This is a genomic window from Pantoea sp. X-Soil-OKNW-713, assembly GCF_059730685.1.
In genome coordinates this window covers 4,300,800-4,357,757 of the sequence record NZ_AP035995.1, presented here as the reverse complement: position 1 = coordinate 4,357,757, position 56,958 = coordinate 4,300,800, and the positions used below count along the sequence as shown (strand labels likewise).

Sequence of the window (56,958 nt, the reverse complement as noted above, 5' to 3'; positions counted from 1 at the left end):
CGGTTTTATGTTCGCGGTATTTCCCAGTCTGGGTGGGCGGCAGTACGAAACCGATAATGAAGAACAGATGGAGTGGGTCGGTCGCTTTCTGGGGCGGATTCATCAAACTGGTCGCCAAAAAGACTTTCAGCAACGTCCAACCATCGGACTGGATGAATATATTTTACAGCCGCGCCAACAGCTCGAGCAGAGCATGCTGGTGCCGGATGCGCTCAAAGCACAACTGATGGCGGCGATAGACAGATTGAGTCACACGCTGCATCAGATATGGCACACGCGCTGGCAGCCGTTGCGACTACATGGTGACTGCCATCCCGGCAATATTCTATGGCGTGATGGCCCCATGTTTGTCGATCTTGATGATGCACGTACCGGACCGGCGGTACAGGATCTGTGGATGCTGGTGAATGGCGATCGGCAGGAACAACTTATCCAGTGGGATATTTTACTGGAGGCTTACAATGAATTCAGTGACTTTGATATACATGAATTGTCACTGATTGAGCCTTTACGCGCGATGCGCATGGTTTATTATTTAGCCTGGGTCGTGCGTCGCTGGCAGGACCCTGCTTTTCCGCGTGCTTTTCCGTGGATGACCGATGAAGATTTTTGGCGTCGGCAAATTACACTTTTTACCGAGCAGGAAAAGCTGTTACACGAACCGCCGTTACAGCTTAGCCCGCAATTTTAATGAAGCAGTCAGGAGAATTTTTCACGATGAAAAAGATTTGGTTCGCGCTGGTAGGTTTAATGCTGGCATTTAGCGCCTCCGCGGCACAATTTACCGATGGCAAACAGTATGTCACGCTGCCGAAACCCATCGCCGGTGAACCGCAGGTAATGGAGTTTTTCTCTTTCTTCTGTCCGCATTGCTATCAATTCGAACGCGTTTATCATGTCAGCGATGCCGTGAAAAAGAATCTGCCTGCCAACACCAAAGTAACTAAATATCACGTTGATTTCCTGGGTGGTGATTTTGGCCCGGTAGTGACGCACGCGTGGGCAGTGGCAATGGCGCTGGGTGTAGAGGATAAAGTCACGGCTCCAATCTTTGATGGTATCCAGAAAACTCAGACGGTCACTGATGCGGCTAGCCTGAAAGATACCTTTATTAAGGCTGCGGGGATTACCTCTGAAGATTACGATGCAGCGTGGAACAGCTTTGCGGTTAAAGCGCTGGTTGCGCAGCAGCAGAAAGCCGCTTCCGATGTAAATCTCCAGGGCGTACCGGCGATGTTTATAAATGGCAAATACATGGTTAACAACGGTGGCCTTGATACCAGTTCGATGGACAATTTCGTGGCAGATTACGCCAACGTAGTGAAATTCCTCGTCGAGAAGAATTAATTTAAGCAGTTAAAACGCCGGCTATGTCGGCGTTTTTCAATTATCCCACAGCCTTTTATTTACCTTCCTGCTGCAAACCTTGTGGTTAATATCCACATGGACGATCATCTTTTCAAAAAGATGCTTGCTATCACAGAAACTTAATAACAATATGAAAAACATAGGTTTTTACTGACGGTTTGCTTGTGTTCAAAGGAAATAACAATACGTTATGAAATTTACGCACAAAGTTATCCACAATAAGATCCCTGCGATCCACCCCGCGTAATGAGGAAAAAGCATCACATCTTCCGGTGCTAATTCAACATTCGTCTCCGGTTATGGCATCCTTATACATCTCTTAATCGCAACGAAGAAAAATCAAACTTATGGCGCACATTGCAGAAAATCCCCTGATTCTGGTAGACGGATCCTCCTATCTCTACCGTGCATATCATGCCTTTCCGCCCCTGACCAACAGCGCAGGCGAGCCAACTGGCGCCATGTATGGTGTTCTCAACATGTTGAAAAGCCTGTTGATGCAGTATCAACCCAGCCATGTTGCTGTGGTCTTCGATGCGAAAGGAAAAACATTCCGCGATGAGTTGTTCGAGCACTACAAGTCACACCGCCCCCCTATGCCTGACGACCTGCGTGCGCAGATCGAACCGCTCCATGAAATGGTTAAAGCAATGGGCTTGCCACTGCTGGCGGTAACCGGTGTGGAGGCGGACGACGTCATCGGCACGCTGGCACTTGAAGCAGAAAAGCAGGGACGAGCGGTACTGATCAGTACCGGTGATAAGGATATGGCCCAATTGGTCACGCCTGGCATCACGCTGATCAACACCATGACCAATACAGTGCTCGGGCCAGAAGAGGTTGAGCAGAAATATGGTGTGCCACCCTCACTGATTATCGATTTCCTCGCCATGATGGGTGACAGCTCGGATAACATTCCTGGCGTACCCGGCGTGGGTGAAAAGACTGCGCAAGCTCTGCTGCAAGGGCTGGGTGGCATGCAGTCTATCTATGACAACCTGGAAAAAGTGGCCGACCTGTCATTTCGTGGTGCCAAAACGATGGCGGCGAAACTGGAACAGAATCGTGACGTGGCATTCCTTTCTTATCAGCTGGCAACCATTAAAACCGACGTAGAACTGGAACTCGGCTGTGAGCAGCTGACGGTGAATGATCCGGATGTCGCCGTACTACAGACGCTATTCAGCCGGTATGAATTCAAGCGCTGGCTGGTCGATCTGCAAGAAGGAAAATGGTTGCAGGGCAAAAAGGGTAACGCGCAGACACCGCAAGCACTGCCGGATCAGCCTGTGGCCAAAGCCGAAACGGCGAGCGTGTTGTCATCTGATGGTTATGTCACCATTCTGGATCAAGATACCTTTGCGAGTTGGTTAGACAAGCTGAAAACAAGCGAGCTGTTTGCTTTCGATCTGGAAACCGATTCGCTGGATACTCTGAGTGCCAACATTGTGGGTATCGCCTTCGCTGTGGCTCCAGGTGAAGCAGCCTATTTGCCGGTGGCCCATGATTATCTTGATGCTCCTGATCAGCTGGACAGAGCTGAAGTACTGGCTCAACTGAAACCTTTGCTGGAAGACAGCAAGGCCGCCAAAGTCGGGCAAAATCTCAAATACGATCGCGGCGTTCTGAAGAACTATGACATCGAGCTGAACGGTATTAAATACGACACCATGCTGGAGTCATATTGTCTGAACAGCGTGGGTGGGAAGCACGATATGGACAGCCTCGCAGCGCGCTGGCTGAATCATAAAACCGTCACCTTTGAAGAGATTGCCGGGAAAGGTAAAAATCAACTGACCTTTAACCAGATTGCCATCGAGCAGGCAGGGCATTACGCCGCAGAAGATGCGGATGTCACCTTGCAGTTGCATCTGAAAATGTGGCCGGAGCTGGAGAAAGAAGCGGGTCCGAAAAAAGTCTTCACAGAGATCGAGATGCCGCTGCTGAAGGTGATCTCCCGTGTAGAACGCAATGGCGTGTTAATTGATCAGAACATCCTGGCAAAACATTCCCAGGAGCTAACAACACGTCTGGCTGAGCTGGAGCAGCAAGCGCACGAGCTGGCGGGTGAGCCGTTCAACCTCTCTTCAACCAAACAGTTGCAAACCATTCTGTTTGAAAAGCAGGGGATCAAACCGACGAAGAAAACCCCGGGTGGCGCGCCATCAACCAGTGAAGAAGTGTTGGCGGAGTTGGCGCTCGATTATCCGTTGCCGAAGGTGATACTGGAACATCGTGGTTTGTCGAAGTTGAAATCAACTTATACCGATAAATTGCCGCTGATGATCAACCCGGTCACCGGTCGAGTGCACACTTCATACCACCAGGCGGTTACGGCAACCGGTCGTTTGTCATCCACCGATCCCAACCTGCAAAATATCCCGGTACGCAACGATGAAGGACGGCGTATTCGCCAGGCGTTTATTGCCGGACCGAATAAGCGCATTGTCGCGGCGGACTACTCACAGATTGAGCTGCGTATTATGGCGCATCTGTCGCAGGATAAGGGGCTGCTGGACGCTTTTGCGCAAGGGGAGGACATTCACCGTGCTACCGCAGCAGAAGTGTTTGGAGTGGCGCTGAGTAAGGTTTCTGGTGAACAGCGCCGTAGCGCGAAAGCGATCAACTTTGGTTTGATCTACGGGATGAGTGCATTTGGTTTGTCGCGCCAGCTGAATATCGGTGCCGGTGAAGCGAAAAAGTATATGGATCTCTACTTTGAACGCTATCCGGGCGTATTGCGTTACATGGAAGAGACACGGGAGCTGGCGGCTGAGAAAGGCTATGTTGAGACGCTGGATGGTCGTCGCCTGTGGCTGCCGGACATCACCTCCAGCAACGCGATTCGCCGTAAAGCAGCAGAGCGTGCGGCGATCAACGCCCCGATGCAGGGAACGGCGGCAGATATTATCAAGCGTGCGATGATTGCGGTGGATGGTTGGTTACTGCAACAAAATGACGACAACGTCAAAATGATCATGCAGGTGCACGATGAATTGGTGTTTGAGATTCATCAGGACGCGGTGGACAACGCCAGTGACAAGATCCGTCAATTGATGGAGAGCAGCATGAAGCTGGACGTTCCGTTGCAGGTTGAGGTCGGTACCGGCGAAAACTGGGACCAGGCACACTGAGTTACACCTCATAAGCGGTGAAAAGCCGCTTATGACAATGTCATAAGAAAAAAGTTTACTTAATCGGTTCAGCAAGCCGGTAAAGCGGTCTGTAAAATGCGCGTTTTGTAACTGCTTAACGTCTAAGCATTTTTTTGGTAATTAAACTACATCGGATGCGCGTTTTTGTGACGAACCTGGTAAAAAAGATGTCGATTTCTGAAACTAAACAACAAAAAATCCTTTGTCGGTCAGGAAAAATCAGGTAAAGTTTCTCGCGTAGGGTACAGAGGTAAGATGTTCTATCTTTCAGACCTTTTACTTCACGTAATCGGATTTGGCTGAATATTAGCCGCCCCAGTCATTTATGACTGGGGCGTTTTTTATTGGGCGTTTATCTGAAAATGCGGGTCATTACACCCGCAGAGACGCGTTATGCAGAGGGCGGGGTGTCATCTTCCTGTGCCGGTTCCAGTTCACTGAACCAGTTATCCAGTTTTTGACGCAGTTTATCGACACCCAACTTCTTCAGGGACGAAAACATTTCGACCTGCACATCCCCCTGAAAAGCCAGCGACGCTTCGCGTACCATATTCAGTTGTGCTTTACGTGCGCCAGAAGCCAGCTTGTCAGCTTTGGTCAGCAACACTAAAACCGGGATCTGACTCTGCACCGCCCATTCAATCATCTGTTGGTCGAGATCTTTCAGTGGATGACGAATATCCATCAGCACCACCAACCCCTTCAACGCCTGACGTTTTTGTAGATATTCCCCCAGCGCGCGTTGCCATTTGCGCTTCATCTCCTCGGGGACTTCGGCGTAACCATAACCGGGCAAATCCACCAGACGTTTGCCTTCTACCACCTCAAACAGGTTGATCAGTTGGGTGCGACCCGGCGTTTTACTGGTACGCGCCAGGCTTTTCTGGTTGGTCAGGGTATTCAGCGCACTGGATTTGCCTGCATTCGAGCGACCGGCAAAGGCAACTTCAATGCCTGTATCTGAAGGCAAGTGACGAATATCCGGGGCACTGAGAACGAAATGGGTGATGTGATAGTTCAAAGCAGACAAAGTAAAACTCCAGCAAAATGATTCACGCAATTGCGCAGAGTATACCTGTTATGGCGCAAAAGTGCCCGATGGCGTCTTTGTGCGCCATTTTGTAAGAGATATGCGATAAGTGCTGCCAGTCATTAACGTTTCTCGTTACTAGGTGATGAATATTTATTTTTTAATTTCAATGAATTAATAAAATTCGTGGCATTTTCACTATAAATAAGAGAAGCGTCTTACTTGTTCATTTTACCTATTGGTCTACATTTGGAGTCAGTGCAAGGCCGCACGCATCAGATGATGTGCTCAGGAGCGTCAGGGGGGACGAAGAGCAGGCAGGACTCGATTCAGGAACGAATCGGACAAGGACAGGGAAATTCGCAGGAGCGATTTGGCGAGGGAAAAACCGGGACGTTGTGAGCCATTAATGGATTTATCTCGTGTTTCCTTCGTATGAAGGTGCGAAATAAGGCGACAGCATTGGCTGTCGCCTTTTTTCTTTGTCTGCTTTCTGCTAGATTTCGCCGCAATTCTATACCTTAAATCATTCGGGCTGCGGGAAGGCGAAAAGCGCACTCACCTCACCAGTCCGTAATATGACGGGTATATACTGATTAAAAATTGCCGAGACCCAACACCATGAAGCAACCTGCACAATCCCCCCGCGGCAAACCGGCCGCGAAAGCGAAACGTAAATCGCGTGAAGATTTGAATCTTGAAGCGCGCGACCGTAAACGCGACAAAAAGCACCGTGGCCATGCTGCGGGTAGCCGGGCGAATCCGGAAAAACAGGCCGCAGGAAAAGGTCAGGGCAAAACTGCCCAGGATCCGCGTCTGGGCAGCAAAAAACCGATTGCCCTGGTGGCGGAAGGACAAACTTCAGTCGTAAAAAAACCGGCTCCTAAAGCAAAAGTGGAAAAAGTTCGCCTCACGCCGCAGGAAGAGCTGGCAAAGCTGGAGAATGATGAGCGTCTGGATACATTGCTGGATCGTCTGGAAAGCGGTGAAACGCTGAGCGGTGAAGAGCAGGCCTGGCTGGATGAAACGCTGGACCGTATCGATGAGCTGATGGAAACGCTCGGCATCGCGCTGGATGATGACGCTGACGATGATGAGCAGGCGGAAGAAGACATGATGCGCCTGCTGAAAGGCAAATAAGGGCATTTTTGATCGGCATGCGTATACGCGCATGCCACGCTAAACAGGTATTGACCGATGTTTTGGCCTGGATCAATTTTAGCGCTGCTGCTGGCATGTTATCTCATCAGCTTATTGTTTAAACTACGCCGTCTGTCGCGCCTGAAGTCGCGTTTACGCCGGGTTTCTGCTCGTCACCCTGTTCACTCTTCTGCTTCGCGACCCGCCTTCAGACGACGTCACCGTAAGGAGTGAGCATGTCATCGCAGCAGATTGAATGGGATCAGCGGCTAATCGAAAAGTATAATTACGCCGGTCCACGCTACACCTCCTATCCTACTGCGCTGGAATTCAGTGAGAATTTTGGTGAAGCCGATTTTCAGCAAGCAGTGGCTCGCTATCCCGAACGTCCTCTCTCACTTTATGTGCATATCCCGTTTTGCCATCGGCTGTGCTACTTCTGTGGTTGCAATAAAATCGTCACGCGTCAGTTGCACAAAGCAGACCGTTACCTTGATGTGCTGGAGCAGGAAATTCGTCAGCGTGCGCCGCTATTTGCGGGCCGCCGTGTTACCCAGCTGCACTGGGGTGGTGGAACGCCCACGTTCCTCAATCAGCAGCAGGTCAGTCGGCTGGTGGGCCTGTTGCGCAGCCATTTTCTCCTTGCTGATGATATCGAAATGTCGATCGAGGTTGATCCGCGCGAAATTGAGCTGGAGATGATCGATCATCTGGGCGCGCTGGGTTTCAACCGCCTTAGCATGGGCGTACAGGATTTCAATAAAGCGGTGCAGGAGAAGGTCAATCGCGTGCAGGATGAGGCAATGATCTTTGCGCTGGTGCAACGTGCGCGTGAGCAGGGTTTTCGCTCGGTCAGTATCGATCTTATCTACGGATTGCCCCTGCAAACGCCAGAGAGCTTTGCATTTACCTTGCAACGCGTTATCGCCCTCAACCCTGATCGTCTCAGCGTATTTAATTACGCGCATCTGCCCGCGTTATTCGCCGCCCAACGCAAGATCAAAGATGATGAGCTACCCAGTGCTACGCAAAAGCTGGAAATTTTGCAGCAGACCATTGCCACATTAACCGGTGAAGGCTATCAGTTCATTGGTATGGATCACTTCGCCCGGCCGGACGACGAACTGGCGGTGGCGCAGCGTGCTGGCAAATTGCACCGTAATTTTCAGGGATATACCACGCAGGGTGAGACGGACCTGCTGGGGCTGGGGGTGTCGGCAATAAGTATGATCGGCGACAGTTACGCGCAGAACCATAAAGAGTTAAAAACCTGGTACGCCAGCGTGGAGGAGCAAGAGAACGCGCTATGGCGCGGGCTGACCCTCAGTGACGATGATTGCCTGCGTCGTGATGTCATTAAGGCGCTGATTTGTAACTTCGCACTGGATTACGCAGCTATTGAGGCGCAGTGGCCGATCGCCTTCAGGCGCTATTTTGCTGAGGATTTGCAACTGTTGGCACCGCTGGTGGCGGATGGTTTAGTGGAACAACATGAAAGGGGATTGCGCATCACTGGCGTGGGCCGCCTGCTGATCCGTAATATCTGCATGTGCTTTGATGCGTATCTGCGGCAGAAAGCGCGCCAGCAGCAGTTTTCGCGGGTGATTTAAAACGACAAAGGGAGCCAAGGCTCCCTTTGTATTAACTGAACAGACTCACGGTAATGGCGCACATCACAGCAGCAATGGCCGTTTGCGGTGAATGGCTGGCCGCGTTGCCGATCGCCGCGATATTATGCGTGATCACCTGGATGACTGACTGGAACATGTTCTCTTCTCCCGATTGCCGCCCGTATGATACTGAACGGCACCGGTCTGTACAGATGGGGTGAGCATAAAAATCGTGCAATAAGCCCGCTTTTTACACTTACTCCATGCCCAGCTCTTTCAGTTTACGTGTCAGGGTATTACGTCCCCAGCCAAGCAAACGCGCCGCTTCCTGTTTATGTCCCTGCGTATGACGCAAAGCGGTTGTGAGCAGGGTGCGCTCCATCTCCGGCTGTGCCTCAGATAGCAGGTTTTGATGACCGGAACGCAGTGCACGATCCGCCCATTGTGCCAGCAAGGTGGCCCAGCTATCCGGCAGCGACTGCACCGGGCTTTCCGGCGTACTGGATTCAAACAGTTCAGCGGGCAGATCCTGAATCAGTACTTCCTGGCCCGCAGCCATCACGGTCAGCCAGCGACAGGTATTTTCCAGCTGGCGCACGTTACCGGACCAATGCAAACGCGTCAGCGCCGCTTCGGTTTCCGGGTGCAAAATTTTCGCTTCTACACCCAGCTCGCGTGCAGCAACTTGCAGGAAGTAGCGGGCCAGGCGCGGAATATCTTCACGACGTTCACGCAGCGGTGGCAGATGAACACGAATCACGTTCAGACGATGGAATAAGTCTTCACGGAATTTGCCTTCCTGTACGCGCATTTCCAGGTTTTGGTGGGTTGCGGCGATGATACGCACATCCACTTTAACTGGCGCATAACCGCCAACACGGTAGAACTGACCATCGGCCAGCACGCGCAGCAGGCGGGTTTGCACGTCGAGCGGCATATCGCCGATCTCATCAAGGAACAGCGTACCGCCATCAGCTTGCTCAAAACGTCCCTGACGAATCTGATTGGCACCGGTAAATGCGCCTTTCTCATGACCAAACAGCTCAGACTCAATCAAATCTTTGGGAATCGCCGCCATGTTCAGCGCGATAAAGGGGGCTTTAGCGCGCGGGCTATGGCGATGCAGGGCATGCGCCACCAGTTCTTTACCGGTCCCGGATTCACCGTTAATCAGCACGCTGATAGAAGAACGCGACAGACGGCCAATAATGCGAAACACATCCTGCATCGCTGGCGCTTCACCGATAATATCGGTCGTCGGACCGCTTACCGGTTGATTGCGCGGCTGCTGCTGCTCCTGATAGTGGCTGATGGCGCGTTCTACCAATGCGACCGCTTCATCAATATCAAATGGCTTTGGCAGGTAATCAAAAGCACCCTGCTGATAAGCACTGACGGCGGCATCAAGATCGGAGTGCGCCGTCATAATGATGACCGGCAGCATCGGATGGCGCTGTTTGATTTGTTTCAGCAATGCCAATCCGTCCATGCCTGGCATACGAATATCTGACAGTAAAACATCTGGGGTTTTGGTTGAGAGCGCTTCCAGCACCTCGTTGCCGCTGTCAAACGTTGCACAGCTCAAACCGGCTCCAGTGAGCGCACGTTCAAGCACCCAGCGGATGGAGCTATCGTCATCGACGATCCAGACTATCCCTCGTTGCATAGAAACCTCACTGGCGAATAGGCAGGTAAACCGAGAATTCGGTGTGACCAGGCCAACTGTTAAATTCTATTTTTCCTGAATGCTGATCGATCAGACTGCGGGCAATCGACAGACCTAAACCGGTGCCGCCTTCGCGCCCACTCACCATCGGATAGAACAGCGTATCCTGCAGTTGAGCCGGAATGCCTGGGCCATCATCTTCAATATCAATGCGTGCCACCAGACGATATCGCACACCATGCAGCGTTAACTGGAACGCGGTGCGGGTGCGGATAATAATTGTGCCGCCTTCTTCACCCAACGCCTGAAGCGCGTTGCGTACTACATTCAGCAGAACTTGTTCGATTTGATCCGGGTCGTGTGGCAACTCCGGCAGGCTGGGGTCGTAATCACGCACCAGCGAAACGTTATCCGGCAACTCCATCGACACCAGATTGACCACGCGTTCAGCCACCTGATGAATGCTTTGAGTGACATGCAAACCAGGCTGCTGAGGGCCAAGCAAACGATCTACCAGATTTCTCAGTCGATCGGCTTGCTCAATAATGACCTTGGTATATTCATTCAGCGAAGGGTCGGGTAGGGCGCGAGATAGTAATTGCGCGGCACCACGCAAACCCCCCAGCGGGTTTTTAATTTCATGTGCCAGACCACGTACTAAATCGCGGGCGGCGACCTGCTGAGCATGCTGAATTTGTTCCTGACTGAGGCGGCGTTGATTATCCATCGGCGCCATTTCCAGCAAAATTAAGCCATCGGGCAGACGTTGCGCCGTGAGCGACATAATATGCGCGCGGCCATCCACCACTAAGGTCACTTCGCTGTCCGTAAAGCCCTGGCCGGCCTCAAGACTCTCGCGCATAACCTCAATATTCAGCGAAAAATAGCCGGTTAATTCAGGTAACGGCGTGCCAAATAATTTCCGTGAACTCTGCGCCAGTAATTGCTGTGCCGCCGGATTGGCGTAATGAATAACTAATTCATTATCAACCAGCAAAATACTGTTTATCAGGGAGTTGAGAATCTGCCCCGCATCGGGCAGCGTGCCAGTTGCCATACAGCGTTCCTCTGCACTGATTTAGTGCATTATAGCCTTTGGTTGTAAAAACCGTAATTTGAACGATGAATTCGTGGAGAAAAAAGCCCATCCGAAGATGGGCTGAAAGTTTCCACGGCAACAAAAAATCTTCAGCGTCTTTCGTGCCGCAGCCGCGTTGGCTGCTCTCACTCACCTGGGTCACTGAGCTATCTCAGCTCCCCGGGATTCATTCGGTTGCCGCCTTGCTGCAACACGAAATCCGCGGAATATTTAATTAATTACACGCTGTAGTACAGCTCGAACTCTACCGGGTGCGGAGTCATGCGAACGCGGTCGTTTTCAGACTTACGCAGTTCGATGTACGCGTCGATAGCGTCGTCGGTGAACACGCCACCACGGGTCAGGAACTCGCGGTCTTCGTTCAGGCAGTTCAGCGCTTCTTCCAGTGAACCAGCCACTTTTGGAATCTCAGCTTCTTCTTCCGGCGGCAGGTCATACAGGTTTTTGTCCATCGCATCGCCCGGGTGGATCTTGTTGATGATGCCGTCGAGGCCAGCCATCAGCAGCGCGGTGAATGCCAGGTACGGGTTAGCAGCCGGGTCCGGGAAGCGCGCTTCAATACGACGTGCTTTCGGGCTGGCAACAACCGGGATACGGATTGAAGCAGAACGGTTACGGGCAGAGTAAGCCAGCATTACCGGAGCTTCGTAGCCTGGGACCAGACGCTTGTAAGAGTTGGTGGTCGGGTTAGCCAGGGCGTTGATGGCTTTAGCGTGCTTGATGATACCGCCGATGTAGAACAGAGCAGTTTCAGACAGGCCGCCGTATTTGTCGCCAGAGAACAGGTTCACGCCGCCTTTAGACAGAGACATGTGGCAGTGCATACCTGAACCGTTGTCACCGAACATCGGCTTCGGCATGAAGGTTGCAGTTTTGCCGTAAGCGTGAGCAACGTTGTGAACAACGTATTTGTAGATCTGAATTTCGTCAGCTTTTTTGGTCATGGTGTTGAAGCGGGTTGCCACTTCGTTCTGACCAGCAGTTGCCACTTCGTGGTGATGAGCTTCAACCACCAGACCCATCTGCTCCATGGTCAGACACATAGCAGAACGGATGTCCTGAGCTGAGTCAACCGGCGGAACCGGGAAGTAACCACCTTTGATGGCCGGACGGTGACCTTTGTTGCCGCCTTCGTATTCTTTACCGGTGTTCCATGCTGCTTCGATATCGTCGATAGCAACGTGTGAACCAGAAGTTGAAGAACCGAAACGGATGTCATCGAACAGGAAGAATTCCGGCTCAGGTCCGAACAGAACGGTATCAGCGATACCAGAAGAACGCAGGAAGTCTTCTGCGCGCTTGGCGATAGAACGCGGGTCGCGATCGTAGCCCTGCATGGTGCCTGGCTCAAGGATGTCACAACGGATGATCAGCGTCGGATCTTCGAAGAACGGGTCCAGAACGGCAGTGGTTGCGTCCGGCATCAGTACCATGTCTGATTCGTTAATGCCTTTCCAGCCACCGATGGAGGAGCCATCGAACATTTTGCCTTCTTCGAAGAAGTCAGCGTTAACCTGGTGAGCAGGGATAGTAACGTGCTGTTCTTTACCTTTGGTATCGGTAAAACGCAGGTCAACAAACTTAACTTCGTGCTCGTTCATCATCGAGAGAACGTGTTCAGCGGACATACTCAACTCTCCTGGAAATTGTCATTGTCGTCGTGGTGAGAGAACTTCGTTGCCTGGAATGTGTCATGGGTTCTGACATCTCCTAACCAAAGATCTCGGCAAGCTCTTCAACCGTTGTGCAACTGTCGTTTTCGCTTGAGAATACTAAAGCGAATTCTGTGCCAACTTTATTACAGCGGATAAAATCGTGCTGTGATGCGCCCTGTCGTGAGTCGATGACTGCACCAGGATGGATTTGATGCACTGAAATGGTGCCTTTGTGGCAAATAAAAGCACCATTTCAGTGCAAAATGCCATCGCAGTGCAGATTAATGCACCGCAATTGGTGCTAAAAACCAGCGCTGTAAGAAACTTTAGGCGAAATCTGTGATCATGTTCAGTCTTCCGCTTAATCCGTGTACAATACCGCGTTATTTCTATTTCTATAATGCCTGAGGCAAAGCTGTGACCGAAAATTTGCGTAACATCGCCATCATCGCGCACGTTGACCACGGTAAGACCACCCTGGTTGATAAACTGCTGCAACAGTCCGGTACTTTTGACGCCCGTACCGAAGCGACTGAGCGCGTAATGGACTCCAACGATTTGGAGAAAGAGCGTGGAATCACCATCCTCGCGAAAAACACCGCCATCAAATGGAATGACTATCGTATCAACATCGTTGATACCCCGGGACACGCCGACTTCGGTGGTGAAGTTGAGCGCGTGATGTCCATGGTGGACTCGGTGCTGCTGGTTGTCGATGCGATGGATGGCCCGATGCCGCAAACTCGCTTCGTAACCAAAAAAGCCTTTGCTCACGGCCTGAAGCCGATTGTTGTTATCAACAAAGTTGACCGTCCTGGCGCGCGTCCGGACTGGGTGGTTGACCAGGTATTTGACCTGTTCGTTAACCTTGATGCGACTGACGAACAGCTGGACTTCCCGATCATTTACGCTTCTGCGCTGAATGGTATCGCAGGTCTGGATCACAACGACATGGCGGACGACATGACCCCGCTGTATCAGGCGATTGTTGACCGTGTTTCTCCGCCGCAGGTTGAAGTCGAAGCGCCGTTGCAGATGCAGATCTCTCAGCTGGACTACAACAACTACCTGGGTGTTATCGGTATCGGCCGCATCAAACGCGGTAAAGTGAAGCCGAACCAGCAAGTTACCATCATCGACAGCGAAGGCAAAACCCGTAACGGTAAAGTCGGTAAAGTGCTGGGCCACCTCGGTCTGGAACGTATCGAAAGCGACCTGGCAGAAGCGGGCGACATCATCGCGATCACCGGTCTGGGTGAGCTGAACATCTCTGACACCATCTGTGATCCGCAGAATGTGGAAGCGCTGCCAGCCCTGAGCGTGGACGAGCCGACAGTAACCATGTTCTTCAACGTCAACACCTCACCGTTCTGCGGTAAAGAAGGTAAGTACGTGACCTCGCGCCAGATTCTGGAGCGTCTGAACAAAGAACTGGTACACAACGTTGCGCTGCGCGTTGAAGAAACCGCTGATGCTGACGCCTTCCGCGTTTCAGGTCGTGGTGAACTGCACCTGTCCGTACTGATCGAAAACATGCGTCGTGAAGGCTACGAGCTGGCGGTATCCCGTCCGAAAGTAATCTTCCGTGAGTTCGAAGGCCGTAAACAAGAGCCGTTCGAAAACGTTACCCTCGACATCGAAGAAACCCACCAGGGTTCTGTGATGATGGCGATGGGTGAGCGTAAAGGTGACATGAAAAACATGGATCCAGATGGTAAAGGCCGTGTGCGCCTTGACTACGTGATCCCAAGCCGTGGCCTGATCGGCTTCCGTAACGAATTCATGACCATGACTTCAGGTACCGGTCTGCTGTACTCCACCTTCAGCCACTACGACGACGTGCGTCCGGGCGAAGTGGGTCAGCGTCAGAACGGCGTACTGATCTCGAACGGTCAGGGTAAAGCGGTAGCCTTCGCCCTGTTCGGTTTGCAGGATCGCGGTAAGCTGTTCCTCGGCCACGGTGCAGAAGTTTATGAAGGCCAGATCATCGGTATTCACAGCCGTTCTAACGACCTGACCGTAAACTGCCTGACCGGTAAAAAACTGACCAACATGCGTGCGTCAGGTACCGACGAAGCGACCACTCTGGTTCCGCCAGTGAAAATGACGCTGGAGCAGGCTATCGAGTTCATCGATGACGACGAACTGGTAGAAGTAACTCCACAGTCAATCCGTATTCGTAAACGTCACCTGACCGAGAACGACCGTAAGCGTGCGTCTCGCGGCAGCAAAGACTAAGCGAACATATAGAGAAAGCCCCGCAATGCGGGGCTTTTTTTTTGCCTGAGTGTCGGGCAATTGTCTGATAAATGTGCAAGGCCAATTCTGCATGTAACCCGCGTGCGAGCTGAAAAAGAGAAGAGTGCGCCCGCTTCCAGATCGGGCATTTCCCCGCCACCCCGCCTGTTCAGCCTTCGCATTTGCCGCTAGAGTGAATGATCCAGGGAATATAAAGGAGGCGTCATGCTCTACATCTTTGATTTAGGCAATGTGATTGTTGATATCGATTTTAACCGGGTACTTGGCGTCTGGAGTGACCTGGGGCGCGTGCCGCTGGCAACGCTACAAAGCCGTTTCCGCATGGATGAAGCCTTCGAACAACACGAACGCGGCGAAATAAGCGACCCGGAGTTTGCTGCCCGGATATGTGAGCAGCTCGATGTGGCGCTGAGTTATGAACAATTCACCGCAGGCTGGCATGCCGTGTTTATCGATGTACGCCCAGAGACGCTGGCGCTGATGAACCAACTGCGTGCAGATGGACACCGGGTGGTGATCCTCTCCAATACTAACCAGTTGCACTTTGAGTTCTGGCCGTCGCAATTTCCCGAGGTCCAACAAGCTGCCGATAAACTCTACATGTCGCAGGATATTGGTATGCGTAAACCCGAAGCCCGCATCTATCAGTTCGTGCTGGATAACGAAGGCTTTACGGCTGACCAGGCGGTATTTTTCGATGATAACCCGCCCAATATCGAGGCCGCTCGTGCGCTCGGCATTGAAAGTGTGTTGGTTACCGACAGCAAAACCGTGCCAGCCTGGTTCGCGAGTCATCGCTGAGTGATGTACCTGCGCCATTTGCGCCACTCCTGGCATGCCTTTTTCCTGTGGGTCAAACTGCTGTGGCGGCGCATTGATGAAGACAACATGACGACACAGGCAGGTAACCTGGCCTACGTCTCATTGTTGGCACTGGTGCCCCTGATTGCCGTGGTCTTTGCGCTGTTCGCCGCCTTCCCGGTGTTCTCCGATATTAGCGTGCAGCTCAAAAACTTCATTTTTACCAATTTTATGCCAGCGGCAGGCAACACCATTCAGCGCTATCTGGAACAGTTCGTCGCCAACGTCAATAAGATGACCGCCGTGGGCGCTGTCAGCCTGATCGTCACCGCGCTATTGTTGATGCATTCGGTAGACAGTGCGTTGAACGTTATCTGGCGCAGTGATAAAAAACGGCCAATGGTGTACTCGTTCGCGGTCTACTGGATGATTCTCACCCTGGGTCCACTGCTGGCGGGAGCGAGTCTGGCGATCAGCTCCTACCTGCTGTCGCTGCGCTGGGTGAGCACCTCTGGTGTCAACAGCCTGATCGAGCAGGTGCTACGCGTCTTTCCTCTCTTGCTCTCGATTCTCGCTTTCTGGTTGCTGTACAGCATTGTACCTACCCGTCGCGTTCCCGGACGCGACGCGCTGGTGGGCGCAGTTGTTGCGGGCCTGCTGTTTGAGTTGGGCAAAAAAGGCTTTGCGCTCTATGTTACGATGTTTCCTTCGTATCAGTTGATTTACGGGGTGTTGGCCGTAATCCCGATTCTGTTCCTGTGGGTTTACTGGACCTGGTGTATTGTGTTGTTAGGGGCAGAAATTACCGTCACGCTGGATGACTATCGTCAATTAAAACTGCGTGAACGAGAAAAAGAACGAGAGGAAACATGATTGCTTTGATTCAACGCGTCAGTCGCGCCAGTGTCAGCGTCGACAACGCGGTGGTAGGGGAAATTGGTGCCGGTTTGCTGGTGTTGCTGGGTGTTGAAAAGGGCGACGATGAGAAAAAAGCACAACGGTTGTGTGAGCGCGTTCTGGGCTATCGCATTTTTGCTGATGAGAACGACAAGATGAACCTTAACGTACAGCAGGCAGGTGGCAGCGTGCTGGTAGTGTCGCAGTTTACGCTGGCTGCTGATACCCAAAAAGGCATGAGACCCTCCTTCTCTGGCGGCGCTGAACCGGCAGAAGCTGAACGTCTCTATGAATATTTCAGCGCCTGCTGCCGTGAGCAGGGCGTATCTACCGCCAATGGCCGCTTTGCCGCCGATATGCAGGTTGAGCTGGTTAACGATGGTCCGGTGACCTTTTGGTTGCAGGTGTGAGATTTTCAGCCGAGCGGCAAGGGATCAGCCACGTAAGCTCCGAACGAGAGAATCACTTTATGTATCATCTTCGCGTACCGCAAACCGCTGAAGAACTGGATATGTACTACCAGTTCCGTTGGGAAATGTTACGAAAACCGTTGCGGCAGCCGCAGGGTTCCGAGCGTGATGCATGGGATGCGTTGGCCCATCATCAAATGGTGGTGGATGAACAGGGCAAGCCGGTCGCTGTCGGGCGGTTATACATTAATGCTGAAAACGAAGCGGCTATCCGCTTCCTTGCCGTTCACCCGTCAGTCCAGGGTAAAGGCTTGGGTACGTTAGTGGCGATGACGCTGGAATCAGTGGCGCGCCAGGAAGGGGCAAAACGCGTGACCTGTAGCGCGCGTGAAGATGCCGTCGAATTCTTTGCCAAGCTGGGGTATGTCAATCAGGGGGAGATCACCGCGCCGCAAACCACCCCGGTACGCCATTTCCTGATGATTAAACCGGTGGTGACGCTCGATGATATCCTGCACCGCGCCGACTGGTGCGGGCAGCTCCAGCAGGCATGGTATGAGCATATCCCGTTAAGTGAAAAAATGGGCGTGCGAATTCTGCAATATACCGGGCAGAAGTTTGTCACCACCATGCCGGAAACCGGCAACCAAAACCCACACCATACGTTATTTGCCGGTAGCCTGTTCTCACTGGCGACGCTGACCGGTTGGGGGTTGATCTGGCTGTTGCTGCGCGAGCGTCATCTGGGCGGCACCATTATTCTTGCCGATGCGCACATTCGTTACAGCAAACCGATTAGTGGCCGGCCGGGGGCGATTGCCGATCTCGGTTCGTTGAGTGGCGATCTCGATCGTCTGGCGCGCGGGCGTAAAGCGCGGGTGCAGATGGAGGTTGAACTGTTTGGTGACGATGAGCTGGGGGCGGTGTTTGAAGGGGTATATATCGTTTTACCTGCCGATTCCCAGGGGGCACTGGAAGAGGGTGGCTCTGGCGCGCGGATTGATTAATTAAATCTTGCATACACCGTAGCGGCGCGATTTATCGCGCGGGTTTTGAAAGCCGTGAAAACCGCGCGATAAATCGCGCCGCTACAGGGTGTGGTTAGCGTGTTTACGGCTGAACCTGCCCGTCATGCATGGTCTGTTGCACCGACTGGGTATCTGTTGTTACCGACAGATTGCCATTGACGCTTGGACGTAGCGGTGACGCTGCGTTCAGCGAACCGTTCACCTGCAACAATAAATTGCTATTTCCGTTCAACGGCAACGCTGGCCAGCCCCAATTTTGCAGGATATTTGCCGGGACCGCCTGGCCTTTCAGATGCAGCGTCAACGCACGTTGCGGTTGCTGGTTGACCGTAGCCGTCCCCTCGAGTAAACCGCTGCCATTAAAGGCACTCAGTTCATTGACCTGAATCTGTTGATCATCTGCGCTGAAGCTAATTGACGGATGACGTAAATCAGTACGGTTAAAGGTCGCCTCCGCGGCGTTAAAACTGGCTTTACCGGCCCAGAACCCCCATTGCTGCTGTCGGGCCAGCAGCAGGTTTTCACCGCTGCCATCCAGTGCCGTCATCTGGAATGGAAATGCCGGATTGATATCAATAATCAGGTTGCGGTTGGCGGTTACACGTTTCACCAGTACGCTGTCGAGCCACGTTGGTAAGCTCTGCTGCCAGCGGTCGCGCCAGTTCTGCGGCAGGGTATATTCCAGCCCGGCTACCGCCAGTTCATCCAGCGTCAGGCGTTTATCACTGCGCGTCCAGCTCCCGCTGGCACGGATGACGCCATTGGCCCAGCGGGAACTGAACTGCGTCAGCGCGATGCCCTGCGTTGAGAAGTCGGCATTCACGATGGGGTCATTCAGTTCAAAGGTACCGTTAATAAAATTCCCGGCATTCATCGCCAGAGAACCGTCTTCGCTCTGCCAGTCATTGCCGCGCCAGGTGAAATTCTTCAGGGTTAAATCGAGGTCAGTGACCGCCCAATCCGGCCCCTGCAAACGTGCATCAGTCATATCCAGGCGATTAATTGTCACCGAGGGCACATCACTGATCGGGTTGAGGAAATCGAGCAGATCTTTATGGGTTTGCAGGCGGATATCATTGAGGCGCAACTGGTTAATCTTCCAGTTGCCCTGCGCATCACGTTCGGCATCACCGGTCATCGATCCACGCGCCAGATCGGCCCCAATATTACTCAGCACCAGACGATGTTGTGCCACATTACCTTGCAGCAACACGTTATTTCCCTTCACACCATCCAGGGTCATCTCACCCGCGCTCATCTGAAACTGCGCATCGCTACCCAGCATATCATTGGCAGTTGGCTTCCACGGTAAAATGCCACCGTTCACCTTGCGGGCAAACATCGGTAACGCACTGCCCGGACTATCAATGCGCATATTGTTGAGCTGCAAACGGTTGGCCTGCAGCGGCAGCGCGTTATCCGGGGTCAGGTTAGCCAGATTCACTTCGCCGTCACGCAATTCGATGCTGCTAAAGTGCAGTGGATCGCTGAACTGTACCAACGCCAGCCCGAGATCAACGCGTTTCGCGACCAGCACGGCCGGTTGACCATCGTGCCCAAAGCTAAAGTCATCGAGGACGATATGCGAAGGGGAAGAGAAGTTGTGTTCGATTTTACTGAGGGAAAGATGCCAGTCGGTTTTATCACTCACCCAACGGCTAAACCAGCCTGCACCCCACTGTGTTTGCAGCAACACATACAGGATGACCAGCGCCAGCAGAATTAGCAGCAGTAAGGTAAGGAAAAATTTGCCTAGAAATTTCATTGCATCCATCCCGATCTTTTATCCGGTAAGAGGTTGTTATGCCTGAATTACCGTTACAGCTCAACAGCCTGGATGTAAAAGCGGATAAATATCAGGCAGGCCTCAGCCTGCCGTGAGTATTACTTTTCCTGGGGGAAGACGAGATTGAGCACGATAGCGGTGATACCGCCAGCGGCAATGCCTGATGAAAGCAGGGTTTTCAGCCAGTCTGGCGCGAATTGCAGAATCAGTGGCTGCTGAGAAACACCAAGGCCAACAGCCAGCGACAGCGCGATAATCATAATCGCGCGGCGATTCAATGGCTCGCGAGAAACAATGCGTACCCCTGAAGCCGCGATCGTACCAAACATCACTATCGTTGCGCCGCCCAGTACCGGTTCAGGAATGTGCTGCACAAATCCGCTGACCGCCGGGAACAACCCGAGCACAATCAACATCAGTGCCACCACAAAGCCCACATAGCGGCTGGCCACACCGGTCAGCTGGATCACGCCATTATTCTGGCCAAAACAGGAGTTTGGAAACGTATTGAACAATGCGGATACAAAAGAGTTAAGACCATTGGCCAGCACGCCCCCTTTCAGGCGTTTCATATACAGCGGGCCGCTCACTGGTTGTTCAGAAACGTCAGAGGTGGCGGTAATATCGCCGATGGTTTCCAGGGAGGTCACCATAAAGACCAACATCAACGGAATCAGCAGATTCCAGTCAAAACCAAGGCCGTAGTAGAGCGGTGATGGCACCGAAACCAGCGCCTGATTGGTCGGGGTGGTATTTTCTGGCAGCATACCTAACGCCCATGCCAGCAAATAGCCAACGGCCATAGCGATCACCAGCGAGGCGACACGCAAATAAGGATTGCGCTGACGGTTGAGCAGAATAATCACCAACAACACCGCGCCAGCCAGCAGCAGGTTTTTCGGTGCGCCAAAACTGTGATCGTTCATGGCTGCAAAACCACCGCCGATGGAGGTTAGCCCAACCTGAATCAGCGACAAACCGATGATCATCACCACAATGCCAGAAACCAGCGGCGTGATAATGCGACGAGCCAGATGCAGCACGCGGGACAGCACCATCTCGGTGCAGGAGGCGACCATCAGCGTACCAAACAGCGCTGCCATCATGGTGGGAATATCGGCCCCTCCATTTTTCAGCGCCATGCCACCCATAATCAACGGGCTGACAAAGTTAAAACTGGTGCCCTGAATTGACAGCAGCCCGGAACCGACCGGCCCCCAGGTTTTGATTTGCAGAATCGATGCGACGCCAGAGGCAAACAGCGACATGCTAATAATGTGCTGGGTGTCCTGTGCCGGCAGGCCCAGCGCCTGACAAATCAGCAGCGCGGGGGTAATTACCGCGACAAACATCGCCAGCAGATGCTGGCAGGCAGCAAACAGCGTTTGGGGCAACGGTGGGCGATCTTCAAGACGGTAAATCAGTTCACTTTTTGCCGCATTGGCAGGCTGGCGGGGTTCAGCGGTATCGACGGACATGGTGGACGTTCTCAATCACAACAAAGGGGGCGATTTTAAACCGATGCCGAATGAAAGCAAACGTTTGCAATGCCCCTCACCACCTCAGAGCGTAAATACCGTACGGCAACGGCTATCGTCTTCACCCCAGGCGCTATGGACTTCACTCAGTGGTCGCATCTGGAAGGGAATCGAAAAATCGCTTTGCGCTGCGGCTGTCAGTAGCTCGCCGATACAAGCCACCAGTTCGCTATTGGATACGCTACCGAGGCCGCTGCCCATTAGGGTCAGCCCAGAGGAGCGCAGTAACTTGCTGTGCAATGAGATCTCCTGGCCGCTGAGGGAACCAATTTGCACAAAACGGACCACCTTCTCACCACCGGCCACCGCCGCCTGCATGATATCGAGCGCGCTCTGGCCCCACAGATAATCCAGCACCACATCAATGCCTTCAGCCATCAGCGCGGGCAGAGCGGTCGGTAACGCATCAAGGGTCAGCGTAATATCTGCCCCCTGGGTGTGAAGTTGTTCCAGCACCGCACGGTTGCGTCCGGTGGCAATAATTTTTCCGGCACCAAGATGACGCGCGATACGCACTGCCAGTCCACCTGATGTCCCGGTTGCGCCATTGATTAGCACGGTTTCTCCTTGTAGCAAACGTGCGCGACGCGTTAAAGCCGCCCACGAGGACATACCCGGATTGGCAAGTGCAGCAGCCAGCACCGGATCCAGCGTTTTCGGTAGCGGTACGATAGCCTCGGTGGGCACCCGTGTTTTTTCCGCCATACTTCCCCAGGGAGCGTTAAATGCCAGGAAGTACACCGGGTCGCCATTGTTGAGATAACCGGTGCCATCGATCCCGGTAATAAACGGATAGTGCGTGGCCGAGCTGTAATGGGTACCTGCGGCACGCGCCTTCGCCAACTGGCTAATGGCGGCGGCTTTGACTGTGACCACAACCTGGTGGTCATCGGCTTGAGGTTCAGGGAAATCGCCGTATACCGGCAGTTCGCCTGCTGCGGAAACTATTGCTGCTTTCATGTTTTCACCTTCAGTTAATCGGAATATATGTGTATTATGCACACATTATTCCTGTCTCTGGATGCCGTCAATGAAAAGTGTGCAAAATACACATAATAGTTCAGCTTTCGATGATCTGCACAATGCGTTACTGACCATTGTTGGGACGTTTAACCGCCCACAACGTGATGAATTACTGATAAAAGAATCCAATATTCAGCTCGATCGGGCGCTGTTTCCGCTGCTGGTGCAGATCAGTCGTTTCGGTCCGATTGGTGTGGTTGAACTGGCGGATCGGGTTGGGCGTGACTACACCACCGTCAGTCGACAGGTCGCGAAGCTGGAGGAAATTGGTCTGGCGCAGCGCCAGAAGAATACAAAGGACAAGCGCGTCAATGAAGCGGTCATTACGGCTGCGGGTAAAGTGATGACCGACAAAATCGATGCGGCACGGAGCAGGATTTATGGTGAGGTGTTTCAGGCGTGGCAGGAGAATGAGCGTGTTGAGCTGGCGCGGTTACTGCAAAAATTTGTCGGGGATTTTACCGCGCTGGAGCGTGATAAAAACACGGGGGCCTGACCCATTCGTAGCGACGCGATACATCGCGCCGCTACGCGTTGCTGTAGCGTTCGGTTTCCGGCAGCCAGCGCTCAATCAACGCCACGGCCTGCTCAGGATAATGCTGGTGGATATGGCGTGCCACGCGCTGAACTTCCGGGATCATGCCCTGATCACGCAGCAAATCGGCGACTTTGAACTCGGCGTTACCGGTCTGGCGCGTGCCAAGCAGTTCACCGGGACCACGAATCTCCAGATCATGCTGGGCGATAACAAAGCCGTCGTTGCTGTCACGCAACACCTGCAAACGCTTTTGCGCCGTTTTACTTAGCGGTGCTTTGTACAGCAACACACAATGCGAGGCGATCGCACCGCGCCCGACACGTCCACGCAACTGATGCAGCTGTGCAAGGCCGAGGCGTTCCGGGTTTTCGATAATCATCAGACTGGCGTTCGGCACATCCACTCCAACCTCGATGACCGTCGTGGCGACCAGCAGTTGGATTTCATTGGCTTTAAACGCCTGCATCACCGCCTGCTTTTCAGTCGGTTTCATACGGCCATGCACCAGCCCGACCTGGAGATCCGGCAACGCGACTTTCAGCTCTTGCCAGGTCGCTTCGGCCGCCTGTGCCTCCAGCAGCTCAGACTCTTCAATCAGCGTACAGACCCAATACGCCTGACGACCTTCCTGGCAGGCGCTTTGCACACGCGTGATGATATCGTTACGGCGGCTGTCGGGGATCGCGACGGTGGTGACAGGGGTTCGGCCTGGCGGTAACTCATCAATGGTAGAAGTATCGAGATCCGCGTAGGCGGTCATCGCCAGGGTGCGTGGAATCGGTGTCGCGGTCATGATTAGCTGATGCGGATGAAAACCCTGTTCTTCGCCCTTTTCCCAGAGTGCCAGACGCTGGTGGACGCCAAAACGGTGCTGTTCATCGATAATCACCAACGCCATGCCGTTAAATTGTACCTGCTCCTGAAACAGCGCATGGGTACCGACCACCATCGCTACCTGCCCGCTGGCAATCGCCTCCTGCTGCGCCTGACGAGCCTTACCTTTTTGCTTACCCGCCAGCCAGCCCACCTCAATACCGAGAGGCGCAAACCATTGGCGGAAATTATTTGCGTGCTGTTCGGCGAGCAATTCGGTGGGGGCCATCAGCGCCACCTGCTTGCCGTGGGCAATCACATTTAACGCAGCCATTGCCGCGACCAACGTTTTACCCGATCCCACATCGCCTTGCACCAGACGCATCATCGGGAAGTCGTGTGCCAGATCGCGCTCAATTTCCGCGACCACCCGTTGCTGCGCGCCGGTAGGGGAGAACGGCAGGGCGGCCAGCAATTTATCGACCAACTGATGATTGGCCGGCATCGGCAGCGCGTGATGGCGCTGTGCGCCAGCGCGCACTGCCAACATGCTGAGGTTATGTGCCAGCAGTTCTTCCATAATTAACCGGCGCTGTGCTGGATGACGGCCCGTTTCCAGCTCACTCAGACGTAAATCAGGTGGTGGACGATGCAGAGTACGCAATGCGTCTGGCAGGCTAATCAATCCACCGCTCAGTTCCGGCGGCAACAGCTCGGCAATGGCGCAGGTTTCCAGCAGCGTCAGCGCCTGATCGGTCAGGTTGCGCAGCGTTGCCTGGCGGATACCCTCGGTGGTGGGATAAACCGGCGTCAGGGTTTCCTGCAACTCAACGCTGCTGTGTTCGCCCTGAATGCGATATTCGGGATGGATAATCTCTGCACCGCGCTGACCGCGTTTGATCTCGCCGTAAGCAGTGACGCGACGGCCTGACGCCAGGCTGTTTTTCATCCCGGCATTGAAGTTGAAGAAGCGCATGGTCAGCACGCCAGTGCCATCGCTGATTTGGCACACCAGCATACGGCGGCGGCCAAAGGTGATTTCACTGCTCAGCACTTCCCCTTCCACCGTGGCCCAGATGCCCGGCAGCAGGTCATTAATACGATAGAGTTGGGTGCGATCTTCGTAGCGCAGCGGCAGGTGCAGCAGCAGATCCTGGATGGTAAACAGGCCAATTTTGGCCAGTTTCGCCGCCTGGCTGGCGCCGACGCCGGTCAGGGTACTGAGCGGGATGGCATCCAGCAGACGGCCTTTCATTTTTTGCCCGTCGCTTGCATTGTTGCCCACCATTCGGCATCGGCTTCCACTTCACCGAGGTCGTTGATGTGCGGATAGGGCAATCCTTTTTGCTTCGCCACGCGTGCCAGAACCGGGTAACCCCCTTCGAACAGCAGGCGCTGCTGCTCCTCTTCATCCAGCAAACTGTAGGTACGCTGGTACATACCGGCATTTTGTCGCTGGCGCTGTGCTTCATACAGAATCAGCGCGGAAGCGACTGAGACATTAAGCGATTGCACCATGCCAACCATTGGGATAATGATGTCCTGATCCGCGAGGGCCAGCGCTTCTGCGGTGATACCGGTTTTTTCCTGCCCCATCAGAATACAGGTGGGACGCGTGTAATCGATCTCGCGAAAATCCACGGCCTTGGCCGACAGGTTCGTCGCCAGCACCTGCATACCCTGCGTCTTCAGATGGGATACGGCTTCAGCGATATTGCGATGCGTTTTGACCTTCACCCAACTGTTGCTACCTGCGGAGGCCGATACCATGGTGCGCATGCGCACGCTGGGCCAGACCGCATGGACCTCATGGATACCGACAGCATCGGCCGTGCGAATTACCGCCGAGACATTGTGCGGCTTATGCACCTGTTCCATACAGACGGTGAGATCGTGCTGGCGCAGGGCCAGCATCTCGCGGATACGAGCAAAACGTTGATCGTTCATGCACTAATTACGATTTCGGTGAACTTTAATCACATCGGGCATTACGCGAATTTTACGCATAATGTTAGCCAGATGGACGCGATCGTGCGCGGTCAGACGGATAAAGGCGCTATAAACACGGCCGTCTCGTTCTTCGGTATTGAGACTTTGAATGTTTGAACCGGCGGTATTGATGGCCGCCGTCAGGTTTGCCAGCGCGCCCTGATGGTTGAACATGTCGACTTTAATTTCGGCGACAAATTCCTGATCGGTCACTTTATCCCATTCTACCGGCATGAACTTTTCTGGTTCTTTCTGGTAGCCGCGAATATTGCGGCAGGACTCGTGGTGCACCACCAGGCCTTTACCAGGGCTGACGTGTGCAACGATCGGATCGCCCGGAATCGGACGGCAGCATTTGGCGAAGGTAATCAGGACGCCATCAGCACCTTTAATCGGCAACTTATTACGTTTGTTGCTGACGAGTGGTGCTGAGTTCTCTGATTGCAGCAGATTTTTCGCCACCACTACGCTCATCGCGTTGCCCAGACCAATTTCCGCCAGCAGATCATCCATACTGGTCAACTTCATGCGTTCCAGCTCGCGCTGGATATTTTCTGCCGGAATTTCAGCCAGTTTACGGCTACCACCCAGCGCATGGCTGAGCAGGCGACGGCCGAGGTTAACAGAATCTTCGCGTTTGAGGTTTTTCAGCAACTGGCGAATCTTGGCGCGCGCTTTGGAACTGACGACAAAGTTAAGCCAGGCGGCGTTGGGTCGGGCACCCGGCGCGGTAATAATTTCGATGGTTTGCCCGCTGGTGAGTGGCTGCGACAGCGGATAAGGCTGGCGATCAACGCGTGCGCCGACACAGGCATGGCCGATATCGGTATGGACCGCATAGGCAAAGTCGACAGGTGTTGCGCCAGCGGGCAGTTCGACAATGCGGCCTTCAGGCGTGAACACATAAATCTCGTCCGGGAAGAGATCCGATTTCACGCTTTCAATAAATTCAAAGGAGCTTCCCGCGCTTTGTTGCAACTCCAGCAGGCTTTGCAGCCAGCGCTGGGCACGTACTTGCGCGGTGGTGCCGCTTTCACCGGCCTGTTTATAGGCCCAGTGTGCCGCAACCCCCATTTCCGCCATCTGATCCATATCTTCGGTACGGATTTGCACCTCAACCGGCACGCCGTGCGGGCCAATCATCGAGGTATGCAAAGATTGATAGCCGTTGGCCTTGGGGATAGCGATGTAATCTTTGACGCGTCCAGGACGCGGTTTGTACAGACTGTGCATCTGTCCGAGTACGCGATAGCAGGTATCTAAATCTTTCACGATGACGCGAAAGGCGTAAATATCCATGATCGAGTGAAATCGTTGCTCTTTCAGATGCATTTTGCGGTAGATCGAATAGAGATGCTTCTCACGGCCACTGACGCGACAGGGAATCCCAGCCTCTTGCAGGCGGCCGTCAATCTCAGAAAGAATCTTCTGGATCATCTCTTTACGGTTACCGCGCGCCGCTTTAACCACCTCTTTGATGACCCGATAGCGGTTCGGGTACAACGCTTCAAAGCCCAGCTCCTCCAGCTCGGTTTTCAGGTGATGAATACCGAGACGGTGGGCCAGCGGGCTATAAATTTCGAGGGTTTCTCGTGCGATACGACGGCGTTTATCCGGTCGCAGCGAGCCAAGCGTGCGCATGTTATGGGTGCGGTCAGCCAGTTTGATCAGAATGACGCGGATGTCCTGCACCATCGCCATGATCATTTTGCGGAAGTTTTCAGCCTGGGCTTCTTTCTTATCCCGGAACTTCAACTTATCGAGTTTTGACACCCCTTCAACCAGTTCGGCAACGCTTTTGCCAAACAGTTGTTCCATGTCCTGGTAAGTTGCGGGGGTATCTTCGATAACATCATGCAGCAACGCGGCCATCAGCGTTTCGTGGTCGAGTTTCATCTCGGCCAGAATGCAGGCAACGGCAACAGGATGGGTGATATAAGGCTCACCGCTGGAGCGTGTTTGTCCCTCGTGGGCATCACGCGCGACAAGATAAGCTTGCTTGAGGCGCTTGATTTGCTCCTCAGGCAAGTATTTTTCAATCAGTTGATTGAGGCTTTCAAACAGATACAAGGTTGACCTGCAGGCTGCTGTTAACGACGACCTTCAGCGATAGCGGTAACGGCTTGTAATTCAGCGGCTTCCTGCTCTTGCTGTTCCTGACGATCACGCACATCCAGAATCTGGTTGGTGATCAGACCTTCTTCGATTTCGCGCAGCGCGATAACGGTGGCTTTATCGTTTTCTTCCGGAACCAGCGGATCTTTGCCGCCTACCTGCATCTGACGTGCACGACGTGCAGCGACCAACACCAGGTCAAAACGGTTACCAATTTTTTCTACTGCGTCCTGAACGGTTACGCGTGCCATAGGTGTGCTACTCCACAGATGAAGAAATGACTGGGCATAATACTGAAAGTGAATTCAGACTGCCAATAGTTTGCTGATTAAAGCATCATGTCGCGATTTCTGGCGACTCATGCGCAGACGTTCTGCGCGAATAATGGTTTTCAGATCGGACAACGCCAGATCAAAATCATCATTCACAATTAAATAATCGTATTCGGCATAGTGGCTCATTTCCGCCACGGCCTGAGCCATACGGCGGGCAATCACCTCTTCGCTATCCTGACCACGGCCGCGCAGACGGCGATCCAACTCTTCCGTTGAGGGTGGCAAAACAAAAATGCTGCGTGCGGCAGGCATTTTTTGGCGGATTTGCTGCGCACCTTGCCAGTCGATATCCAAAAAAACATCAACGCCGGTTGCCAATACGCGTTCAATGGCCGCACGGGAGGTGCCGTAATAGTTGCCAAAGACTTCCGCATGCTCAAGGAAGGCATCCTCGGCAATCATGGCTTCGAATTCCGGTTTCGACACAAAAAAGTAATGTTCACCATGACTCTCACCGGGGCGCACGCCACGGGTGGTATGGGAAACAGACACTTGCGTATCGTATAACGGTTGTGTCTTCAACAGCGCCTGAATCAGACTGGATTTACCTGCGCCGCTGGGGGCAGAAACAATATAGAGCGTGCCTTGAGCCATGATTTTCTTGAATTGAGTAAAGAGCGGAGTCGATTTCCTGCACAGTATACACGGCTTACGCCCGCCACGCAGCGTTTGCCGCCGCGTCAGGCGCATTTCTTTTTTTGTGAGGCTGCTCCAGCCGTATTGTTCAGCGCTGCAACTCGTGAAAAAACGCGGGAACATAACATCCAGAATCCTTTTTCGCTGCTGGCCGCCAGATGCAGGGTGTTCTCCAATAGACAAAAAGGAGAACGAAGATGAAAGGATACATGGTTTTGTTGTTATGGCTTTTCAGCGCGGGCGTATTGGCCGAGAGGGTTTGTCCCAACTGGTCCCCGGTACGGGCCGGGCAGGAGATTACGCAGTTACAAACCCAACTCCGACACTGGGATGATGCCTATTACCGGCAGGGACAGAACCTGGTAAGCGATGCTGATTACGACAGCCTGCAACAACGTCTGCAACACTGGCAGCAGTGCTTCACGCCCGACCAGGCGACTTACGCGTCACAACCCACAACAGACGGCACTGCGCAGCACCCGGTGGCACATACCGGCGTGCGCAAATTGCGTGACCAGCGGGCTGTCATGGAGTGGATGCAGGGTAAGTCAGATGTGTGGGTACAGCCGAAGGTTGACGGTGTGGCCGTCACACTGATTTATCGTCAGGGGCGGTTGGCCTCTCTGGTCAGTCGTGGTGACGGCCTGCGTGGTGAAGAGTGGCGGGATAAGGCAGCCATGATCCCGGCTATCCCGCAGCAGATCAGCACCAATCAGAATGAGGTGGTGCTGCAAGGGGAATTATTTTTGCAGATGACCGATCATCAGCAGGCGCAGGATGGTGGCAGAAATGCCCGGGCACAGGTGGCGGGCGCGATGATGCGCCGTGATGCCACTCCGCTGTTGGCGCAATTGGGGGTGTTTATTTGGGCGTGGCCGGATGGTCCGACGTCCATGTCAGAACGGCTGGCACAATTGTCGCGCTGGGGATTTGACCTGACCGAACGCTGGAGCGAACGGGTCAATGATGAGGATGAAGTAGCAAGCTGGCGCGATCGCTGGTTTCAGGGAAAATTACCCTTTGCCACCGATGGTGTTGTTATTCACCAATCGCCCGTTCGCATGGGGCGTGACTGGCAGCCCGGGCAGGGCAACTGGTCAGCTGCGTGGAAATATCAACCAGCGGAGATCAGCAGCGAAGTGCGTTCGGTGGAGTTCAATGTCGGACGAACCGGAAAAATCGCGGTGGTTTTGAATCTTATCCCGGTGCAGCTGGATGATAAAACCGTGCGACGGGTCAATATTGGCTCGCTACGACGTTGGCGTGAGCTGGATGTGATTGCAGGCGATCAGGTGACATTGGTTCTCGCCGGGTTGGGCATTCCGCGTGTTGAACGGGTTATCTGGCGTGTTGGACTGCGCGAATACCCCGATGCACCACAAAGCAGCGATTTCAACGAACTCAGTTGTCTGACATTCAGTGCACCGTGTCGGGCGCAATTCCTGTCACGCCTGAGCTGGCTCAGCGAAAAATCAGTGCTGGATATTAACGGTATACAACGCAGCACCTGGCAACGCTTGCTGGATAGCGGCACCATCACCCATCTGTTTTCCTGGCTGGAACTGACACCCGAACAAATCGCTCAGGTGGCTGGGATATCACCGGCGCGGGCGCAACAGATCTGGCGGCGGTTTAATCAGACCCGCCAGCAACCGTTACGCCGTTGGGTGATGGCGCTGGGCTTGCCGATACCGCGTGCCGCATTACAAGCCTTACCTGACACTCAGTGGCAACAATTGCAGATGCGCACGACGGAGGGCTGGCAACAGCTACCGGGTATTGGCAGCACGCTGGCGCAACGGATTGTGACCATGCTGCACGATCATCAGGTGCAGCAACTCATCACGTTTTTACAGCAACAGGCGATCCCCCGGCGGAGCATCAGTGATCGGGATGGGGATAGTTGAAAATCGGCAAGCCGAGGCGGAACCGTAGCGCCAGCAGGCGAGCGAAAAAGCCGAACAATAGGGTAACGATTACCACTACCTCATTGGCCAGCGATGTTTTCAACAGCAGGATATAGAGCCAGCCTGAGGCGAAGGCGACAGCGGCATACAATTCTTTCTGAAATACCAGCGGGATGCGATTGCAGAACATATCGCGCAGTACGCCGCCAAATACACCGGTGATGACTGCGCTAATCGCGGCGATAACAGCGGTATGGCCCCCATCCAGTGCCACCTGGGCACCTATTATGGAGAAAACCACCAGGCCCAACGCATCCAGCACCAGGAAGACTTTGCGCAGATGATTCATCAGCGGTGCTACCACCGTGGTGATTACCGCCGCCGCCGCAACAATCATGATGTATTCGGGATGCTTAACCCAACCCAGCGGATAATGGCCGAGTAGAATGTCACGTACCGATCCGCCACCAATCGCGGTAACGGAAGCAATAATAATGACGCCAAACAGGTCCATTTTGCGTCTGCCTGCCGCCAGCGCACCAGTCATGGCCTCGGCGGTGATACCAATGATGTAGAGAACGGTTAACAGCATAGAGCACTCCAGATAATTGGCGGCAAGGCTAAAGACTTCCCAGAGTGTAGACCACTGAGATTTTCTAAAAAAGTGACATCGGATTAGTTGTTTTGATATTAGAGGCTTTATAAGGCCTGTTTTACGGGGGTGTGAGGATAGATGTTTCTTATTCGCATTATAAAAAATGATGTGAATGGTGTGTTCAGTATGCGCCAATCCGGCTTAACGCATGTGGACAGGAGGGGGAAGTGGCTGGCGTGGAAAAGAAAAAAGCGTGCTGGCAAGCAGCACGCGAACGCATCCTCTCAGATGCCCAGAGCCCACCATACAGACTTGTTTTTATTATCCGTTTCTTGCTCGCATACCGGCAAAGCTTTTCAGGCTAAAACGGTATTCAGGTTGGAACCATGAACGGCCGTAGTAGCAGTAGACCAGCATGCGAATTGAGACCATCGCCAGGTAACCCCAGATAGCACAGAGTACTGAAGGGGTCAGCCACACGGTGAACAAGGTCACACTCAGTCCCACCAGCACTGACAAGATTTCTGTAAATGCAATTCGAGTGAATTGTTTTTCTCGCTGCAATATGGCGCGATAATGTTGCCCTTGCGGAACAATAATGAAAATCACCGAAATCATTTCCAGCATAATTGCCAGTTCGGGCTGATTCATTATTCGGCTAAAAAGATCGCTACCAATAAACATGACGGCGAAAATTAATATCCCAAGCAACATATTTCCCCAATAAAGAACGGAGAGATCGCTGATGCTTAAATTTTGGTTGCGAATAGCGGAGTTGCCAAATCCGCGATCGGCTAATGTGTCTATAACTAATAAACATGCAATGGCAACGGCGAGTAAATTTAACTCGTTTGCCTGTAATATTTGCGCCAGAAGTGAAAGCTGTAATACACCGATGCCAATGATTTTTATTGATGACAATATTGACCACTTGGTAGCGCCGGTCAGATTTCTTACACGTATCGTCATACTCTGCTCGTTATGGTACATGTACCAGTGCAATTTGAGGGTCGCCCGGGCGACAAGGCCAGAGCACAGATTTCATCAGTGCAGCCAATCCTGGCGAAGCCCTGAAATACCTTTCAGTGATTGCCATGTAATGATGCATTCGATCAAATGATGTTCTGAATTTAAAAAGACGCCCCTGGTGTGCAATTGTTTTTGTGTCATAGCACGATCTCCTCCTGTCAGAAGAAAATCAGCCAGATCACGATAAAATCCATTTTGATAATTATATTCCCCAGCCAAAATCCTTCTGGCAATCTCAACGAATTCTCTTTCTGACAATAAAGGATAGGTTGAGCGGTCCATGTTATTTACCCTGCCATTGTTATTATTAAGTACTGCTGTGTGTAAGGGAGTTATACCGTGTTTTATTTGAATTAACACCATGAGAAAACTCCTATAAATGACACTCAGTAATAAATGGTTTTGGTTTTTTCATCTGAAAATATAATGAGAAGGGTAAGGGACTTATTAGTCTTTTACGTTATTGTCAGAGAGGGTAAATAACGTTTTTCAGCCTGGATAAAAAAAACGTCAGAAAATCAGTGGACCTGAAGTGAGAGATGGCTTCCTTACCAAGAATTTTCCTGGTAAGGAAGCGTTAGCCAAACTGGTGGTTACAATGAAAAACAGCCACAAAATGTGCAAAACAGTTAAAGGCTTTGGTGAAGAAAAATTGTTTGTCAGTGCCGATTACTGCCAGAGAATAGCTGAGTAAGAAAGTTTGTATAATTCATTGATTCTAATGGGTTAAAAGGTGGAGAAGGTTATCCAGATCACGTTTTACCCATGCAACGTCTTGGGTAAATTTCTCATCAGACATCAGTGGTTGACGGTAAACGACCATCACCACCTCGGCACCTTGTTCGTTCGCAATTACCCGCATCGGCATGTAGATCTCCTTACCGATGCCGGTATCGATCCAGTGATCCATTACGCCAAATGGATTATGCGGCGTGAAACGAATCTTTACCGTGCCTTCAGGTCCTTTGGCTTTCCAGATATTCCCTTCCTGCGTAAGCGTGCTGCTACTTAGCCCGCTTGCCCATTTTGCGAAACACTCGGGTTTCCAGATGGTTTCATATAAATCTAACCAGTTACGTGGAATGGTCAGAGTCACTGTCTGAGATGGCAGCATGGGACCTCCTGTTGGGCGGATAAAGAGGCATTAAATCACGCGGTCACCGGGCTGGAAACGGCCCGGTGCCGGAAGTGTGGCGCAGAAGAGGTTTCCAGAAAAAGCCTCGTGGTCAGATGAACTTGCCCCGTCCCTCTATGTTGAGCACTTCAGCCAAACCGTCGGCATGGCGCAACACAAAGCGGTCGGACTGTGCCACAACCGCACAACTGTGGTTGGGGAAGATACGCAGTAGCGCCCCCACAGCGGGAGCCTGATGGCTAAATTGCAGGAAGCCGTGCTCCTCGGATAATTTCACCACCTCAAATTGATTCCCTTGCTCATCCACGGCAATGCCGAAGCCGCTGGCATTGGTGCCGTGGGGGCCTTTATCGGAGCTGAGCATTTTGGAGCCCGCATCGATAATGGCGTAATGCGTATTCACCGCCACCACGCGCGTGACCACACTTAACGCCAGCGCGTCTGGCGTGCATAAGCCTAAACGCCAGGCCGTCAGATCGAGTAACGCGTAATTACCGGGACGAATTTCATTGCTGCCTTCCGCAACCGGGGCCGCCAGTGCCGTGGGGGTTGAGCCGACAGAGATTGGGCAAGGCGTAAATCCCGCAGCCATCAGACGTTGCTGAACACCCCGCATCAGTGCGATTTCCTGACGGGCAACCTCGCAGATGGCGGCGGGATGACCGGCACCATAAGCCTGGCCGGCATGAGAAACCAGCCCGGCAAAAGGAAGTCCGGCGGCATTGATAGCTTCAGCCAGCGTCAGCGCAGCATCACTTTCAGGATCGACCCCCACCCGATGCAGCCCAACATCCACCTTGATGGCAACCGCCAGCTCCGCTGTCGGCTGTTGCTGATGCGATGTTGCTAACGCAGACACGCCATTCAGGGAGTCAGCAATGCAGGTGATACGGGCATGGTTTTCTGCGGCGACCTGAAGTAATTCGGTCAACGTATCGGCCAGCACCACCGGATAAGCCAGTAACAGGTCACGCTCGCCCCCTAAAATAAAGGCGACACCTTCGCTCGGTTTTGACACCGTAACACCACGCGCGCCAAGCGCTCGTTGTTGCCGGGCTATCCAGACGCTTTTATGGGTTTTGATATGAGGACGCAGAGCAACGCCAGCCGCATCGGCTTTTTGTTGCATCTGCTGAAGATTGCGTTGCAGGCGAGCTGCATCAATCTCCATAAAAGGGGTAAGTCGGTCAGCAATAAGAGGCCGGAGCCAGCCAGCCTCAATATCTTGTTCCATCATGATTATCCGCAGGTTGAGCCAATGAGCGAACCATCATTCACCAACCTGCGGCAGAATACCAGCCATCCGCTTAACTGTGGGGCGTAGCATCCCCGTTATGGAATCCACCACCTAAATCTTCAATCAACACCACCGCCAGATTGATCTGCTGGGCTTTAAGCGCCACCAGTTTCTGGTCGGATTCGATTAACTGATTCTGGATGGTCAATACGTCCAGATATGGACGCAGGCCCGCTGCGTATTCGCGGTTCAGGTCATCCCAGGCACTGTGAATCAGCTGGTTGGCACTTTCCTGCTGGGCCAGTTGGTCCTGAATGGACTGCAACTGGGTGATGGTATCGCTGACATTACCCAGCGAGCTAATCAGCAGTTTGTTGTATTGCGCCACCGCCAGATCCCAGTTGGCATCGCTTTCAGCTAAATCGGCACGGCGTTTACCGGCATCAAAAATTGGCAGCGACAGGCTTGGCCCAACATTAAAGAAGCGGCTCGGCGCACCAAACAAAGCGTCACCCAGCAGCGAGCGTGTACCGGCTTCCGCCACCAGGTTGATATTGGGATAGAACTCGGTTTTGGTCGCGGCGATGTCTTTCGCTGCCGCTTCTACTCGCCAACGTGCGGCGACTACATCCGGGCGGCGACCCAGCAGATCGGCTGGAATATTGCCTGGCAGCAGTGCAGCAGTGGGTACGTTCAGTTTCGCTGGCTTCAGGTTATGCCAGTAATCCGGGCCTTTGCCGACCAGCGTCGAAAGTTGAATACCGGCGTCGGTGACGTCCTGTTTTGCTTCCGTAAGCGAGGCTTCAGCGGTTTTTTGCTGCGATAACGCCTGCTTGTATTGATAGTCAGACGTGAGTCCGGCGGAAACATATTGCTGCTGAATTTTGGCGATGCCATTGGCACGATCGGCGGCCTGTTTTGCCAGATCGGCATTGGTCCACGCCAGATTAAGGTTGTTCCATGCACGCGTGACGTTAGCGGCCAGGGTTAACTGGCTGGCCTGGCGATCCAGTTCGCTGGCGCGCGCCTGGCCGAGTGCGGCTTCGGCTGCATCTTTCTTCCCACCCCATAAATCAAAGGTGTAGCTCAGACCTACGTTGGCGGTACGCAGCGTACTGTAGGTTTTGCCCTGTAGCAGCGGGTCGTCCACTTTTGCTACCCGTGAACGGGTAATCCCGGCGTTGAGATCGACATCCGGGTAGCGTTCAGCGTTGGCGGCAATCACCTGTGCGTTGGCTTTGTCGGCCTGGGCGTTTACTACTTGCAGGTCCGGGCTGGAGGCCATGGCATCGTTAATCAGATGATTAAGCTGAGCGTCGTCAAAACTTTGCCACCATTGCGTTTTCGGCCAGTTAGCGGTGCTGAAGTGGGCATTTTTCAGCGTGTCCTGTGCCTGCAATGTATTGGCATCAAGCATATGGTTGCTGGTATGTAAGCCGTGAGGATTGGCGCAACCGGCCAGCAGCGCGCTGGCAACCGCAATTGCGAGCATCGCTCGCCGGGGTGAAGTCAAAAGCAGAGTCATAAGTTTGGTCAGGAAAAGGAAATGGCGACCATTACAAAAGGCTGTGCAAATTTTGACAAACCTGTTTTTCGTTAAGAATGGTTGTGAAATGTTTTTTGGCGGGTCAGGCAGCAGGCCGGAGCCTGCTGCATCAGGTCAGACGTAGAGCGACGCTTCACCTGGCGGGCGGGTTTTAAAGCGGCGATGCAGCCAGAGATACTGCTCAGGTGCACGCAGGATTTCACGCTCGATCACTTTGTTCATGTAAGCGGCCGCAGCGGATTCATCATCATGTGGGTAGTTTTCCAACTCCGGCTGGATGATCAACTGATAGCCGTTTTTCTGCGGATTGCGAATCAGCACGATAGTCAGCATCGCCGGGCGAGCCAGACGTGATAACACAAAAGTCCCGTTGGTCGTTGCCGCTTTCTCAACGGCAAACAGCGGCGCAAAGACACTGCCTTTCGGGCCGTAGTCCTGGTCTGGAGCGAACCAAACGGCCTCGCCCTGTTTCAGCGCCTGCACCATGCCACGCAGGTCACGCCGGTCAATCATGGCTTTGTTGGAACGCATACGGCCTTTGGTTTGCGCCCACTCCATCGCCTGATTGTTATGTTTGCGATACATCGCCATCATGGGCTGGCACAGCCCGGTGATGCGGCCGCCCAATTCCAGCGACATAAAATGCACGCCAATTACCATCACGCCTCGTTTATGGTCTTGGGCGGTTTTCAGGTTGGCCATACCACTCACCTGAAACAACTGGCGCACCCGACGATCCGACCAGAACCAGGCAATGCCCGTTTCCGCCAGCGCCATGCCCAGGGAGGCAAAGTTGCCCGCGATCATCTGCTCCTTCTCTTCGTCACTGATGTGAGGAAAGCAGAGTTCAATATTACGACGCGTAATGCGCTCGCGGCGTTTCAGGAAGCGGCGTGACAGTTTGCCAGCAGCGGCCCCGAGACGGATAAGGATGGGGTAAGGAAGTTGTACCAGTAGCCATAACACGCCCAACCCAAACCAGGTAAACCAGTAGCGAGGGTGGAGGAGTTGAGAGCAGAACTGCCCGGTTTTTTTCATAACACCTTCATGTGATCAGTGAATGTATCGCACATAGAAGCAGGTCCAGGTGTTCAGGGCGCGGTACAGCAGTCTTAATTTCGACCAGCAGATTAGCAAATAGTGCCGTTAAAGAAACCTAATCTCCGCAATCTTTAAGATTGAATGGATTCATTGAACGGGGAATTATCAAGAAGAATTGTCTTGATAACGGACAGATATATCTTGATTTACAATAGATTATAAGCGAATTGGGAGGCTCTTGACACTGTAGAACTGGTAAAGGGGTGTCCCAAAAAGACATGGCTGGGTACGAATCTTTACGCATTATTTACGTTGCGCGTTGAAAAAAATCGACTAGCGAACAGGAACTATACTGATTTGTTGTACTGCCCCCCAGCAGAAACGGGGGGCAGTACAGATGTTACTCAATGTTCTGGATCTGCTCGCGCATCTGCTCAATCAACACTTTCAGCTCAATTGCTGACGCGGTGATGTCGGCGTTAATCGATTTCGATGCCAGGGTGTTCGACTCACGGTTGAACTCCTGCATCATAAAATCGAGGCGACGACCGACCGCTTCTTTCTTCTTCAGAATGTTGAAGGTTTCTTTTACATGCGCGTCCAGGCGGTCCAGTTCTTCAGCGACATCAATACGCTGCGCCATCATCACCAGTTCCTGCTCCAGACGATTGTTTTCTAACTGGACTTCGGCTTCTTCCAGTTTGGTCACCAGACGTTCGCGCTGCCACTTCAATACTTCAGGCATCTGCTCACGAACTTTGCTGACCTCCTGGGTTACGCCAGCAAGGCGCTGTTCAATCAGGGTTTTCAGGGCTGCACCTTCGGTTTCACGCGCGGTGATAAAGTCATCGAGTGCACCATCCAGCGCGGCCAGCAGTTCGGCATTAATGGCGTCGAGATCCTGCTCTTTTGCTGACATCACACCCGGCCAGCGCAGAATATCCAGTGGATTGATCGCACCTTCATCGCTCTGCATTTTCACCCAGTTGGCCGCCTGGACCAGCTGCTTTGCCAGCGATTCGTTGAGAATCAGTTCGCCCTGCGCGCCCGGATCGGCATCAAAACGCAGGTTGCACTCAATTTTGCCGCGTGTCAGTCGGTTGCGAATACGCTCGCGAATGACGGGTTCCAGGCTGCGGAACTGCTCTGGCAGGCGGATGTAGGTTTCCAGGTAGCGCTGGTTAACGGAGCGGAGTTCCCAGGCGGCGCTGCCCCAGTGGCCTTTGGCTTCGCGACGTGCGTAAGCGGTCATACTGCGGATCATAAGCGATACTCGTGTGAAGAAAATTTAGTGAATTATAGCGAGCTACGCTATGGCATGACAGGTAAAAGCCTGAAATATGGGCAGCTAAGCACTGGCCTTTTCAAACCAGACACCTATGATAGCGACGGGCATTCAGTTCAGGGAAATCTGTATGGCAACAAAATTTATCGCATCTTTCGCATTGGCATTGCTGCTGGCAGGCTGTCAGACGCATCCCACCACCATCACCCAGTCTGCGCCAACCAGCACGCCGACGCCGGTGTGTGCCGGTGGGGATATGATGATGCAAACCACGTTGTGGTTTGGCATGAGTAAACCGCAGGGCGGCACGGTGACTGAGCAGGAGTGGCAGCATTTTGTCGATAGCGATGTTACGCCGCGCTTCAAAGATGGCTTGTCGGTATATGACGCCAAAGGGCAGTGGCTGGGGGAGAATGGCAAACTGGCGCGTGAAAAAAGCAAAGCGCTGATGCTAATTCATTCGCCAGATCGTGCCAGCTCAGACAACATCAACGCATTGCGTGATATCTACAAGAAACGCTTCAACCAGGAATCGGTAATGCGGGTTGATGGTCTGGTGTGCGTGGGTTTTTAAAATAGTTTCCGTAGCGGCGCGATTTATCGCGCGGGTTTTTCTGGCAGCGCGCGATAAATCGCGCCGCTTGTATCTTGAAGTTGTAACTGGTTAGCTACCCGTTACACGAAACGGAGGCAGCTTGTCGCGCCGCTTAAGACTCGATCTTGTGTCGTAGCTTAAAGCCCTCCGTTTCTCCTTTCACGCCAGCATCTACTCTGAACGGTAACCAGAAGCTCTGACTTCGTATGTACAAGGCAAGATGGCGTGATGGTTCATGTGAAAGGGAGCTGTCTTATGATTTATCTCGGTATTGATGTCAGTAAAAACAAACTCGACCTCTGCCTGTTGCCCGGCAACGGGAAAAAGAAAACCAAAACCCTCAAAAATCATCCCGACGCCGACCGGGAGATAAATGACTGGTTAATCAGGCAAAAATGCCATCCTGAACAGGTGATGGTGGTGCTCGAAGCGACCGGCATTTATCACGAAAACGTCGCCTTTGGTCTTCATGAAAATACCCCCGTCACAGTCTGCATCAGCAATCCTCAGCGGGTCAGGGAGTTCGCCCGTGGAATGGCTATCCTGACTAAAAACGACTCCGTTGATGCTTACATCCTGGCCCGTTATGGCGAGCTGAAACAGCCTGATGCCTGGGTGCCCCCCTCCCCGGAGGTCCGTAAACTTCGGGAGCTGGTGCGTCTGCGGGACTCACTTCAGGCTGATGTCCAGCGGGCGGAGAACCGACTGGAAAAGGCCCATTCAACCCGCACAGCGCCTGAAATCATTGACTCGCTGGAGAGAACCCTGAAAGCCCACAGGGACGAGCTGAAGCGTATTGAAGCGCTCATCTCAGACCACACAGATAATCATCCGGGTCTGAAGGAAGACCGTGAGCTGCTGGAATCGATAAAAGGAATAGGCAGCGTGGTGGGCACGACAATGCTGTCGGTGCTGCGCTCGTGTCCGTTCCGGAGTGCTTCACAGGTCGCTGCGTGGCTGGGTGTGGTACCGGTGGAAAAAACGTCCGGTAGCTCAGTCAGGGGGCGTGCACGGATGTCAAAAACAGGCCCGGCAGACGTAAGGGCGAAACTGTATATGGCGGCGATTGTAGCGATCAGGTGGAATGCCCCGGCGAAGGCGCTGTACCAGAGGCTAATCGCGAAGGGCAAAGCCAGCAAGGCTGCGCTTGGAGCGGTGATGCGCAAGCTGGTTCATCAGTGCTTCGGGGTGCTGAAAACGCGGATGAAGTGGGATGAAAATTACGCAGCTACCGCTTGACGTTCAAGACGGTAGCTACGAATTCGTATCAGATAAATAATCCGGCAAACGCTGCGGAAAGCAAACTGACCAACGTTGATCCGTACACCAGTTTCCAGCCGAAGCGCGATACCACGTTACCCTGCGCTTCGTTCAGCCCTTTAATCGCTCCGGCGACGATGCCGATCGAGGCGAAGTTGGCGAACGACACCAGGAATACCGACAAAATCCCCAGACCGCGCGGCGTCATTTCGGCAGCCACTTTTTTCAGCTCGATCATTGCCACAAATTCATTGGCAACCAGTTTTGTCGCCATGATGCTGGCCGCCTGTAACGCATCCGCAGAGGGAATGCCGACCAACCAGGCGAACGGATAAAATACGTAGCCCAGTAATTGCTGGAAACTGTAGCCGAACACGGCAGCAAACAGCGCGTTCACGGCGGCAATCAGCGCGATAAAACCAATCAGCATCGCCAGAATAATCATCGCTACTTTGAACCCGGCGAGAATGTATTCCCCCAGCATTTCAAAAAAGCTCTGATCCTCATGCAGCTTATCGAGCGCGATATGTTCTTCATCCTGTGCGCGCGTCGGGTTGATGATCGACAGGATAATAAAGGTGCTGAACATATTGAGCAGCAGCGCAGCGACCACGTATTTCGCTTCAATCATCGTCATATAAGCGCCAACGATGGAGAGAGATACCGTGGACATCGCCGTTGCCGCCATGGTGTAGAGGCGCGGCGCGGAGATATCACCCAGAATACCTTTGTAGGCGATGAAGTTTTCCGATTGCCCAAGGATCAGGGTGCTGACCGCGTTAAACGACTCCAGTTTGCCCATGCCGTTAACTTTTGACAGCAGGGTGCCGACCAGACGAATCAACAACGGCAGAATTCGCCAATGCTGCAAAATACCGATCAGTGCAGAGATAAAAACAATCGGGCAGAGCACGCCGAGGAAAATAAACGCCAGGCCCTGTTTACTCATGCCACCGAAGACAAAATCGCTGCCCTGAGCTGCGAAGGTCAGCAGCGTTTCGAAGAAACCACCCACAGAACTCACCACCGCCAGGCCGCTGGCGGAGTGCAGGAAAAACCAGCCGAGTGCGGCTTCTACCAGCAGCAATTGCAGAATAAAACGTGGACGAATCTGTTTACGGTCGTGGCTGACCAGAAGCGCAAGGGCAAAGATCACCACCAGCGCCAGCAGGAAATGGAGTATCGCTGTCATCATTTATCTTTTTAAGTGGGAAAACGCGCATTTAGCCACAGAGCGAGCGGAATTTCATCTGCGATTGTGCCGCCTCAGGACAGGACAGGCGCAGAGGAAGTCCGTATAATGCGCAGCCAAACCTAAGCAAGCCGGAGAGAAACCATGCGTCCAGCAGGCCGACACGCCAATCAAGTGCGTCCCGTCACCCTCACTCGTCACTACACCAAACATGCCGAAGGCTCGGTCCTTGTTGAGTTCGGTGAAACCAAAGTGCTGTGCACTGCCACCGTTGACGAAGGCGTACCGCGTTTCCTCAAAGGCCAGGGGCAAGGCTGGGTCACCGCCGAGTACGGCATGTTGCCGCGTTCTACGCACAGCCGTATGGCGCGTGAAGCGGCTAAAGGCAAACAGGGTGGCCGCACGCTGGAGATTCAGCGCCTGATCGCTCGCTCCCTGCGCGCCGCAGTCGATTTGCAGGCGCTGGGTGAATACACCATCACGCTGGATTGTGACGTGATTCAGGCTGATGGCGGCACGCGCACCGCGTCCATCACCGGGGCCTGTGTAGCACTGGCTGATGCTCTCAACAAGCTGGTGGCGGATGGCAAACTGAAATCCAGTCCGTTGAAAGGCATGGTCGCCGCCATTTCTGTCGGTATCGTTGAAGGCGAAGCGCGTTGCGATCTTGAATATGTGGAAGATTCTGCCGCAGAAACCGATATGAACGTGGTGATGCTGGAAGATGGTCGCATGATTGAAGTGCAGGGCACGGCAGAAGGTGAACCGTTCAGCCATGACGAGTTGCTGCAACTGCTGGCGCTGGCGCGCGGCGGGATTGAGCAATTAATTGTGGCGCAGAAAGCGGCGTTAGCAGATTGATGTAACAGGCGACCAGAGAGTCGCCTTTTCTTTATTTGAGGAGTGAGAAATGAAAGCCTGGCAGCGTCAGTTTATTGAGTTCGCCCTGAACAAAGGGGTATTGAAGTTTGGTGAGTTCACCCTGAAGTCCGGGCGCAAAAGCCCTTATTTCTTCAATGCTGGTCTGTTTAATACCGGGCGTGATCTGGCGTTGTTAGGTCGTTTTTACGCGCAGGCCCTGGTGGATGGCGGTGTTGATTTTGACCTGCTGTTTGGTCCGGCTTACAAAGGCATTCCGATCGCCACCACCACTGCGGTAGCACTGGCCGATCATCATGACCGTGACGTGCCTTACTGCTTCAACCGTAAAGAAGCCAAAGATCACGGCGAAGGTGGCCTGCTGGTTGGCAGCCCGCTCCAGGGCAAAGTGATGCTGGTGGATGATGTGATCACCGCAGGTACCGCGATTCGCGAATCAATGGACATCATCAACGCCCATAACGCCACACTGGCGGGCGTGCTGATTTCTCTCGATCGTCAGGAGCGTGGTCGTAGTGACATCTCGGCGATTCAGGAAGTGGAGCGCGATTACCGCTGCAAAGTCACGGCAATCATTACTCTGGCGGAATTGATTGATTATCTGGAAGAGAAGCCGGAGATGGCAGACCATCTGGCGAAAGTGCGCGCGTATCGTAAAGAGTACGGGATTTAATCTTCCGTTGCGGCGCGATTTATCGCGCCGCGACAGTTAAACCAGCTGTGCCGCCAACAATGGCCAGCGGGTATCGAAATCCGCGGTGGGACGATAGCGGAATTCAGAACGGACATAGCGCGACAGCAACCCTTCGCAGAACGCCAATAGCTGGCTGGCGAGCAGGGTTTCATCGGTCTGGAAGCCTTCACCATCACGCATCTTCTTCTCTTTCATCACCTGGCGTAGCTGCACTTCAATGCGCTCAAACAGCTGATTGATGCGTCCTTGCAGGCGGTCCTGCTCAAACATCAATGCGTGACCGGTCAGAATACGCGTCAGTCCCGGATTACGCTCACCAAATCCCAGAAGCAATTGCACGATAAGACGCAGGCGCGCCACCGTCTCTTTTTCATCTTTCAGGATTAGGTTGATGCGCGTAATCAGGCTGTCTTCGATAAACTCGATCAGGCTGTCAAACATGCGCGTTTTGCTGGGAAAGTGACGATAGAGTGCCGCTTCAGAAACACCTACACTGGCCGCCAGTTTCGCGGTGGTGATGCGTTGGCTGCCATCGCTCGACTCCAGCATTTGCGCCAGTGCCTGCAAAATTTCTTCGCGACGGTTGCGCTTCGCGACCTTTTTTTCTGCCATGACCTTCAAGACCCCTGAAATTCACCATAAACAGGCAACACTCACGCGTCTGCCCTGTGTTCAATGCGCACAGAGCAGAAAAGAAGCAAGGGCAGAGGCGTAAGCGAAAAGCGCGTGTTACTGACGGCCAGAGTGACCGAAGCCGCCCGCGCCACGCACGCTGGCGTCAAAATCTTCCACCAGATTAAACTCGGCTTGCACCACAGGTACAAAGACCAGCTGTGCCAGACGGTCACCTGGGTTCAGCGTGAAGCTATCCTGCCCACGATTCCAGACAGAAACCATCAGCTGACCCTGATAATCGGAGTCGATCAAACCCACCAGGTTACCCAGCACGATGCCGTGCTTATGGCCAAGACCGGAGCGAGGCAGAATGACGGCCGCGAGGCTGGGATCGCCAATATGAATCGCCAGGCCAGTCGGCACCAGCACGGTGCTGCCTGGGGTGATTTCCAGTGCCTCATCCAGACAGGCGCGTAAATCCAGTCCGGCTGAACCCGAGGTTGCATAAGTCGGCAGCGGGAACTCAGTTCCTACGCGCGCATCAAGAATTTTAACGTCGATTTTTTTCATCATAACGGCTGACAATCTCGTCTAATAATTGTTGGCCAAGGAGCGTCTTATCACTGAGCGGTAAGACTTTTTCTCCTTCCTGCCAAAAAAGGTGAAGAGCATTGGTGTCGCTATTGAACCCCTGGCCCGCTTTTGCCACATCATTGGCGCAAATCAGGTCGAGATTTTTACGTACCCGTTTTTGCCGCGCGTATTCTTCCACATTCCGGGTTTCGGCGGCAAACCCGACGACATAGGGACGGCCCTCTTTGAGTGCCGCCACCCCCGCCACGATGTCGGGATTCTTCACCAGTTGCAGTGTGACATTATCATCGCCACCCTGTTTTTTGATTTTCTCTGCGGCAATATTTGCCGCCCGGTAGTCTGCCACGGCTGCGCTGGCAATGAAAATATGTTGTTGGCTGATTTGCGCCATCACTGCCGCTTCCATCTCCTGAGCACTCGTGACATCCACGCGCTGCACCCATGCGGGTGTGGGCAACGTGACCGGACCGGCAACCAACGTCACTTTCGCCCCGCGTCTGGCGGCGGCGGCGGCAATGGCAAACCCCATTTTACCCGAGCTGTGATTGGTGATGTAACGTACCGGGTCGAGAGCCTCACGAGTCGGACCGGCGGTGATCATAATGTTGAGATGTTGCAGATCGTTGACGGGTGCGGCCCATTCCAGCGCATAAGCTACAATCGCCAGCGGATCGAGCATCCGTCCCGGTCCGATATCGCCACAGGCCTGGCTGCCGCTGTCTGGTCCCCAAATCAACACACCACGCGCATGCAGGCGTTGCAGGTTCTCCTGCGTAATGGCAGCGCGATACATTTGCTGATTCATGGCAGGCACGATGGCAATCGGGGCTGCGGTTGCCAGACAGGTTGTGGTCACCAGATCGTTCGCCATGCCAGCGGTGACGCGGGCAATCAGGTCTGCGGTAGCCGGTGCCAGCAAAATCAGGTCTGCCCATTTCGCCAGCTCAATGTGGCCCATTGCGGCTTCGGCTGCCGGGTCAAGCAGATCGTCAAATACCGGATACCCCGATACGGCCTGGAGGCTGAGGGGCGTAATAAACGCTTTGGCCGCTTCGGTCATCATCACACGCACATCGGCACCGCGATCGCGTAATCGTCTTACCAGTTCCGGTGCTTTATAGGCTGCAATGCCGCCACTTACGCCCAGCAGAACTTTTTTTCCGGCTAATCCCGTCATTTTCAATCGCCTCGGTTCAACGCAGATTGCCGCGCCAGGCGCGGCAGATAACGCAACTTTACCACAAAAACCACTCGCGCCATTTTCACGGGTTGCGACCTTTGCGAGGCGGCTCTGAAAACCCCATAAACTGGCTGGATTTCACCACGTTGCTGGTTCAGGATGGCCGCAACGCAGGGAAGAGGGCGTAATCATGGAACTGGCACCAAGAGAGAAACTGGCGTCGAAGGGCGCTGAAGCGCTGAATGATGAGGAGCTGCTGGCGATTTTTTTACGTACCGGTTCCTGCGGTGTCAGCGTTATGGCGCTGGCGCGACAGATGCTGAATAAATTTGGCTCACTGTATGATGTCTTGAGCGCCAACCAGGAGCAGTTGGCGGATACTAAAGGCGTTGGGGTAGCCAAGATTACTCAGCTTCAGGCGGTGGCTGAGACAGCAAGACGCTTCTTTGCCAGCCAGTTGGCGCGTGAAAACGTGATGGAAAACCCGCAGGTGACACGCCACTACCTGCAAAGCGTGTTGGCGCATCAGGAACGGGAAATTTTTATGGCGCTGTTTCTCGACAATCAGCACCGCGTTTTACAGGCGCAAAAAATGTTTTCCGGCTCGATAAACAGCGTGGAAGTCCATCCGCGCGAAATTGTGCGTGAAGCGCTAAAACTCAATGCGGCGGCAGTGATTCTGGCACACAATCACCCTTCAGGCATTGCCGAACCCAGCCGCGCTGACCGGGAAATTACCCAAAGAATCAGCAAGGCGTGTACGCTGCTGAATATCCGACTGCTTGATCATCTGGTGATCGGTCATGGCGAGTTTACGTCCTTTGCCGAGCGTGGCTGGCTGTAATTCTGATGACGAAACCGGCGGAAACGGTGTGTTTTTGCGCGATCCATAGGGATCTTTATTTGTTCGGGACTTGAGCACCAGCGCTGACCGGCGTATACTACGCCACCTTTGAGAATCTCGGGTTTGGCGTTTGGGCCAGCTTAGCGGGTTCACATGGAACTCGCCTGGGCGGGCTAAGGCCTGACGAGGCGGCCAAAACCTAGTTTTTAAAGCTCGAGCTGATTTGATTTTTGGAGAATAGACATGTCACGAGTCTGCCAGGTAACTGGAAAGCGTCCGGTGACCGGTAACAACCGTTCCCACGCATTGAACGCGACGAAACGCCGTTTCCTGCCGAACCTGCACTCACACCGTTTCTGGGTTGAGAGCGAGAAGCGCTTCGTTACTCTGCGTGTATCTGCTAAAGGTATGCGTGTTATTGATAAGAAGGGCATCGATACGGTTCTGGCCGAAATCCGCGCCCGTGGTGAGAAGTACTAAGGAACTGAATCATGGCTAAAGGTATTCGTGAGAAGATCAAGCTGGTTTCCTCTGCTGGTACAGGTCACTTCTATACCACCACGAAGAACAAACGTACTAAACCTGAGAAACTGGAACTGAAAAAGTTCGATCCGGTTGTACGTCAGCATGTGATCTACAAAGAAGCTAAAATTAAGTAATTTTAGTGTTCTGCGAAAAACCCGGCTTCGGCCGGGTTTTTTGTTTCTGCGGTTCGTTGAGGAGATGAGATGCCTGAATTACCCGAGGTAGAAACCAGCCGACGCGGCATAGAACCCCATTTAGTGGGCGAAACCATTCTGCACGCCGTCGTGCGCAATTCCCGCTTGCGCTGGCCTGTTTCCAGCGAAATCCACGCGCTAAGCGACCAGCCGGTTCTGAGTGTACAGCGTCGTGCGAAATATCTGCTGCTGGAGTTGCCGCATGGCTGGATTATCATTCATCTCGGCATGTCCGGTAGCCTGCGCATGCTTCCCGGCGAACTGCCGCCAGCTAAGCATGACCATGTTGATTTGGTGATGAGTAATGGCAAAGTGTTGCGTTATACCGATCCGCGTCGCTTTGGTGCCTGGCTGTGGGCCCATGACCTGGCGGGCAGTAGCGTGCTGGCGCATCTCGGTCCGGAACCGCTCAGCGACGAATTTGATGGCGACTATCTGTTTGAAAAATCTCGCGGTAAACGCACGGTGATCAAACAATGGCTGATGGATAACAAAGTGGTTGTGGGCGTGGGAAACATTTACGCCAGCGAATCGCTGTTTACTGCCGGGATCATCCCTGATCGTCCGGCGATGAGCCTGAGCCAGACTGAAGCGACGCTATTGGCCAATACCATCAAGGCAGTATTGTTACGCTCGATTGAGCAGGGCGGCACGACGCTGCGTGATTTTCTGCAAACCGACGGCAAGCCAGGCTATTTTGCCCAGGAATTACAGGTTTATGGTCGGGCCGGTGAGCCGTGCCGTGCCTGCGGCACGCCAATCGTCAGTGGCAAGCATGGGCAACGCAGCACCTTCTGGTGTCCACGCTGCCAGCATTAAGGCTGCGCTAACTTACTCAGCAGTGCCTGATGTACCACGGCAGGTAGAAATGCCTGCACGTCGCCCTGGTGACGTGCCACTTCTTTTACCAGCGAAGATGAAACAAACGAGAAACCTTCGGATGGCATCAGAAACACGCTTTCGAGGTCAGGCAGCAGATGGCGATTCATATGTGCCAGCTGTAGCTCATATTCGAAGTCGGAGACAGCACGCAGGCCACGCACCAACACATTCGCCTGTTGAGCCTTGGCGAAATTCGCCATCAAATCGCTGAAGCCGATCACCTCAACATTTCCCAGATGCGCCGTGACCTGGCGTGCCAGATCAACACGTTCATCCAGGCTGAACAGCGGCTTTTTACTCGGACTGGCGGCAATTGCCAGCACGATGTGGTCGAACATCCGGGCAGCGCGTGTGACGATATCCAGATGACCGAGAGTAATGGGATCGAAGGTGCCGGGATAAATCGCTTTGGTGCTCATACGCGGCCTTGTGTTGAGGTGTGATGCAGCGCCCACAGCGCCGAATATTTATTGAAGGTGTACTGCGCGTTAACCACAGCCAGAATCCAGCCTTGTTTACCATCAAGGAAACCCGCACGCAGCAGCAAGGTTTTCAGAAATGCCCCAAGCGTGTGACTGAAGATGGAGAAAATTCCGCAGCGTTTGCCGCGCTGAAAGCGCTCCTGCGCCCAGGCTTCAGCGTAGTTCAACTGTTTGCGCTGGAACACCACCAAATCGCGGCAGGTCAGATGCTGTAAATCCCCCTCCAGCCTGACGACCGGGGCACCTTGTGTTTCCAGCGACTCATGCACCAGATTATCGTTGTAGTTCAGGTGGCGCGGATACAGGCGCATCACGCGATCGGGATACCAGCCGCTGTGCCGCATAAAGCGGCCAAGAAACAGGTTGCTGCGGTTCAGGCTGTAGACGGTAGCGGCAGGAGGCTGCGCCAACACCTGCTCGATGGCGTGGCGTAGCTGCGGGGTAACGCGCTCATCGGCATCGATCATCAAAATCATATCGCCACTGGCCCTGGCTTGCGCGCGCTGACGCTGTTTGCCAAATCCTGCCCAGGCTTCCGCCTGGTAAACCTGCGCGCCATGCTGACGAGCAACCTCAGCGGTTGCATCATGGCTACCGGAATCCAGCACCACGATCTCATCCGCCCAACTGACGGAAGCCAATGCCTCCGGCAGCAGTTCCGCTTCATTTTTGGCGATCATCACCACGGAGAGACGTTGGCGTTGCGACATTAGTGTGCTCGCGGTGGCAAATGGGGTTCGAGTAAATGTAGCAGACGCTGTAATGCGCCCTGATTTTGATGCAGTACGTCAACGGCGTGGCGACCATAGTAGCGACGATAGTCATCATCCTGTAGCAGATTGGCGACTTCTTTCTCCAGTGACACCACATCGGTCACGGTAATCAGCCCTTCTGCCTGTTGCAGCCTTGCGCAGATATCTTTGAAGTTCCAGATATGCGGGCCCATCAGTACCGGAATCGCATGGGCGGCGGGTTCGAGCGGGTTATGACCGCCACGTTCTACCAGGCTGCCGCCGACAAAGGCCAGATCGGCAATCCCGTACAACAACATCAGTTCACCCATGGTATCGCCAATCACCACCTGCGTGGCGCTGGAAGGGATCTCGCCGCTGCTGCGTAGCGTAAAACTGAAACCACGCTTCTGCGTCAGTTCACAGGCATCTTTAAAACGTTCCGGATGGCGCGGTACCAGAATCAACAGCAGGTCGGGAAATTGCGCCAACAGACGGCGATGTGCATCCAGCACAATCGCTTCTTCGCCATCGTGGGTGCTGGTGGCAATCCACACCGGGCGACGCGGTGCCCACTGGCGACGTAGCGTGACGGCTTTAGCTGCCAGCTCCGGCGTAACTGAGATATCAAACTTCAGGCTACCGGTGACCGCCAGATGCGAACGTTTTAGCCCGAGGCTGAGAAAACGGTCGCCATCTTCCTGATTCTGCGCCGCAATCAAAGTGATGCGTTGCAGCAGGTCGCGCATAAAGCCGCCCAGCTTTTTGTAGCCTTTTGCGGAACGTTCCGAGAGACGCGCATTGGCAATCACTAACGGGATCTGACGCTGATGCAGAATACGGATAATGTTGGGCCACAGCTCGGTTTCCATGATGATCACCAGTCTGGGATTGACCGTATCAAGGAAACGATTGATAGCGCCCGGCAGATCGTAAGGCAGATAAACGTGATGCACATCTTTGCCAAACGCCGATTGTGCACGTTCTGAACCGGTGGGTGTCATGGTGGTCACGGTAATCGGCAGTGTCGGGTAGCGATGGCGCAACGCGCGCACCAGCGGCACCGCAGCGAGGGTTTCTCCCACCGAAACTGAATGCAGCACAATGCCGTTCGGCTCGACTTTTCCACTGCAATAGCCATAGCGCTCCGCCCAGCGTTTGCGATACGCCGGGGCTTTTCGACCGCGCAGCCACAGGCGCAGCCAGATAAGAGGCTGGATCAGATAGAGCAGGGCTGTGTATAGAATCGTCATAGTTATCGTTACGACAGGTTCGCGTCAAAAAGCATAAGAAATCAAGATGACGGCATGTTATCAGAAACCTGACGCCTGCTCATACCCCTTCGTCAAACAGGCTTAAGCACTTGCTGGTAAAGCGAGGTCAGCGCTTGTGCCAGTCGTTGTGGACCATAAGGTTCAATTCTGCGGCGTGCGGCCTCACCCAGTGCGGAGTTCTGCGAAAGTGATGGAATTGCCAACACGGCTTCATTCAACGCTTTGATATCCAAAGCATCACATACGAATCCTTCCTGACCAGCCTGAATGAATTCAGCGCCGCCGCAACCGGTACTGGTGATCACCGCCAACCCGCAGGCCATGGCTTCCAGCACCACATTCGGAAAAGGATCATAGAGTGTCGGCAGCAGCAAGGCATCGGCAGCATGATAGAAAGGCTGCACGTCCTGCTGTACACCAACAAATCTCAGGCGATCCAGACAATTCAGTTGGTTAGCCAGCTGCTGATAACGCGACATCTGCTTGTCCTGGCCGACGACAACCAGGAAGCGATCGCTGCGCGCAACGGCTTCAATTGCCGCTTTTAAGCCTTTGCGTTCAAAACCGGAGCCGACATAAATCATCACCGTCGCGTTCTGCGGCAGCCGGAGCTGCTGGCGTGATATGTCGCGCTGTGCTGCGGTAGCCGGTTGAAAACGTTGGCTATCAATAGCGTTGTGAATGACATGGATCTTGCTGGCATCTAACGAGAAACAACGCAAAATATCCTGCTTTACCATCTCTGAATTACAGATTACCGCTTTCAGCGACGGTGCATTGAACATTTCGCGTTCGGCCTGTAATACGTAGCGATGATAAGGGCTAAGCGAGGCGCTCAGGCGCTGCCATGATGAGACAATACGCGCGCGTTGCTCCAGCCAGACACGATGCACGCCATCGCCTGCGCGAAAGATATCGCAACCCGCAATACGCTCGTGGCTCTGCACAATATCAAACTTTTCCCGTTCCCAGCAGGCGCGGGCGGCCACGGCAAAGCCACGCTCACGCGAGACACGGCCAAATTTGGTCGGATTGCAAATGTGCAGATGCCAGGCCGGGTTTGGCGTGCCTTGCCAGCTGCGAGTAATGATATTGAGGTCCAGTTGCTCACTGTCCAGTGCTTCCAGCGCGCGCGAAATAAAGCGCTCGGCCCCGCCGTCCGGACGATACTTCTGCCGGACAATTGCCAGGCGTAGCTTAGTCATGCAAAAAACTCCTTGCCGCGGCGACCACATCGGCAACCGGGATGATCGCTAAGTAGCGCTGGTGCGTTTTGGTGTCGATGGAGTCCGGGTCGGGCAGGGGGCCGTAATCACCGGCCCAGATAATGCGATTGTTATCGCCCCAGGGACGCCAGAACTGTAGCTTGGTGGGGCCGAACAGCGCCAGGCAGGGCGTATCAAGCGCGGCAGCCATATGCATCGGCGCGGAATCGACACCAATAAACAATCGGGCTTTGGCGATCAGTGCCGCCAGTTGTGGCAAAGAGAATTGACCGGCGAGTGATACGACATTGTCGCTCTGACACAGGGACCGGATACGTTCAATCATCGCCAACTCTTTTTTATCCGGGGCGGAGGTCAGCACCACGGTATGACCGTCTGCGGCCAGAGCGTCGATTAACTGCGCGACTTTTTCATCATCCCAGCATTTGAATTCCCAGCGTGAAGTGGGTTGCACTACCACATAAGGTGCATTGACCTGTTGCCGGGCTAATATTTCCTGCACTTTTTGCTGGTCGGCGGCGCTGAAATGCATAGACGCTTTGGCCCCTGCCGCGGTGATGCCGAGAGGAGACAGTGCCGACATATTTTGTTCAACGGTGTGGAGATTACCGTGATCATCGGTACTCACCAGCAGGTTATGGCACCAGCGCCAGATGGCGCTATCGCGCTTGTGAAAGGCGAAACCAATACGAACCGGGGAACCAGAAAGTTTGGTGAGAATGGCGCTACGCCACTGATCCGCCAGATTAATCACCAGATCGTAATGGCACGCGCGTACAGCAGAAATCAACGCAACTTCATGGCGGAATTTCTGCCAGCCGCCTTCCTTTTTCCAGTTGCGATCGATGATGTGCAGTTGCCGAATGGCCGGATGAGCTTCCAGCATTGGGCGCGTTTCTTTATACAACAGGACGTCAATATTGGCTTGTGGGTAACGTTGGCGAAGTGCATTGATCACCGGCGTGGTCAGCAGCATATCGCCATGATGGCGCAGCTTTATCAGCAGAATATTTTGGGGTGAAAAGTGGTCTGGAATCGGGCTTGCCATACTAAATGATCTCAAAATTCAGTGAGCTGATTGTAGGGCAAACCCACCAGGGGTGAAAGCCAGGCGCGGCGCTTATTTCTTACGCCAGCGATAAAGACGACTTAGCCACAACAGCAACTGATACCATTGCCGGATGCCACGCGCATTACGCAGCATACGCCTATGTGTTTGGGTCGCGAAGAGGTCATGAATGATCGCCTGGCGCGCACCCGCATCGGGTTCACGGCGAATACTATGGCAGACGCTCAACGCTTCGTGCGTAATCTGATAATGAAACGCCGGGTAGATTGTCACTTTATGCTGGTAGCGGGCATTGATCTCCTCCAGCATTTGGGCAATTTTCAGGTAATGGCGTTGATAGGCCACATTCTTTTCACCCGTGCGCTTGCGATTGCTGACAGAACTATCGTGCATGTAATAACGATAAAGCACGCGATCGGTGTAGCGTACACGTCGAGCGTTGAGCATGAATTCCGTCGTCCAGGGAATATCCTGATGATGTAACCCGGGTTCAAAATACAACTGTAGTTGTTCAATTAACTCGCGACGATAAATACCCAGCCAAACGACATGCATATAGCGATGGGTTTTCAGCGCCCGATTTAACCATTCCGGGCCACTCAGTACCCCGGTTGACCTTAAGCGGTCATGGGGTATCAACGGCTTGATAAGTTGGCTGGCTTGAAAGAACCATTCGGCATTGCACTGGGCGGCATCGAGGTTATCACTTTCAGCCATTTCGACTAAGGTCTGATACATCGTCGGATTCACGGTGTCATCGGCGTCTGGAAACGTCACATATTTGCCGCGTGCTACGGCCAGACCCGCGTTTCGCGCGCGTGACACACCACCATTCGGTTGATGGATTACCCTCACCTGTGCGTGCTGCTGTGCATAAACATCAGCACGCTCCCCGGAGCCATCGGTAGAACCATCATTGACAATGATGATCTCCAGATTGGTCAGCGTCTGCGTCAGCAGTGATTGCATAAAAGAGTCCAGCATCACCCCGGCGTTGTACATTGGGGTGATGATGGAGAGGAGAGGGAAGGGCATACTTTCTATCATCGCTCGTGTTTAATCATGGTGCCTGGAATGCTCGGTTTTGACCTGTCGCGTCATCATAAAATATCCCCACACCAGAAGAATGAAGTAGGGAGATTCACGGTTATAAAATTGCGAGTCGCCCATACTAAAATAGATAACCGGGATAGCTAATAATAAAGCTTCGTAGCGCGGAGATTTACCAAATAACGGCACCAGCAATAAACCAAGAAAAAAGCCCAGCATAATCATCCCGCCAACGATGCCTTGCAATGAAAAGCTCTCAACGAGATCGTTGTGGGTATGGTATTGAATATTGAGATAGGCGATTTCATTTTTCGGCTGATGTTTATCCAGCCATTCTTTCGTTTCCAGACTGCGCGTGTCGGCACTTTGCCCCCACGGATGCTGCGTGAAGGCCCATAATCCTGCCTGCCACATGCCAAATCGTCCACCAATTGAGGTGCTCGGATCCCCTGCGGAATATTGCTGAACCTCGGTTTTAACCGTCTCTACGCGGTCAAAAAGTTGGTCTGAGTATTTGCTGAGGCTAAAAATACCGGTAAGCAGGATGGCTGAAAAAATGCCCAGCCAAATCAATCGTGAACGCCCGGGGGTGGTCACAATGTGATGCAACATACTGGCAATGCAGAACAGGCTGAACAATAAAATAGCGGAACGCGTTTGAGTAACGCCGAGTAAAATAAAGGAGACAACCAGGGTGATAAAATATGGCGCGGCGTAATGTCGGGGAAAAACACGGCGGAGAGACCACAAGGTCACCAGCGAAAGCACTGTGAACATATAAGCCCCAGAGGTTGCCGCATCTGAATTAATTTTAGGGCGTTCTCCGGTATGGATAACTTGTTCAATCCCAATACAGGCTACAACGAAAATCGTGAGACACAAAATCAACGTCCCAACCTGGACCAGACGGGCAGGCAACCGCCATTCAGGAGACAGACGATAGACGCAGTAAATGACAAACGCCCCCAGAATCATTCTTTTTCCACTGATTTTATAGTGTTCAGCAATCAGTGGTAACTGGTGGTTAATTGTTGTGATTGCCCAAACCCACTTACTCAGGCCTAAAAGAAGAACCAGGGTAGGTATCCAGTAAAAATAGAGTTTTTTCTCGCGCCACACCAGCCAGGCGAAGCTAAAAAACGAGATGTAGGTAAGCATGTAATAGGCGTTGCGGGAAATCTCTCCGGAGACAAAGAAAAATGCCATCGAGATTATTGTGAGAGAATAAAATATTATCCCTCTTCCCTGTTCAGTTTTCATGAGTTTAGAAATTTCAGCAATGCGCATCATCATTCTTATTTAAAAAATTTATGTTTAATATAATTAAGCATCCAGAAGAGACTGGCAGCGTACTCTTTTTTATGGAATTTTATCCGGGCAAAACGTTTCATCTCTTTATGATGGCGAGGTTTATCAAGATGCAGTGATGACCAGGGAGATAAACGATAATAATCTAAATAAAGATGTGAAAGATTACCGCCGCTCCATGCATGCCAGGGTTTGCATTTTCCAGTGTAATGGATCATGACAGTATCATTAGGGGTGCTAAAATTATGCCAGACCTTGTTCGCAATGATGTCGTAAATAAAATTGTATTTATCCGGCAATATCAGAGTGTCATTTTCCAGAAGAATGTTTAATGCATCCTGGTCGGGGAATCCAAAATTTGCACCCTGAGCAACTAATAAATCTATTATTTTCTGGGTTGTGTCATTCGCCAGCCAACGCGGGATATTGATCAACATAAAGCCAGAGTTAAAGTAATTGCCTTGTTTAAGGCCCAGCTTCGGACATTGATTCTGGCGTGCACGTACGGTGTCATTACTGGCACACAGGATGACATGGCTGATATCCAGCGTGAATAGCGGAGAATAATCTCCCACCACTAATGTATCGGCATCAAGGTAGAAAACACGATCGCTATAACGAGCGACAGTTTCTGGAATCAGGAACCGATAATAAATACTCTTTGGATAGCGTCCGACTGCGGGCAGCTTTTCCAGCCAACTATCATTGAAAAGATGGAGTGTTATGGCGAGCGGCTGGTTACCGGCCAATTGCTTCAGGCGATCAATATCATCATCAGCTAATGTATCGGTAAATATATGAATATGGAAAGCCGTAGTGGGATGGTGCTTTAGCAATGAAAAGAGGGTAATACCCATTCCTCTGGCATAGTTATGATTAATGCCAAAAGCAACATGTATAACCGATTCGTCGTTGTGAGGCAGCGTGTTAAGCAGTGTTTCGCTTTGCTGGACGGCCTCAGTATGAAGGTGTGTTGCCATTATGCTGTACTACCCCTGACTATTTTCAATAAATTTGCTAATTTTCATGATCTTATCTTCATTCAGACCAAACAGAACTTCGGCGGGCTGTTCAAATTTAAATCGAGTGGCGAAGACAAAAGTTGAGGCTTCAATGTTGTCGGGTCCAATAAACAAGACGCGATATACCGGACGCTGCTCTCTGATTTCACAGGGGCCATAGAACATAATTACCGGAACTTGCTGAGCATCGGCAATATAGGCATTTCCCGAATCAGATGCGATGTAAAAGTCCATCTGCGAGATAGCCCAGGGCACATCCTCTAAATTCAGCTGACCAATCAGGCTGATAATGTTTTTTTTGTCAGCAGTCAGTGTTAATAATTCATCCAGCCAGGGTTGTTCCGCCGGAGGTCCAAAAACATAAAACGTACAAGGCAGGGAGGACAATGACTCAATGATCTGAGCCCAGATGGCAGCAGGGATAGTCTTGGCTTTATTTCCGGCAGAGATACTGATGCCAATCTTTATACCTTGTACGGGAGTACTAAGCGGCAGGGGAATCGTGGTCGGAACATACAAAGGCGAGGTGGCATGTTTGGGAAAATCGGTATAACGATAATCCCGATTAATGAGTTTCAGGTAGCTATCCAGCGTCAGACTCTGCCTGGTATGCTCAACGATGCCCGTCGCACTACGATAAAACACTTTATGGTAGGACTTACGAACATAGGTCAGT

General features: G+C 53.0%; 55 protein-coding genes and 1 pseudogene (2 of these 56 running past the window's edge). 22 read left to right on the top strand and 34 right to left on the bottom strand.

Features of this window, described 5'->3' with window-relative positions:
* The 4 genes from AC6I8R_RS20385 to spfP all read left to right on the top strand — a co-directional run.
* On the top strand, window positions 1-691 hold the 3' portion of the coding sequence (locus AC6I8R_RS20385) for a serine/threonine protein kinase (RefSeq protein WP_415175223.1). The gene continues 296 nt to the left of window position 1, outside the view; only the last 691 of its 987 coding nucleotides appear in the window; its start codon lies beyond the left edge, outside the window; the stop codon is at window positions 689-691.
* 26 nt (window positions 692-717) lie between these two features.
* Window positions 718-1,347 carry a thiol:disulfide interchange protein DsbA gene (gene dsbA / locus AC6I8R_RS20380; RefSeq protein WP_021186430.1) on the top strand — a complete coding sequence of 210 codons (630 nt, stop codon included), beginning with the start codon at window positions 718-720 and terminating at the stop codon, window positions 1,345-1,347.
* Between the two features lie 368 nt (window positions 1,348-1,715).
* On the top strand, window positions 1,716-4,502 hold the full coding sequence (gene polA / locus AC6I8R_RS20375; RefSeq protein WP_497832729.1) for a DNA polymerase I: 2,787 nt from the start codon (window positions 1,716-1,718) through the stop codon (window positions 4,500-4,502).
* Window positions 4,503-4,778: 276 nt separating this feature from the next.
* Window positions 4,779-4,826 carry a small protein SpfP gene (spfP, locus tag AC6I8R_RS20370; protein WP_071892919.1) on the top strand — a complete coding sequence of 16 codons (48 nt, stop codon included), beginning with the start codon at window positions 4,779-4,781 and terminating at the stop codon, window positions 4,824-4,826.
* Window positions 4,827-4,914: 88 nt separating this feature from the next.
* Here spfP and yihA read toward each other — a convergent pair whose 3' ends face one another.
* Window positions 4,915-5,553, bottom strand: a complete 639-nt coding sequence (yihA, locus tag AC6I8R_RS20365) for a ribosome biogenesis GTP-binding protein YihA/YsxC (protein WP_021186432.1) — start codon at window positions 5,551-5,553, stop codon at window positions 4,915-4,917.
* A gap of 621 nt (window positions 5,554-6,174) precedes the next feature.
* Between yihA and yihI the strand changes: the two genes are divergently transcribed.
* Window positions 6,175-6,693, top strand: coding sequence for a Der GTPase-activating protein YihI (gene yihI, locus AC6I8R_RS20360; RefSeq protein WP_497832728.1), 519 nt, complete (start codon window positions 6,175-6,177; stop codon window positions 6,691-6,693).
* A gap of 236 nt (window positions 6,694-6,929) precedes the next feature.
* The gene (gene hemN / locus AC6I8R_RS20355) at window positions 6,930-8,303 is read left to right on the top strand and encodes an oxygen-independent coproporphyrinogen III oxidase (RefSeq protein WP_497832727.1); all 1,374 of its coding nucleotides are present in this window, start codon (window positions 6,930-6,932) and stop codon (window positions 8,301-8,303) included.
* Between the two features lie 31 nt (window positions 8,304-8,334).
* Here hemN and AC6I8R_RS20350 read toward each other — a convergent pair whose 3' ends face one another.
* From AC6I8R_RS20350 to glnA, 4 genes are all read right to left on the bottom strand, one after another.
* A complete protein-coding gene (locus tag AC6I8R_RS20350; protein WP_021186435.1) occupies window positions 8,335-8,460 on the bottom strand; it encodes a YshB family small membrane protein in 126 nt (41 codons plus the stop codon).
* Between the two features lie 99 nt (window positions 8,461-8,559).
* Window positions 8,560-9,969, bottom strand: a complete 1,410-nt coding sequence (gene glnG, locus AC6I8R_RS20345; protein WP_013511066.1) for a nitrogen regulation protein NR(I) — start codon at window positions 9,967-9,969, stop codon at window positions 8,560-8,562.
* Window positions 9,970-9,976: 7 nt separating this feature from the next.
* Window positions 9,977-11,026, bottom strand: coding sequence for a nitrogen regulation protein NR(II) (glnL, locus tag AC6I8R_RS20340; protein ID WP_013511065.1), 1,050 nt, complete (start codon window positions 11,024-11,026; stop codon window positions 9,977-9,979).
* A 260-nt stretch (window positions 11,027-11,286) separates the two neighbouring features.
* Window positions 11,287-12,696: a glutamate--ammonia ligase gene (gene glnA / locus AC6I8R_RS20335; RefSeq protein ID WP_013511064.1), complete on the bottom strand. Its 1,410-nt coding sequence runs from the start codon at window positions 12,694-12,696 to the stop codon at window positions 11,287-11,289.
* Between the two features lie 444 nt (window positions 12,697-13,140).
* Between glnA and typA the strand changes: the two genes are divergently transcribed.
* The 5 genes from typA to fabY all read left to right on the top strand — a co-directional run bounded on the left by typA (window position 13,141) and on the right by fabY (window position 18,097).
* Window positions 13,141-14,961, top strand: a complete 1,821-nt coding sequence (gene typA / locus AC6I8R_RS20330; protein WP_021186437.1) for a ribosome-dependent GTPase TypA — start codon at window positions 13,141-13,143, stop codon at window positions 14,959-14,961.
* A 225-nt stretch (window positions 14,962-15,186) separates the two neighbouring features.
* Entirely contained in the window at window positions 15,187-15,783 is a 597-nt protein-coding gene (gene yihX / locus AC6I8R_RS20325) for a glucose-1-phosphatase (protein WP_021186438.1), read from the top strand.
* A gap of 3 nt (window positions 15,784-15,786) precedes the next feature.
* Window positions 15,787-16,656 carry a virulence factor BrkB family protein gene (locus AC6I8R_RS20320; protein ID WP_021186439.1) on the top strand — a complete coding sequence of 290 codons (870 nt, stop codon included), beginning with the start codon at window positions 15,787-15,789 and terminating at the stop codon, window positions 16,654-16,656.
* Window positions 16,653-17,090, top strand: coding sequence for a D-aminoacyl-tRNA deacylase (gene dtd / locus AC6I8R_RS20315; protein ID WP_021186440.1), 438 nt, complete (start codon window positions 16,653-16,655; stop codon window positions 17,088-17,090). The genes AC6I8R_RS20320 and dtd overlap by 4 nt, the downstream gene beginning before the upstream one ends.
* A 59-nt stretch (window positions 17,091-17,149) precedes the next feature.
* On the top strand, window positions 17,150-18,097 hold the full coding sequence (gene fabY / locus AC6I8R_RS20310) for a fatty acid biosynthesis protein FabY (RefSeq protein WP_021186441.1): 948 nt from the start codon (window positions 17,150-17,152) through the stop codon (window positions 18,095-18,097).
* A 103-nt stretch (window positions 18,098-18,200) separates the two neighbouring features.
* On the opposite strand, the gene AC6I8R_RS20305 is transcribed toward fabY, so the two are convergent.
* The 3 genes from AC6I8R_RS20305 to AC6I8R_RS20295 form a co-directional block, all read right to left on the bottom strand.
* Window positions 18,201-19,883, bottom strand: a complete 1,683-nt coding sequence (locus AC6I8R_RS20305; protein ID WP_415175298.1) for an AsmA family protein — start codon at window positions 19,881-19,883, stop codon at window positions 18,201-18,203.
* A 119-nt stretch (window positions 19,884-20,002) separates the two neighbouring features.
* The gene (locus AC6I8R_RS20300; protein ID WP_208724437.1) at window positions 20,003-21,382 is read right to left on the bottom strand and encodes a nucleobase:cation symporter-2 family protein; all 1,380 of its coding nucleotides are present in this window, start codon (window positions 21,380-21,382) and stop codon (window positions 20,003-20,005) included.
* An 84-nt stretch (window positions 21,383-21,466) separates the two neighbouring features.
* On the bottom strand, window positions 21,467-22,402 hold the full coding sequence (locus AC6I8R_RS20295; RefSeq protein ID WP_497832726.1) for a quinone oxidoreductase family protein: 936 nt from the start codon (window positions 22,400-22,402) through the stop codon (window positions 21,467-21,469).
* Between the two features lie 70 nt (window positions 22,403-22,472).
* Here AC6I8R_RS20295 and AC6I8R_RS20290 point away from each other — a divergent pair, with 70 nt between their 5' ends.
* Complete coding sequence (locus AC6I8R_RS20290; protein ID WP_021186445.1) at window positions 22,473-22,961, top strand: MarR family winged helix-turn-helix transcriptional regulator; 489 nt, start codon at window positions 22,473-22,475, stop codon at window positions 22,959-22,961.
* 31 nt (window positions 22,962-22,992) lie between these two features.
* Here AC6I8R_RS20290 and recG read toward each other — a convergent pair whose 3' ends face one another.
* From recG to gmk, 5 genes are read right to left on the bottom strand one after another with little or no spacing between them, the layout of a single operon-like run.
* On the bottom strand, window positions 22,993-25,071 hold the full coding sequence (gene recG, locus AC6I8R_RS20285) for an ATP-dependent DNA helicase RecG (protein ID WP_497832725.1): 2,079 nt from the start codon (window positions 25,069-25,071) through the stop codon (window positions 22,993-22,995).
* A complete protein-coding gene (trmH, locus tag AC6I8R_RS20280) occupies window positions 25,068-25,763 on the bottom strand; it encodes a tRNA (guanosine(18)-2'-O)-methyltransferase TrmH (RefSeq protein WP_021186073.1) in 696 nt (231 codons plus the stop codon). Before trmH ends, recG begins: the two co-directional genes overlap by 4 nt.
* 3 nt (window positions 25,764-25,766) lie before the next feature.
* Window positions 25,767-27,875: a bifunctional GTP diphosphokinase/guanosine-3',5'-bis pyrophosphate 3'-pyrophosphohydrolase gene (spoT, locus tag AC6I8R_RS20275; RefSeq protein WP_021186074.1), complete on the bottom strand. Its 2,109-nt coding sequence runs from the start codon at window positions 27,873-27,875 to the stop codon at window positions 25,767-25,769.
* A gap of 20 nt (window positions 27,876-27,895) precedes the next feature.
* Window positions 27,896-28,171: a DNA-directed RNA polymerase subunit omega gene (gene rpoZ / locus AC6I8R_RS20270; protein ID WP_013511051.1), complete on the bottom strand. Its 276-nt coding sequence runs from the start codon at window positions 28,169-28,171 to the stop codon at window positions 27,896-27,898.
* Window positions 28,172-28,225: 54 nt separating this feature from the next.
* Window positions 28,226-28,849: a guanylate kinase gene (gene gmk / locus AC6I8R_RS20265; protein ID WP_036627742.1), complete on the bottom strand. Its 624-nt coding sequence runs from the start codon at window positions 28,847-28,849 to the stop codon at window positions 28,226-28,228.
* A gap of 239 nt (window positions 28,850-29,088) precedes the next feature.
* On the opposite strand from gmk, the pseudogene ligB reads away from it, so the two are divergent.
* Window positions 29,089-30,826: pseudogene (gene ligB, locus AC6I8R_RS20260) on the top strand (NAD-dependent DNA ligase LigB).
* On the opposite strand, the gene AC6I8R_RS20255 reads toward ligB, so the two are convergent.
* The 3 genes from AC6I8R_RS20255 to AC6I8R_RS20245 form a co-directional block, all read right to left on the bottom strand.
* A complete protein-coding gene (locus AC6I8R_RS20255) occupies window positions 30,773-31,390 on the bottom strand; it encodes a trimeric intracellular cation channel family protein (protein ID WP_013511048.1) in 618 nt (205 codons plus the stop codon). The pseudogene ligB and the gene AC6I8R_RS20255 sit on opposite strands and share 54 nt — an antisense overlap.
* A 324-nt stretch (window positions 31,391-31,714) precedes the next feature.
* Window positions 31,715-32,362, bottom strand: coding sequence for an oligosaccharide flippase family protein (locus tag AC6I8R_RS20250; protein ID WP_415175305.1), 648 nt, complete (start codon window positions 32,360-32,362; stop codon window positions 31,715-31,717).
* Window positions 32,363-32,437: 75 nt separating this feature from the next.
* On the bottom strand, window positions 32,438-32,785 hold the full coding sequence (locus tag AC6I8R_RS20245) for a hypothetical protein (protein WP_415175306.1): 348 nt from the start codon (window positions 32,783-32,785) through the stop codon (window positions 32,438-32,440).
* A gap of 169 nt (window positions 32,786-32,954) precedes the next feature.
* Here AC6I8R_RS20245 and AC6I8R_RS20240 point away from each other — a divergent pair, with 169 nt between their 5' ends.
* Window positions 32,955-33,116 (top strand): hypothetical protein, encoded by a 162-nt coding sequence (locus tag AC6I8R_RS20240; protein WP_497832724.1) that lies wholly within the window; start codon window positions 32,955-32,957, stop codon window positions 33,114-33,116.
* Window positions 33,117-33,140: 24 nt separating this feature from the next.
* Here AC6I8R_RS20240 and AC6I8R_RS20235 read toward each other — a convergent pair whose 3' ends face one another.
* From AC6I8R_RS20235 to AC6I8R_RS20215, 5 genes are all read right to left on the bottom strand, one after another.
* Window positions 33,141-33,536 carry a polyketide cyclase gene (locus AC6I8R_RS20235; RefSeq protein ID WP_415175307.1) on the bottom strand — a complete coding sequence of 132 codons (396 nt, stop codon included), beginning with the start codon at window positions 33,534-33,536 and terminating at the stop codon, window positions 33,141-33,143.
* Window positions 33,537-33,648: 112 nt separating this feature from the next.
* Window positions 33,649-34,794 carry an alanine racemase gene (locus AC6I8R_RS20230; protein ID WP_415175308.1) on the bottom strand — a complete coding sequence of 382 codons (1,146 nt, stop codon included), beginning with the start codon at window positions 34,792-34,794 and terminating at the stop codon, window positions 33,649-33,651.
* Between the two features lie 70 nt (window positions 34,795-34,864).
* Window positions 34,865-36,286 carry an efflux transporter outer membrane subunit gene (locus AC6I8R_RS20225; RefSeq protein WP_021186081.1) on the bottom strand — a complete coding sequence of 474 codons (1,422 nt, stop codon included), beginning with the start codon at window positions 36,284-36,286 and terminating at the stop codon, window positions 34,865-34,867.
* Window positions 36,287-36,454: 168 nt separating this feature from the next.
* Window positions 36,455-37,378 carry a kdo(2)-lipid IV(A) palmitoleoyltransferase gene (lpxP, locus tag AC6I8R_RS20220; RefSeq protein ID WP_021186082.1) on the bottom strand — a complete coding sequence of 308 codons (924 nt, stop codon included), beginning with the start codon at window positions 37,376-37,378 and terminating at the stop codon, window positions 36,455-36,457.
* A gap of 403 nt (window positions 37,379-37,781) precedes the next feature.
* Window positions 37,782-38,645: a YicC/YloC family endoribonuclease gene (locus AC6I8R_RS20215; protein ID WP_021186094.1), complete on the bottom strand. Its 864-nt coding sequence runs from the start codon at window positions 38,643-38,645 to the stop codon at window positions 37,782-37,784.
* Between the two features lie 151 nt (window positions 38,646-38,796).
* On the opposite strand from AC6I8R_RS20215, the gene AC6I8R_RS20210 reads away from it, so the two are divergent.
* A complete protein-coding gene (locus AC6I8R_RS20210) occupies window positions 38,797-39,240 on the top strand; it encodes a DUF3574 domain-containing protein (protein ID WP_497832723.1) in 444 nt (147 codons plus the stop codon).
* Window positions 39,241-39,516: 276 nt separating this feature from the next.
* Window positions 39,517-40,500: an IS110 family RNA-guided transposase gene (locus AC6I8R_RS20205; protein WP_497831835.1), complete on the top strand. Its 984-nt coding sequence runs from the start codon at window positions 39,517-39,519 to the stop codon at window positions 40,498-40,500.
* A 28-nt stretch (window positions 40,501-40,528) separates the two neighbouring features.
* Here the strand turns inward: AC6I8R_RS20205 and AC6I8R_RS20200 are convergent, their stop codons facing one another.
* Window positions 40,529-41,713, bottom strand: a complete 1,185-nt coding sequence (locus AC6I8R_RS20200) for a NupC/NupG family nucleoside CNT transporter (protein WP_036627752.1) — start codon at window positions 41,711-41,713, stop codon at window positions 40,529-40,531.
* 144 nt (window positions 41,714-41,857) lie between these two features.
* On the opposite strand from AC6I8R_RS20200, the gene rph reads away from it, so the two are divergent.
* Both rph and pyrE read left to right on the top strand, forming a co-directional pair.
* A complete protein-coding gene (rph, locus tag AC6I8R_RS20195; RefSeq protein ID WP_021186097.1) occupies window positions 41,858-42,574 on the top strand; it encodes a ribonuclease PH in 717 nt (238 codons plus the stop codon).
* A 49-nt stretch (window positions 42,575-42,623) separates the two neighbouring features.
* A complete protein-coding gene (gene pyrE, locus AC6I8R_RS20190) occupies window positions 42,624-43,265 on the top strand; it encodes an orotate phosphoribosyltransferase (protein WP_021186098.1) in 642 nt (213 codons plus the stop codon).
* A gap of 36 nt (window positions 43,266-43,301) precedes the next feature.
* Here pyrE and slmA read toward each other — a convergent pair whose 3' ends face one another.
* The 3 genes from slmA to coaBC all read right to left on the bottom strand — a co-directional run bounded on the left by slmA (window position 43,302) and on the right by coaBC (window position 45,672).
* Window positions 43,302-43,898 (bottom strand): nucleoid occlusion factor SlmA, encoded by a 597-nt coding sequence (gene slmA / locus AC6I8R_RS20185; protein ID WP_021186099.1) that lies wholly within the window; start codon window positions 43,896-43,898, stop codon window positions 43,302-43,304.
* Between the two features lie 117 nt (window positions 43,899-44,015).
* A complete protein-coding gene (gene dut, locus AC6I8R_RS20180; protein ID WP_013511034.1) occupies window positions 44,016-44,474 on the bottom strand; it encodes a dUTP diphosphatase in 459 nt (152 codons plus the stop codon).
* Complete coding sequence (coaBC, locus tag AC6I8R_RS20175; protein ID WP_021186101.1) at window positions 44,452-45,672, bottom strand: bifunctional phosphopantothenoylcysteine decarboxylase/phosphopantothenate--cysteine ligase CoaBC; 1,221 nt, start codon at window positions 45,670-45,672, stop codon at window positions 44,452-44,454. Before coaBC ends, dut begins: the two co-directional genes overlap by 23 nt.
* Before the next feature lie 193 nt (window positions 45,673-45,865).
* Between coaBC and radC the strand changes: the two genes are divergently transcribed.
* The 4 genes from radC (at window position 45,866) to mutM (ending at window position 48,057) form a co-directional block, all read left to right on the top strand.
* Entirely contained in the window at window positions 45,866-46,519 is a 654-nt protein-coding gene (gene radC, locus AC6I8R_RS20170) for a RadC family protein (RefSeq protein WP_021186102.1), read from the top strand.
* A 243-nt stretch (window positions 46,520-46,762) separates the two neighbouring features.
* Complete coding sequence (gene rpmB / locus AC6I8R_RS20165; RefSeq protein ID WP_013511031.1) at window positions 46,763-46,999, top strand: 50S ribosomal protein L28; 237 nt, start codon at window positions 46,763-46,765, stop codon at window positions 46,997-46,999.
* 11 nt (window positions 47,000-47,010) lie between these two features.
* Window positions 47,011-47,178 (top strand): 50S ribosomal protein L33, encoded by a 168-nt coding sequence (gene rpmG, locus AC6I8R_RS20160; protein ID WP_001051798.1) that lies wholly within the window; start codon window positions 47,011-47,013, stop codon window positions 47,176-47,178.
* Window positions 47,179-47,247: 69 nt separating this feature from the next.
* A complete protein-coding gene (gene mutM, locus AC6I8R_RS20155; protein ID WP_415175002.1) occupies window positions 47,248-48,057 on the top strand; it encodes a bifunctional DNA-formamidopyrimidine glycosylase/DNA-(apurinic or apyrimidinic site) lyase in 810 nt (269 codons plus the stop codon).
* Here the strand turns inward: mutM and coaD are convergent.
* From coaD to AC6I8R_RS20110, 9 genes are all read right to left on the bottom strand, one after another.
* On the bottom strand, window positions 48,054-48,539 hold the full coding sequence (gene coaD, locus AC6I8R_RS20150; protein ID WP_021186104.1) for a pantetheine-phosphate adenylyltransferase: 486 nt from the start codon (window positions 48,537-48,539) through the stop codon (window positions 48,054-48,056). The two genes, mutM and coaD, sit on opposite strands and share 4 nt — an antisense overlap.
* Window positions 48,536-49,312, bottom strand: coding sequence for a glycosyltransferase family 2 protein (locus AC6I8R_RS20145; protein ID WP_415175001.1), 777 nt, complete (start codon window positions 49,310-49,312; stop codon window positions 48,536-48,538). Before AC6I8R_RS20145 ends, coaD begins: the two co-directional genes overlap by 4 nt.
* Window positions 49,312-50,586, bottom strand: a complete 1,275-nt coding sequence (waaA, locus tag AC6I8R_RS20140; RefSeq protein ID WP_021186106.1) for a lipid IV(A) 3-deoxy-D-manno-octulosonic acid transferase — start codon at window positions 50,584-50,586, stop codon at window positions 49,312-49,314. Before waaA ends, AC6I8R_RS20145 begins: the two co-directional genes overlap by 1 nt.
* 92 nt (window positions 50,587-50,678) lie before the next feature.
* Entirely contained in the window at window positions 50,679-51,812 is a 1,134-nt protein-coding gene (locus AC6I8R_RS20135) for a glycosyltransferase family 4 protein (RefSeq protein WP_021186107.1), read from the bottom strand.
* A complete protein-coding gene (rfaQ, locus tag AC6I8R_RS20130) occupies window positions 51,805-52,881 on the bottom strand; it encodes a putative lipopolysaccharide heptosyltransferase III (RefSeq protein ID WP_415175000.1) in 1,077 nt (358 codons plus the stop codon). The genes AC6I8R_RS20135 and rfaQ overlap by 8 nt, the downstream gene beginning before the upstream one ends.
* Before the next feature lie 72 nt (window positions 52,882-52,953).
* Window positions 52,954-53,937, bottom strand: coding sequence for a glycosyltransferase (locus AC6I8R_RS20125; RefSeq protein WP_415174999.1), 984 nt, complete (start codon window positions 53,935-53,937; stop codon window positions 52,954-52,956).
* Window positions 53,938-53,958: 21 nt separating this feature from the next.
* Window positions 53,959-55,239: an O-antigen ligase family protein gene (locus tag AC6I8R_RS20120; RefSeq protein ID WP_497832722.1), complete on the bottom strand. Its 1,281-nt coding sequence runs from the start codon at window positions 55,237-55,239 to the stop codon at window positions 53,959-53,961.
* Window positions 55,240-55,247: 8 nt separating this feature from the next.
* A complete protein-coding gene (locus tag AC6I8R_RS20115; RefSeq protein WP_036627767.1) occupies window positions 55,248-56,240 on the bottom strand; it encodes a glycosyltransferase family 8 protein in 993 nt (330 codons plus the stop codon).
* A 9-nt stretch (window positions 56,241-56,249) separates the two neighbouring features.
* A protein-coding gene (locus AC6I8R_RS20110) for a glycosyltransferase family 9 protein (RefSeq protein ID WP_021186112.1) crosses the window boundary here: on the bottom strand, window positions 56,250-56,958 show its 3' portion. The gene runs 368 nt beyond the window's last position; the window shows 709 of its 1,077 coding nt (coding positions 369-1,077); its start codon lies off the right edge, out of view; its stop codon occupies window positions 56,250-56,252.

Excerpts from the sequence above, each read along its gene's own strand:
- rpmB (WP_013511031.1), top strand. The coding sequence starts at position 46,763 with ATGTCACGAGTCTGCCAGGTAACTGGAAAGCGTCCGGTGACCGGTAAC.
- hemN (WP_497832727.1), top strand. The coding sequence starts at position 6,930 with ATGTCATCGCAGCAGATTGAATGGGATCAGCGGCTAATCGAAAAGTAT.
- AC6I8R_RS20305 (WP_415175298.1), bottom strand. The coding sequence starts at position 19,883 with ATGAAATTTCTAGGCAAATTTTTCCTTACCTTACTGCTGCTAATTCTG.
- yihX (WP_021186438.1), top strand. The coding sequence starts at position 15,187 with ATGCTCTACATCTTTGATTTAGGCAATGTGATTGTTGATATCGATTTT.
- AC6I8R_RS20225 (WP_021186081.1), bottom strand. The coding sequence starts at position 36,286 with ATGCTCGCAATTGCGGTTGCCAGCGCGCTGCTGGCCGGTTGCGCCAAT.
- polA (WP_497832729.1), top strand. The coding sequence starts at position 1,716 with ATGGCGCACATTGCAGAAAATCCCCTGATTCTGGTAGACGGATCCTCC.
- coaD (WP_021186104.1), bottom strand. The coding sequence starts at position 48,539 with ATGAGCACCAAAGCGATTTATCCCGGCACCTTCGATCCCATTACTCTC.
- lpxP (WP_021186082.1), bottom strand. The coding sequence starts at position 37,378 with ATGAAAAAAACCGGGCAGTTCTGCTCTCAACTCCTCCACCCTCGCTAC.
- fabY (WP_021186441.1), top strand. The coding sequence starts at position 17,150 with ATGTATCATCTTCGCGTACCGCAAACCGCTGAAGAACTGGATATGTAC.
- radC (WP_021186102.1), top strand. The coding sequence starts at position 45,866 with ATGGAACTGGCACCAAGAGAGAAACTGGCGTCGAAGGGCGCTGAAGCG.
- waaA (WP_021186106.1), bottom strand. The coding sequence starts at position 50,586 with ATGACGATTCTATACACAGCCCTGCTCTATCTGATCCAGCCTCTTATC.
- rpoZ (WP_013511051.1), bottom strand. The coding sequence starts at position 28,171 with ATGGCACGCGTAACCGTTCAGGACGCAGTAGAAAAAATTGGTAACCGT.
- AC6I8R_RS20145 (WP_415175001.1), bottom strand. The coding sequence starts at position 49,312 with ATGTCGCAACGCCAACGTCTCTCCGTGGTGATGATCGCCAAAAATGAA.
- coaBC (WP_021186101.1), bottom strand. The coding sequence starts at position 45,672 with ATGACGGGATTAGCCGGAAAAAAAGTTCTGCTGGGCGTAAGTGGCGGC.
- AC6I8R_RS20125 (WP_415174999.1), bottom strand. The coding sequence starts at position 53,937 with ATGCCCTTCCCTCTCCTCTCCATCATCACCCCAATGTACAACGCCGGG.
- AC6I8R_RS20215 (WP_021186094.1), bottom strand. The coding sequence starts at position 38,645 with ATGATCCGCAGTATGACCGCTTACGCACGTCGCGAAGCCAAAGGCCAC.
- AC6I8R_RS20250 (WP_415175305.1), bottom strand. The coding sequence starts at position 32,362 with ATGACGATACGTGTAAGAAATCTGACCGGCGCTACCAAGTGGTCAATA.
- rfaQ (WP_415175000.1), bottom strand. The coding sequence starts at position 52,881 with ATGGCAAGCCCGATTCCAGACCACTTTTCACCCCAAAATATTCTGCTG.
- AC6I8R_RS20245 (WP_415175306.1), bottom strand. The coding sequence starts at position 32,785 with ATGGTGTTAATTCAAATAAAACACGGTATAACTCCCTTACACACAGCA.
- AC6I8R_RS20135 (WP_021186107.1), bottom strand. The coding sequence starts at position 51,812 with ATGACTAAGCTACGCCTGGCAATTGTCCGGCAGAAGTATCGTCCGGAC.
- AC6I8R_RS20320 (WP_021186439.1), top strand. The coding sequence starts at position 15,787 with ATGTACCTGCGCCATTTGCGCCACTCCTGGCATGCCTTTTTCCTGTGG.
- AC6I8R_RS20210 (WP_497832723.1), top strand. The coding sequence starts at position 38,797 with ATGGCAACAAAATTTATCGCATCTTTCGCATTGGCATTGCTGCTGGCA.
- glnL (WP_013511065.1), bottom strand. The coding sequence starts at position 11,026 with ATGGCAACTGGCACGCTGCCCGATGCGGGGCAGATTCTCAACTCCCTG.
- AC6I8R_RS20300 (WP_208724437.1), bottom strand. The coding sequence starts at position 21,382 with ATGTCCGTCGATACCGCTGAACCCCGCCAGCCTGCCAATGCGGCAAAA.
- glnG (WP_013511066.1), bottom strand. The coding sequence starts at position 9,969 with ATGCAACGAGGGATAGTCTGGATCGTCGATGACGATAGCTCCATCCGC.
- rph (WP_021186097.1), top strand. The coding sequence starts at position 41,858 with ATGCGTCCAGCAGGCCGACACGCCAATCAAGTGCGTCCCGTCACCCTC.
- AC6I8R_RS20290 (WP_021186445.1), top strand. The coding sequence starts at position 22,473 with ATGAAAAGTGTGCAAAATACACATAATAGTTCAGCTTTCGATGATCTG.
- trmH (WP_021186073.1), bottom strand. The coding sequence starts at position 25,763 with ATGAACGATCAACGTTTTGCTCGTATCCGCGAGATGCTGGCCCTGCGC.
- dtd (WP_021186440.1), top strand. The coding sequence starts at position 16,653 with ATGATTGCTTTGATTCAACGCGTCAGTCGCGCCAGTGTCAGCGTCGAC.
- dut (WP_013511034.1), bottom strand. The coding sequence starts at position 44,474 with ATGATGAAAAAAATCGACGTTAAAATTCTTGATGCGCGCGTAGGAACT.
- AC6I8R_RS20295 (WP_497832726.1), bottom strand. The coding sequence starts at position 22,402 with ATGAAAGCAGCAATAGTTTCCGCAGCAGGCGAACTGCCGGTATACGGC.
- gmk (WP_036627742.1), bottom strand. The coding sequence starts at position 28,849 with ATGGCTCAAGGCACGCTCTATATTGTTTCTGCCCCCAGCGGCGCAGGT.
- glnA (WP_013511064.1), bottom strand. The coding sequence starts at position 12,696 with ATGTCCGCTGAACACGTTCTCTCGATGATGAACGAGCACGAAGTTAAG.
- rpmG (WP_001051798.1), top strand. The coding sequence starts at position 47,011 with ATGGCTAAAGGTATTCGTGAGAAGATCAAGCTGGTTTCCTCTGCTGGT.
- pyrE (WP_021186098.1), top strand. The coding sequence starts at position 42,624 with ATGAAAGCCTGGCAGCGTCAGTTTATTGAGTTCGCCCTGAACAAAGGG.
- recG (WP_497832725.1), bottom strand. The coding sequence starts at position 25,071 with ATGAAAGGCCGTCTGCTGGATGCCATCCCGCTCAGTACCCTGACCGGC.
- yihI (WP_497832728.1), top strand. The coding sequence starts at position 6,175 with ATGAAGCAACCTGCACAATCCCCCCGCGGCAAACCGGCCGCGAAAGCG.
- mutM (WP_415175002.1), top strand. The coding sequence starts at position 47,248 with ATGCCTGAATTACCCGAGGTAGAAACCAGCCGACGCGGCATAGAACCC.
- slmA (WP_021186099.1), bottom strand. The coding sequence starts at position 43,898 with ATGGCAGAAAAAAAGGTCGCGAAGCGCAACCGTCGCGAAGAAATTTTG.
- AC6I8R_RS20230 (WP_415175308.1), bottom strand. The coding sequence starts at position 34,794 with ATGATGGAACAAGATATTGAGGCTGGCTGGCTCCGGCCTCTTATTGCT.
- AC6I8R_RS20120 (WP_497832722.1), bottom strand. The coding sequence starts at position 55,239 with ATGCGCATTGCTGAAATTTCTAAACTCATGAAAACTGAACAGGGAAGA.
- AC6I8R_RS20205 (WP_497831835.1), top strand. The coding sequence starts at position 39,517 with ATGATTTATCTCGGTATTGATGTCAGTAAAAACAAACTCGACCTCTGC.
- AC6I8R_RS20235 (WP_415175307.1), bottom strand. The coding sequence starts at position 33,536 with ATGCTGCCATCTCAGACAGTGACTCTGACCATTCCACGTAACTGGTTA.
- AC6I8R_RS20350 (WP_021186435.1), bottom strand. The coding sequence starts at position 8,460 with ATGTTCCAGTCAGTCATCCAGGTGATCACGCATAATATCGCGGCGATC.
- AC6I8R_RS20200 (WP_036627752.1), bottom strand. The coding sequence starts at position 41,713 with ATGACAGCGATACTCCATTTCCTGCTGGCGCTGGTGGTGATCTTTGCC.
- AC6I8R_RS20255 (WP_013511048.1), bottom strand. The coding sequence starts at position 31,390 with ATGCTGTTAACCGTTCTCTACATCATTGGTATCACCGCCGAGGCCATG.
- AC6I8R_RS20115 (WP_036627767.1), bottom strand. The coding sequence starts at position 56,240 with ATGGCAACACACCTTCATACTGAGGCCGTCCAGCAAAGCGAAACACTG.
- dsbA (WP_021186430.1), top strand. The coding sequence starts at position 718 with ATGAAAAAGATTTGGTTCGCGCTGGTAGGTTTAATGCTGGCATTTAGC.